At 68.6% G+C, this 45,719-nt stretch carries 48 protein-coding genes (1 of these 48 running past the window's edge); 23 read left to right on the plus strand and 25 right to left on the minus strand.

What is annotated here, in order from left to right; translation table 11 throughout:
- Together AC1DW0_RS09830 and AC1DW0_RS09835 are read left to right on the plus strand one after the other, a co-directional pair.
- Positions 1–198: the 3' portion of a GNAT family N-acetyltransferase gene (locus tag AC1DW0_RS09830; protein ID WP_457352367.1), read on the plus strand. It extends 489 nt beyond the left edge of the window; only the last 198 of its 687 coding nucleotides appear in the window; its start codon lies off the left edge, out of view; the stop codon is at positions 196–198.
- Positions 199–295: 97 nt separating this feature from the next.
- A complete protein-coding gene (locus AC1DW0_RS09835) occupies positions 296–1,315 on the plus strand; it encodes a hypothetical protein (protein WP_457352366.1) in 1,020 nt (339 codons plus the stop codon).
- Between the two features lie 15 nt (positions 1,316–1,330).
- On the opposite strand, the gene AC1DW0_RS09840 is transcribed toward AC1DW0_RS09835, so the two are convergent.
- Positions 1,331–1,933: an ECF-type sigma factor gene (locus AC1DW0_RS09840; RefSeq protein WP_162250716.1), complete on the minus strand. Its 603-nt coding sequence runs from the start codon at positions 1,931–1,933 to the stop codon at positions 1,331–1,333.
- Positions 1,934–2,099: 166 nt separating this feature from the next.
- Between AC1DW0_RS09840 and AC1DW0_RS09845 the strand changes: the two genes are divergently transcribed.
- The 3 genes from AC1DW0_RS09845 (at position 2,100) to AC1DW0_RS09855 (ending at position 6,780) form a co-directional block, all read left to right on the plus strand.
- Positions 2,100–3,701, plus strand: a complete 1,602-nt coding sequence (locus AC1DW0_RS09845) for a hypothetical protein (RefSeq protein WP_200955357.1) — start codon at positions 2,100–2,102, stop codon at positions 3,699–3,701.
- A gap of 84 nt (positions 3,702–3,785) precedes the next feature.
- Positions 3,786–6,461 carry a serine/threonine-protein kinase gene (locus AC1DW0_RS09850; protein ID WP_457352363.1) on the plus strand — a complete coding sequence of 892 codons (2,676 nt, stop codon included), beginning with the start codon at positions 3,786–3,788 and terminating at the stop codon, positions 6,459–6,461.
- Positions 6,462–6,621: 160 nt separating this feature from the next.
- Positions 6,622–6,780 (plus strand): DUF3309 family protein, encoded by a 159-nt coding sequence (locus AC1DW0_RS09855; RefSeq protein ID WP_082533047.1) that lies wholly within the window; start codon positions 6,622–6,624, stop codon positions 6,778–6,780.
- A 20-nt stretch (positions 6,781–6,800) separates the two neighbouring features.
- Here AC1DW0_RS09855 and AC1DW0_RS09860 read toward each other — a convergent pair whose 3' ends face one another.
- The 5 genes from AC1DW0_RS09860 to AC1DW0_RS09880 form a co-directional block, all read right to left on the minus strand.
- Positions 6,801–7,019: a type II toxin-antitoxin system antitoxin gene (locus AC1DW0_RS09860; RefSeq protein WP_056204755.1), complete on the minus strand. Its 219-nt coding sequence runs from the start codon at positions 7,017–7,019 to the stop codon at positions 6,801–6,803.
- 12 nt (positions 7,020–7,031) lie between these two features.
- Positions 7,032–7,925 (minus strand): SPFH domain-containing protein, encoded by an 894-nt coding sequence (locus tag AC1DW0_RS09865; protein WP_457352361.1) that lies wholly within the window; start codon positions 7,923–7,925, stop codon positions 7,032–7,034.
- Positions 7,926–8,249: 324 nt separating this feature from the next.
- The gene (locus tag AC1DW0_RS09870; RefSeq protein WP_457352359.1) at positions 8,250–10,007 is read right to left on the minus strand and encodes an IlvD/Edd family dehydratase; all 1,758 of its coding nucleotides are present in this window, start codon (positions 10,005–10,007) and stop codon (positions 8,250–8,252) included.
- Positions 10,004–10,135 carry a hypothetical protein gene (locus AC1DW0_RS09875; RefSeq protein WP_268795295.1) on the minus strand — a complete coding sequence of 44 codons (132 nt, stop codon included), beginning with the start codon at positions 10,133–10,135 and terminating at the stop codon, positions 10,004–10,006. The genes AC1DW0_RS09870 and AC1DW0_RS09875 overlap by 4 nt, the downstream gene beginning before the upstream one ends.
- 86 nt (positions 10,136–10,221) lie before the next feature.
- Positions 10,222–10,902 (minus strand): GntR family transcriptional regulator, encoded by a 681-nt coding sequence (locus AC1DW0_RS09880; protein ID WP_477945636.1) that lies wholly within the window; start codon positions 10,900–10,902, stop codon positions 10,222–10,224.
- 302 nt (positions 10,903–11,204) lie between these two features.
- Between AC1DW0_RS09880 and AC1DW0_RS09885 the strand changes: the two genes are divergently transcribed.
- Together AC1DW0_RS09885 and AC1DW0_RS09890 are read left to right on the plus strand one after the other, a co-directional pair.
- Entirely contained in the window at positions 11,205–14,321 is a 3,117-nt protein-coding gene (locus AC1DW0_RS09885; protein ID WP_477945638.1) for a TonB-dependent receptor, read from the plus strand.
- A gap of 13 nt (positions 14,322–14,334) precedes the next feature.
- Positions 14,335–14,457 (plus strand): hypothetical protein, encoded by a 123-nt coding sequence (locus AC1DW0_RS09890; protein WP_457320187.1) that lies wholly within the window; start codon positions 14,335–14,337, stop codon positions 14,455–14,457.
- Positions 14,458–14,542: 85 nt separating this feature from the next.
- Here AC1DW0_RS09890 and AC1DW0_RS09895 read toward each other — a convergent pair whose 3' ends face one another.
- The 3 genes from AC1DW0_RS09895 to AC1DW0_RS09905 are packed head-to-tail and all read right to left on the minus strand — an operon-like array spanning position 14,543 to position 15,874.
- Positions 14,543–14,764, minus strand: a complete 222-nt coding sequence (locus tag AC1DW0_RS09895) for a tautomerase family protein (protein WP_457389474.1) — start codon at positions 14,762–14,764, stop codon at positions 14,543–14,545.
- Positions 14,765–14,766: 2 nt separating this feature from the next.
- Positions 14,767–15,132 carry a nuclear transport factor 2 family protein gene (locus AC1DW0_RS09900; protein ID WP_056204741.1) on the minus strand — a complete coding sequence of 122 codons (366 nt, stop codon included), beginning with the start codon at positions 15,130–15,132 and terminating at the stop codon, positions 14,767–14,769.
- Positions 15,133–15,136: 4 nt separating this feature from the next.
- Complete coding sequence (locus tag AC1DW0_RS09905) at positions 15,137–15,874, minus strand: SDR family NAD(P)-dependent oxidoreductase (protein WP_457389473.1); 738 nt, start codon at positions 15,872–15,874, stop codon at positions 15,137–15,139.
- Between the two features lie 99 nt (positions 15,875–15,973).
- Here AC1DW0_RS09905 and AC1DW0_RS09910 point away from each other — a divergent pair, with 99 nt between their 5' ends.
- On the plus strand, positions 15,974–16,876 hold the full coding sequence (locus AC1DW0_RS09910; RefSeq protein WP_457389472.1) for a substrate binding domain-containing protein: 903 nt from the start codon (positions 15,974–15,976) through the stop codon (positions 16,874–16,876).
- Here the strand turns inward: AC1DW0_RS09910 and AC1DW0_RS09915 are convergent.
- Both AC1DW0_RS09915 and AC1DW0_RS09920 read right to left on the minus strand, forming a co-directional pair.
- Positions 16,873–17,292, minus strand: coding sequence for an organic hydroperoxide resistance protein (locus AC1DW0_RS09915; RefSeq protein ID WP_457389471.1), 420 nt, complete (start codon positions 17,290–17,292; stop codon positions 16,873–16,875). The two genes, AC1DW0_RS09910 and AC1DW0_RS09915, sit on opposite strands and share 4 nt — an antisense overlap.
- 19 nt (positions 17,293–17,311) lie before the next feature.
- Positions 17,312–17,908 carry a TetR/AcrR family transcriptional regulator gene (locus tag AC1DW0_RS09920; RefSeq protein ID WP_457389470.1) on the minus strand — a complete coding sequence of 199 codons (597 nt, stop codon included), beginning with the start codon at positions 17,906–17,908 and terminating at the stop codon, positions 17,312–17,314.
- Between the two features lie 78 nt (positions 17,909–17,986).
- Between AC1DW0_RS09920 and AC1DW0_RS09925 the strand changes: the two genes are divergently transcribed.
- Together AC1DW0_RS09925 and AC1DW0_RS09930 are read left to right on the plus strand one after the other, a co-directional pair.
- Positions 17,987–18,988, plus strand: a complete 1,002-nt coding sequence (locus AC1DW0_RS09925; protein WP_457389469.1) for a thioredoxin family protein — start codon at positions 17,987–17,989, stop codon at positions 18,986–18,988.
- Between the two features lie 18 nt (positions 18,989–19,006).
- The gene (locus tag AC1DW0_RS09930) at positions 19,007–19,141 is read left to right on the plus strand and encodes a hypothetical protein (RefSeq protein WP_457389468.1); all 135 of its coding nucleotides are present in this window, start codon (positions 19,007–19,009) and stop codon (positions 19,139–19,141) included.
- Here the strand turns inward: AC1DW0_RS09930 and AC1DW0_RS09935 are convergent.
- The 4 genes from AC1DW0_RS09935 to AC1DW0_RS09950 form a co-directional block, all read right to left on the minus strand.
- Complete coding sequence (locus AC1DW0_RS09935; protein WP_477945642.1) at positions 19,138–21,084, minus strand: sensor histidine kinase, YfiR-like protein-associated; 1,947 nt, start codon at positions 21,082–21,084, stop codon at positions 19,138–19,140. The two genes, AC1DW0_RS09930 and AC1DW0_RS09935, sit on opposite strands and share 4 nt — an antisense overlap.
- The gene (locus AC1DW0_RS09940) at positions 21,085–21,636 is read right to left on the minus strand and encodes a TOL_0243 family YfiR-like periplasmic protein (protein WP_457389466.1); all 552 of its coding nucleotides are present in this window, start codon (positions 21,634–21,636) and stop codon (positions 21,085–21,087) included.
- Entirely contained in the window at positions 21,636–23,561 is a 1,926-nt protein-coding gene (locus AC1DW0_RS09945) for a TOL_0244 family TonB-dependent receptor (protein ID WP_457389465.1), read from the minus strand. Before AC1DW0_RS09945 ends, AC1DW0_RS09940 begins: the two co-directional genes overlap by 1 nt.
- 221 nt (positions 23,562–23,782) lie before the next feature.
- The gene (locus AC1DW0_RS09950; RefSeq protein WP_457389464.1) at positions 23,783–25,030 is read right to left on the minus strand and encodes an MFS transporter; all 1,248 of its coding nucleotides are present in this window, start codon (positions 25,028–25,030) and stop codon (positions 23,783–23,785) included.
- 230 nt (positions 25,031–25,260) lie between these two features.
- Here AC1DW0_RS09950 and AC1DW0_RS09955 point away from each other — a divergent pair, with 230 nt between their 5' ends.
- The gene (locus tag AC1DW0_RS09955; RefSeq protein ID WP_457389463.1) at positions 25,261–25,716 is read left to right on the plus strand and encodes a MarR family winged helix-turn-helix transcriptional regulator; all 456 of its coding nucleotides are present in this window, start codon (positions 25,261–25,263) and stop codon (positions 25,714–25,716) included.
- A 104-nt stretch (positions 25,717–25,820) separates the two neighbouring features.
- On the plus strand, positions 25,821–26,291 hold the full coding sequence (locus tag AC1DW0_RS09960; RefSeq protein ID WP_056204716.1) for a hypothetical protein: 471 nt from the start codon (positions 25,821–25,823) through the stop codon (positions 26,289–26,291).
- 140 nt (positions 26,292–26,431) lie between these two features.
- On the opposite strand, the gene AC1DW0_RS09965 is transcribed toward AC1DW0_RS09960, so the two are convergent.
- A complete protein-coding gene (locus AC1DW0_RS09965; RefSeq protein ID WP_082533043.1) occupies positions 26,432–26,593 on the minus strand; it encodes a DUF1328 domain-containing protein in 162 nt (53 codons plus the stop codon).
- A 33-nt stretch (positions 26,594–26,626) separates the two neighbouring features.
- Entirely contained in the window at positions 26,627–28,606 is a 1,980-nt protein-coding gene (locus AC1DW0_RS09970) for an AsmA family protein (protein ID WP_457320211.1), read from the minus strand.
- Positions 28,607–28,800: 194 nt separating this feature from the next.
- Here AC1DW0_RS09970 and AC1DW0_RS09975 point away from each other — a divergent pair, with 194 nt between their 5' ends.
- The 6 genes from AC1DW0_RS09975 (at position 28,801) to AC1DW0_RS10000 (ending at position 35,026) form a co-directional block, all read left to right on the plus strand.
- The gene (locus AC1DW0_RS09975) at positions 28,801–29,229 is read left to right on the plus strand and encodes a BON domain-containing protein (protein ID WP_457320212.1); all 429 of its coding nucleotides are present in this window, start codon (positions 28,801–28,803) and stop codon (positions 29,227–29,229) included.
- Between the two features lie 128 nt (positions 29,230–29,357).
- Positions 29,358–31,049, plus strand: a complete 1,692-nt coding sequence (locus AC1DW0_RS09980; protein WP_477945646.1) for an ABC transporter ATP-binding protein/permease — start codon at positions 29,358–29,360, stop codon at positions 31,047–31,049.
- Between the two features lie 77 nt (positions 31,050–31,126).
- Entirely contained in the window at positions 31,127–32,164 is a 1,038-nt protein-coding gene (locus AC1DW0_RS09985; RefSeq protein ID WP_477945648.1) for a branched-chain amino acid ABC transporter permease, read from the plus strand.
- A gap of 4 nt (positions 32,165–32,168) precedes the next feature.
- A complete protein-coding gene (locus AC1DW0_RS09990) occupies positions 32,169–33,944 on the plus strand; it encodes a branched-chain amino acid ABC transporter ATP-binding protein/permease (protein WP_056204703.1) in 1,776 nt (591 codons plus the stop codon).
- Complete coding sequence (locus AC1DW0_RS09995) at positions 33,941–34,672, plus strand: ABC transporter ATP-binding protein (RefSeq protein WP_477945650.1); 732 nt, start codon at positions 33,941–33,943, stop codon at positions 34,670–34,672. The genes AC1DW0_RS09990 and AC1DW0_RS09995 overlap by 4 nt, the downstream gene beginning before the upstream one ends.
- Positions 34,673–34,732: 60 nt before the next feature.
- Positions 34,733–35,026 (plus strand): hypothetical protein, encoded by a 294-nt coding sequence (locus AC1DW0_RS10000; protein WP_457320221.1) that lies wholly within the window; start codon positions 34,733–34,735, stop codon positions 35,024–35,026.
- Between the two features lie 155 nt (positions 35,027–35,181).
- On the opposite strand, the gene AC1DW0_RS10005 is transcribed toward AC1DW0_RS10000, so the two are convergent.
- Positions 35,182–35,937 carry a glucose 1-dehydrogenase gene (locus tag AC1DW0_RS10005; protein WP_477945652.1) on the minus strand — a complete coding sequence of 252 codons (756 nt, stop codon included), beginning with the start codon at positions 35,935–35,937 and terminating at the stop codon, positions 35,182–35,184.
- A 109-nt stretch (positions 35,938–36,046) separates the two neighbouring features.
- On the opposite strand from AC1DW0_RS10005, the gene AC1DW0_RS10010 reads away from it, so the two are divergent.
- Positions 36,047–36,961, plus strand: coding sequence for a LysR family transcriptional regulator (locus AC1DW0_RS10010; protein WP_477945654.1), 915 nt, complete (start codon positions 36,047–36,049; stop codon positions 36,959–36,961).
- A 4-nt stretch (positions 36,962–36,965) separates the two neighbouring features.
- Here the strand turns inward: AC1DW0_RS10010 and AC1DW0_RS10015 are convergent, their stop codons facing one another.
- Positions 36,966–37,706, minus strand: coding sequence for a sulfite exporter TauE/SafE family protein (locus AC1DW0_RS10015; protein WP_477945656.1), 741 nt, complete (start codon positions 37,704–37,706; stop codon positions 36,966–36,968).
- An 18-nt stretch (positions 37,707–37,724) separates the two neighbouring features.
- Positions 37,725–38,330, minus strand: a complete 606-nt coding sequence (locus tag AC1DW0_RS10020) for a DUF938 domain-containing protein (RefSeq protein WP_477945658.1) — start codon at positions 38,328–38,330, stop codon at positions 37,725–37,727.
- A gap of 38 nt (positions 38,331–38,368) precedes the next feature.
- Here AC1DW0_RS10020 and AC1DW0_RS10025 point away from each other — a divergent pair, with 38 nt between their 5' ends.
- The 3 genes from AC1DW0_RS10025 (at position 38,369) to AC1DW0_RS10035 (ending at position 40,683) form a co-directional block, all read left to right on the plus strand.
- A complete protein-coding gene (locus AC1DW0_RS10025) occupies positions 38,369–38,881 on the plus strand; it encodes a GNAT family N-acetyltransferase (protein WP_457389449.1) in 513 nt (170 codons plus the stop codon).
- Positions 38,882–38,982: 101 nt separating this feature from the next.
- Complete coding sequence (locus AC1DW0_RS10030) at positions 38,983–39,606, plus strand: glutathione S-transferase family protein (RefSeq protein ID WP_477945660.1); 624 nt, start codon at positions 38,983–38,985, stop codon at positions 39,604–39,606.
- 165 nt (positions 39,607–39,771) lie between these two features.
- Positions 39,772–40,683 (plus strand): pyridoxamine 5'-phosphate oxidase family protein, encoded by a 912-nt coding sequence (locus tag AC1DW0_RS10035; protein ID WP_457320232.1) that lies wholly within the window; start codon positions 39,772–39,774, stop codon positions 40,681–40,683.
- Here the strand turns inward: AC1DW0_RS10035 and AC1DW0_RS10040 are convergent.
- The 3 genes from AC1DW0_RS10040 to AC1DW0_RS10050 are packed head-to-tail and all read right to left on the minus strand — an operon-like array spanning position 40,680 to position 43,068.
- Entirely contained in the window at positions 40,680–41,579 is a 900-nt protein-coding gene (locus AC1DW0_RS10040) for a LysR family transcriptional regulator (RefSeq protein ID WP_477945661.1), read from the minus strand. The genes AC1DW0_RS10035 and AC1DW0_RS10040 overlap by 4 nt on opposite strands.
- 4 nt (positions 41,580–41,583) lie before the next feature.
- A complete protein-coding gene (locus AC1DW0_RS10045; RefSeq protein WP_477945663.1) occupies positions 41,584–42,453 on the minus strand; it encodes a pirin family protein in 870 nt (289 codons plus the stop codon).
- 9 nt (positions 42,454–42,462) lie between these two features.
- A complete protein-coding gene (locus AC1DW0_RS10050) occupies positions 42,463–43,068 on the minus strand; it encodes an FMN-dependent NADH-azoreductase (protein ID WP_477945665.1) in 606 nt (201 codons plus the stop codon).
- A 115-nt stretch (positions 43,069–43,183) separates the two neighbouring features.
- On the opposite strand from AC1DW0_RS10050, the gene AC1DW0_RS10055 reads away from it, so the two are divergent.
- A complete protein-coding gene (locus tag AC1DW0_RS10055; protein WP_056205262.1) occupies positions 43,184–44,098 on the plus strand; it encodes a LysR family transcriptional regulator in 915 nt (304 codons plus the stop codon).
- Here AC1DW0_RS10055 and AC1DW0_RS10060 read toward each other — a convergent pair.
- Both AC1DW0_RS10060 and AC1DW0_RS10065 read right to left on the minus strand, forming a co-directional pair.
- Positions 44,060–45,085 carry an SGNH/GDSL hydrolase family protein gene (locus AC1DW0_RS10060; RefSeq protein ID WP_056204665.1) on the minus strand — a complete coding sequence of 342 codons (1,026 nt, stop codon included), beginning with the start codon at positions 45,083–45,085 and terminating at the stop codon, positions 44,060–44,062. The genes AC1DW0_RS10055 and AC1DW0_RS10060 overlap by 39 nt on opposite strands.
- Before the next feature lie 99 nt (positions 45,086–45,184).
- A partial coding sequence (locus tag AC1DW0_RS10065; RefSeq protein ID WP_477945667.1) for a TonB family protein occupies positions 45,185–45,719 on the minus strand: 535 nt, incomplete at its 5' end.

The raw sequence follows: 45,719 nt of genomic DNA on the forward strand, positions 1-45,719 counted from the left end.
GTCACGGCCGAGGCCCACAGGAGGAAGGGGCTGGGGCGACGCATCATGACCATCTTGTCAAGCATCGCGCTCGATCTGGAGGCAAGGCAAGGCGTGTTGGTGGCCACGGAGTCGGGCGCCGCTCTGTACAAGGCGATGGGTTGGTCCCTGGTCTCGCCGGTCACGGCGGCGTCGTATCCAGCCGCGCAGGCGGGCTGACGGGTGGTGGGGATGAGCCTTTTCACCTGACCGTCTTGCGTACCAGGTTGTCCCCTTCGACGAACCGAAGGTTTCAGCCCTGCCACGAAAGACCGCCATGTGCCGACTGCTCGCCCCGCTGCTCCTTGCCACGCTCACCCTCCTGGCTGGCGTGCCGCCAGCCGCCGCGCAAACTGCTGCGCCGACGGTCTCCGTCGGCAGCGACAACGGCGCGGCCATCAAGGGTGCGCGCCGTGTCGCCATCGACCAGTTCGGGATCGAATTCGTCACCACGCTGAAGGCGAGCGGCAGCGGCGGGGGCAACAGCACCTCGGTGCAGGCCGAACTGCGCGGCGTGCCGGATGCGGCGATGCAGGCGCTGACCGACCGCGTCTACCGCGACACCGTCGAGGCGCTGACCGCTGCCGGCTTTGAGGTCGTCGGCATGGACACGGTTCGCGCGCGCCCCGAGTACGCCGAAGTCGAGGCCCGCATGGGCAAGCCGGCGCCCTACGTCATCGACGACACGGGCGCCGTCTCCAAGATCTTCGCGCCCACCGGCATGCCGGCCTTCTTCCAGACGGCGGGAGGCCGCGGCACGCTGAGCGACCGCATCACCGCGCTGGACGGTGCCAACGGTGCAAAGGCCAGCGCGGTGGCGCAGGCGCTTGACCTGCATTTCGTGCGCCTGCACTTCTTTGCGAGCTTCGGCACCGCCTCCGGCAGCAAGGGCTTCCTGGCAAATATCGCGCGTCGCTCACAGTCCTCCATCGAGGCCGGCCCGGTGCTCTACCCCAACGAGACCCAGCTGCAGATCGTGTCGCAGGAGGGGCAGCGCATCTTCCGCACGACGTCGCGCAGCGGCGTCAACGGCGCCTTCTACGTCGACCGCCTGGTTCAGGGCGCGACTGAAGGCTTCACGCTCGTCGACACCACCACCGACGAGTCGCGCAAGTCAGACAACACGAGCAACGCGCTGTCGATGGGCCTGGCGCTGCTGACCGGTGGCCGCTCGCGTGGCACCAGCAATGCGACTGCCGCGGTCACGCTCGACGAGGCCAGCTTCGAGCGGGCCTACCTGCCCATGATCGGCAGCGCGCGGGATGCGCTGGTGCAGCGGTTGAAGAGCGCCAGGTGAACCTCCGCCCTCGCGTCAGGCCAGCGGTGCGGCGCCCAGTTCGCGGCGCAGCCAGGCCCGTGCCAGCGCCCAGTCGCGCTTGACGGTGGCGAGCGACAGATCGAGCGCCTGCGCGATCTCGTCGTTTTCGAGCCCGCCGAAGAACTTCAGCTCCACCACCTTGGCCGCGCGCGGGTCGACGGCTTCGAGGGCCAGGATGGCCTCGTGCACGGCCACCACGTCGGGCTCGGCCTGCACGCCGATTTCCGGTGCGCCGGTGATCGACAGCGACACCAGCTGCGCCTCTCGCTTCTCGGTACGCTTGGCCAGCGCGTGGTTCACCAGGATGCGCCGCATCATGGTCGAGGCCACCGACAGGAAATGCGCGCGGTTGGACCATTGCGTGCGCGTCTGCTCGGCCATGCGGAACCAGGCCTCGTGCGTGAGCACCGTCGGGCTCAGTGTGTGCGCGTTCGCCTCGCGGCCCATGTGCGCGCGCGCGATGCGGTGCAGCTCGCCGTAGAGCAGCTCGAAGAGCTGGTTCGACGCGCCGGCCGCGTCCGTGTCGAGCCGGCGCAGCCACTCGGTGACATCGGCGGCGGCGGGGTTCGAAGCGGACAGGGCAGTCATAGCGGTCATGGCGCCGCGCATTTTGCGCGCGGCGCCGCGACATGCCTGCGAAGGATTGCTCGGTTCATGCGTGCCTGTTTTCAAGCCCGATGAGCCTTTTGGCCGCGCCACGCTGCGTACCCCGGCATGCCCCTCGAATCGGCGAGGGGTGCCACCCCTCCCACCGGACTCCACCATGACATCGACCCCTTGCCCAACTCCCCACGGCCTGCGTGGCCTCGTGATCGCGGCGGCCACCGTGGCCGTTGCCACCTTGGCCGGCTGCGGGGGTGGCGGCACCACGGCGCCCGCAGTACCGGCTCCTGCACCGGTCGCAACAGCGCCTGCGCCCGTCCCCGCGCCTGCACCCGCCCCAGCCCCTGCGCCCGCGCCTGCGCCTGCCCCGGCGGTTGTCAAGGCCACATTGACCGGCGTGGCTGCGAGCGGCGCGCCCGTCGTTGGCGGCACGGTCACGGCCACCTGTACCAGCGGGCCGGCCACGGTCTCGCTGCCGACCAGCGCCACCGGCACCTGGACCGTCGACGTGCCGGCCAACACGCTGCCCTGCGCACTGCAGGTGTCGGGTGGCAAGGTGGGCGGCGTGCCGAATGCGCTTTCGCTGCACAGCATTGCCGTGGCCGCCGGGCGCGTGAACATCACCACCCTCACCGACCTGACCATTGCGCGCGCTGCCGGCATGCCGCCCGCGACCTGGTTTGCGGGCCTGGCCGCCGCACCGGCGGGCACCCGGCTCGACACCGCCGGAGCGCTCACCCAGCTGATTGCCACCCTCACGGCCGGCAGCTACGTGCTGCCCACCGGGCCGTTCGACCCCTTCACCGGCGTGTTCGACGCCAAGCCGGGCGATTCCACGGACGCGCTGCTGGACAGTGTCATGGCCGCCGCGCTTGCCAGCCACAAGACCTACATCGACCTGATCGCCGACTTCAGCGCCGCAACCAATGGCATCTACCGCTTGCCGCCCGCGCTGACGGGCACCGATCCCACGCCACCGGCGCCGCACGCCATCGTGCTCACGCCCAAGGGGCAGGCGATGGCCGCAGACGTCGCGCCGGCCATCGGCACCTGGCAGGGCCAGCTCGGGCGCGTCTTCACGCCGGGCCAGGCGACGCAGGAGACCACCTCGTGCAGCATTGCCGTGGCCAAGGACGGCATGCTGACCGTCTCGGCCGGTGGACGCAGCCTGCAGGCCGCCGTCAACGGCGACGTGGGCGACCTCATCCTCAATGTCGTCAGCCTCACGCGGGTCCAGGCCAGCGATGTGCCGAACGACCGCTACGCCCAGCTCACCCTCGTCAAGGGTGTGATGGCGCAAGGCGTGGCGCGCCAGGGCGGCACCGGCTTCACCACGGCCACGGACCGGGTGGAGTGCTGGCTGAGCAACCCCAACCCGACCAGCGCAGGCGGCGCCAACGTCGCGACGCTGAACGGCGCCACCGCGGCCGACATGTCGGCGGCACTCGTCGGCCACTACACGAGCAGCAGCTGCACGCTGGACGTGTCGAGCAGCGGCGTCTTCCACCTGGTGAGCGGCAATGTTGACGTGACGACCCGCCTCGCCGGCGACGAGGACGACGTCATCGTCACCTTTGGCGAGAGCGTGGCGGTGCAGGCGCAGGACTACTTCACCGCCGGTGAACAAACCTGGGTGACGCTGGCCTACCAGCCGGCCAACGCGGCGCTGAACGTGCCGGCGTCGTACAGCGCCGACGCCAGCCACCGCATGCCGCGACCGGTCAAGTCGCTTGCGCAGTGCAGCGGCCTCGTCAAGCAGTGATGGCACGGGGGGCGGTTCCCCCGCTCCCCCGCATGCCGGTGCGTCACTACAGTCGCGTCGCCACCGCCCACCCCGAGCCCGCCGATGACCACCCCCACCCCCACGCCCGCCGACTGGGCCGCCCTGCGAAGCCTCTTCGATGAGGCGGTGGCGCTGCCTGCGGCCGAGCGTGCGGCGCATGTCGACGCGCTGCCCGTGAGCGCCGCGATGAAGGCCGAGCTGCACTCGCTGCTCGCCCATCACGCCGACCACACCGACGGCGATCCGCTGCTATCGCGGCCCATCGCCGAGAGCGTGGCCGCCAGCCTGTCCCGCGACGGCGAGCGTTTCGGTGCCTGGGCCGTCGTGCGCAGCATCGGCAGCGGCGGCATGGGCGAGGTGTACGAGGCGCGTCGCGCTGACGGCAGCTTCGAGGGCCGCGCGGCCATCAAGGTGATCAAGCGGGGCATGGACAGCGACGCCGTGCTGCAGCGCTTCGCGCAGGAGCGCCAGGCGTTGGCGCGGCTGCATCACCCGCACATCGCCCAGCTCTTCGACGCCGGTCTCAGCGCCGACGGGCTGCCCTATTTCGTCATGGAGTTCATCGATGGCCTGCCCATCGATGAGGCGGCGCGCTCACGGCCCATCGACGCGCGCCTCGCGCTCTTCCTGCAACTGGCCGACGCCGTTGCCCACGCTCACCGCAACCTGCTCGTGCACCGCGACCTCAAGCCCGGCAACGTGCTCGTCACGTACGACGGACAGGTCAAGCTGCTCGACTTCGGCATCGCCAAGGCGCTCGACCCGGCCGAGGCGCAAGGGAACGACAGCACCCTTGGCGCCGTCCGCCCCTTCACGCCCAACTACGCCAGCCCCGAGCAGGTGCGCGCCGAGCCGGTGGGCACGGGTACCGATGTCTACTCGCTGGGCGTGCTGCTCTACCAATTGCTGACTGGCCAGCGTCCTTACGGCCGCAATGCGCGCGGCCCCGCCGAGGCCGCGCGCGCGGTGCTCGACGAAGCGCCGACCCGTCCCTCGCAGCTGAGCAGCCCCGACGCTGCGGCGCCCGATGCTCAGGCCTGGCTGATCACCCGGCAGCGCCTCAAGGGCGATCTCGACAACATCCTGCTCAAGGCGCTGGAGAAGGACGTGGGCCGCCGCTATGCCAGCGTCGAGCAGTTCGCCGCCGACCTGCGCGCCACGCTTGCGGGCTACCCGGTCAGCGCCCGCGCGCCCAGCCGCGGCTACTTGTTGTCCAAGTTCGTGCGGCGCAACCGCCTGCCGGTGGCCTTGGGTCTGGGCGTCGTGCTGGCTCTGGCCGGGGGCCTGGCGGCGGCGTCCTGGCAGGCACACGTGGCCGGCCAAGCGCGCGCGGCGGCCGAGTTGCGGCTGACGGCGGTCAAGGGCATCACGGCCGATCTGGTGTTCCGCTTCGGCGATGCGATCGCCTACCTGCCCGGCGGCAGCAAGGCCCAGGATGCGCTGCTGGCACAGACCCTCGCCGCGCTCGACCCCCTGGTGCAGGGCGAACAGCCCGATGGCGACCTGCAGGCGCTCAGCGCCGCCATCCTCGCCCGCCGCGCCGAGTTGTTGGGCAATGACACCACTGGCACGGCCGAACTCGGTGCCCAGACCGACGCGATGGCCCAGCGCGCCGTCGAGCTGGGCGAGCGCCTGTGGGCCAGCCAGCATCACGACTGGCGTTTTGCGCAGTGGCATGCCCGCGCGCTGCAGGTGCAGTCGGTTCGGCTGCGCAACACCGGCCAGCGCGAGCGTGCGGTGACCAACAGCCGGCTCATCCTCCAGCGCCTTGAACAGGCACGCCCGTTTGCCAGGGACGACGTGCTGGGCCGCGCAGCCCTGGGCGTGGAGCTGGCCAACACCACCCTGAGCCTCGGGCAGACGCTGAGCGCGGCAGGCCAGCTTGACGAAGCCCTGGCCCTGTACGCCAAGGCCGAGCCGGTCTACCGCGAACTGCTGGCCGACACCGCCATGCATGCCGAGAGCGACCGTCGCGCCGCACCCGGCGAGATGAAGACCGAGGTCTACCTCCGCCACCAGCTCGGCGTCGCTCTGGCATCCCGCGCGCTGACGCTGCTGCGCCTGGACCGGCTCGACGACGCGCTGGCCCAGCTGCAGGCCGCGATGCCGTTGCGCCGCGCCAATGTCGAGGCCGAGCCCGCCAACATCGCCTGGCACGATGGCCTGCTGCAAGAGGCCAATACCCTGTCGCTTGTGCAACTGCGCCGTGGCGAATGGGCCGCAGCGCTCGAGGCCTCGACCCTGGCCTGGACCGAGAACGAGCGCCTGGCCCGGCAGGAGGGCCCGCAGAGCAAATGGGTCCAGTTGCCGCGGACGCTGGCCGCCCAGCATGGTCTCGCGCTCTGGCGCAATGGCCGGCCTGGGCAGGCGCTGGCAGTGGTCGAGCAGGGCCTGGCCGCGTGGAAGGCGTCGCCCGGCACCGCGCCCAATCCCACGGCCGAACTGCGCTGGAGTGCCCTGCAAGCGGTGTACGGCGCCCTGCTGGCCGAGCTTCACAAGCCCGGCGCGCAAGCGCAACTGCGTGAGGCCCTGGCCCGGCTGCAGCCGCTGTTCGATGACCCCAGCCTGGGTCGCCCGGCGCGGCTGGCCTGGGCCGAGGCGGCCGCCTGGCTGGTGGCACTGAAGCCGGTGGATGGCGAGGCGCTGCGCCGGCAGGCGCTGGGCGCGCTGGCGGCTGCGGCCAGCGTGACGCCGCTGGCGGCCGACCATGCCGCGTTGAAGGGTCGGCTGGAGACCTGAGCGCGGCCGTGCGATGGCGCAAGTCCTGAGCCGGCATCGGGCTAGCCGGTTGCGCGGTCAAGTCCTACACCTGCGGATCGGCCTTGCGAGGAGAGTCGGCACAGGTTCAAGGCGCTTCAGCGCCGTTGAATCGTGAGCCCCAACTACCAAGGAGACCGCCATGAGTCTAGGTGCCATTCTGCTCGTCGTGCTGATCCTTCTTCTGCTCGGCGCCATCCCGGCGTGGCCCCATAGCCGCGGCTGGGGCTATGGGCCAACGGGAGGGATCGGCCTGGTTTTGCTGATCGTGCTCGTGCTGTTCTTTATGGGCCGGATATAGCCGTCTCGACGTGAGCGCGTCTACCCTTGGCCGGTGTCGCCCGGCTCGTTGGGTGGCCGCCCTCGCCGCGGCGCCGGGCTGGCAGCCGGCTTGATGCCGCGCCGCGCCAGCGCCTCGCGCAGCAGCACTTCGACCTGCGCATTGGCCGAGCGCAGCTCCTGTGCTGCCAAGCGTTCGATTTGTGCCCACAGCGCCGGGTCCACCCGCAACGCGAAGGCCTTCTTGTCGGGGCTGGCCATGCCGCGGCGCGCTCAGGCGTACAGCGTGCCAGCGTTGATGATGGGTTGGGCATCCTTGTCCGAGCACAGCACGACGAGCAGGTTGGACACCATGGCCGCCTTGCGCTCGTCGTCCAGCACGACGATCTCGCGCTCCGACAACCCGCGCAGCGCCTCCTCCACCATCGTCACCGCGCCCTGCACGATCTTCTTGCGTGCGCTGATGATGGCCTCGGCCTGCTGGCGGCGCAGCATCACCTGAGCGATTTCCGGGGCGTAGGCGAGGTGGGTGATCTTGGCCTCCAACACCGTCACGCCGGCCTGGGCGCAGCGCTCCTGCAGTTCGGCGACCAGCGCCTTGACGACCTCGTCCTGGCCGGCGCGCAGCGTCGTTTCGTCGGGGTCCAGGTCCTCGCCGTCGTCGTAGGCGAACTGTGTGGCCAGATGGCGAATGGCCGTCTCGGCCTGCACGCCGACGTAGGTTTCGAACTTGTCCACCTCGAAGACGGCGCGCGCCGTGTCCTGCACGCGCCAGACGATGGCGGCGCTGATTTCGATAGGGTTGCCGCGCTTGTCGTTGACCTTGATGTGCGGCGCGTTCAGATTGCGCGCGCGCAGCGAGATGCGCTCCCGCATCGCGAACGGGTTGGCCCAGCGAAGGCCTTCATGGCGGTCGGTGCCGACATAACGGCCGAACAGCGTCAGGATTCGCGCCTCGTTGGGCTCCTGCATGTAGATCCCGATCAGCATGAGCAAACTGGCCGCGAAGAGGAGCACGGTCAGCACCATCAGCGCCAGGTTGCCTAGGGACCACACGAACAGCGCCGCCGCCGCTGCCGCCCCGCCCAGGCTGCAGGCAATGGGCACGAAGCCGCTGAACGCGCGAGCCGGCAGTTCGAGACGAGAGAGCTGTTCGAGGACGGGCATGGCGATACCTCAGAAAAAGGAGATATCACTTTAATGCACTTTGCCCGGCGTGACCACACAGGGCCTGTTAACGCTACGGCAACGGGTCGCGTTGTGGCCAGAAAAGCCGCGAGCAAGGCGCAAAGCGGAGCCGGGTTGCACACCCGGCGAGCATTTGCAACGCTGGACGCGGCTTTTCTGGCCACAACCCGAAGGGAAGGCCCTCCGCCAGGGGCCACTCGGCGTTGCGTCACTGGCTCGCACCCGAGTGCGAGCGGCGTGCCGCGCCTTGATTGACCCCTGGCGGAAGGCCTTCGCGACCCATTGCCGTAGTGTTAGCAGGCCCTAATGGTTGTGCCGCGGTGGCGTGTCGATCACGGCGCGATAGGGCACGGCGAGTTCCAGGCAGGCGCCGGTCGACAGCTGCCCCACCGTTGAGCGATAGATCTCCTGCCACGGTGTCTGGCTTGGCGGTACCGCAGGTGGCGCATCTTCAGCGCGGCGGCGCGCCAGCTCCTCATCACTGAGCAGCGCGTCGCAGCGGCCCGCGATCAGGTCGACGCGGATGACATCGCCCGTGCGCAGCCAGGCCAGCCCACCGCCGATGGCGCTCTCGGGCGAGGCGTGCACGATGGAGGGGCTGTCCGACGTGCCCGACTGGCGGCCGTCGCCCAGCGTGGGCAAGCTCATCACGCCGCGCCGGATCAGCGCGTCCGGTGGCTGCATGTTGACGACCTCGGCGGAGCCCGGCCACCCCATCGGCCCGGCGCCGCGCATGACGAGGATGCAGCCCTCATCGATGCCAAGCGCAGGGTCGTTGATGCGCGTGTGATAGTCGTCGGGGCTGTCGAAGACGATGGCCCGGCACTCAAAAGCGCCGTCCTTCAGGTAGCGCTCGCGGAACGTTGCCGAGATGACGCTGGCCTTCAGGATGGCGAAGTCGAACAGGTTGCCGCTCAACACGACGAAGCCGGCATCGGGCTTCAGCGGTGCGCTGACCGGGTAGATGACTTCACGGTCCTGCGTCTCGCGGCCGTCGAGATTGGCGGCCATCGTGTGGCCGGTCACCGTCGGCCGGATGGTGCGCAGCAGGCCGGCCCGCTTCAGCTCCCACATGACGGCCGGCACGCCGCCGGCGCGGTGGAAGCGCTCACCGAGGAACTGGCCGGCCGGCTGCATGTTCAGCAGCAGCGGCACGTGCTGGCCCACCTCGGTCCAGTCGGCAGCTGTCAGCTCGATGCCGGCATGGCGGGCCATGGCCATCAGGTGCGGCTGGGCGTTGGTCGAGCCGCCGATGGCCGCGTTGACGACGATGGCGTCGAGAAAGGCGTCGCGGCTGAGGATCTTCGACGGCCGCAGGTCCTCGCGCGCCATGTCGACGATGCGCCGGCCCGTCTCATAGGCCATCTGGCCGCGCTCGCGGTAGGGCGCCGGGATGGCCGAGCAGCCGGTCAGCGACAGCCCCAGGCACTCGGCCAGCGCATTCATCGTCGAGGCCGTGCCCATGGTGTTGCAGTGGCCGGCCGAGGGCGCGGAGGCCGCAGCAATCTCGATGAAGGTCTCTTCGTCGATCTCGCCCGCCGCGAGCCGCCGGCGGCCGGCCCAGATGGCGGCGCCGGAGCCGACGAGCTGCCCCTCGAACCAGCCGTCCAGCATCGGGCCGCCGGACAGCACGATGGCCGGGATGTCGACGGTGCTTGCTGCCATGACCTGCGCCGGCGTCGTCTTGTCGCAGCCGGTCGTCAACACGACGGCGTCCAGCGGGTAGCCGTGCAGGATCTCGACGAGGCCGAGGTAGGCCAGGTTGCGGTCCAGCGCCGCGGTGGGGCGGCGGCAGTTCTCGAAGATGGGATGCAGAGGGAACTCCATCGCGATGCCACCCGCGTCGCGAATGCCATCGCGCACGCGCTTCGCCAGCTCCAGATGGATGCGGTTGCAGGGGCTCAGGTCGCTGCCGCTCTGGGCGATGCCGATGATGGGCCGGCCCGAGCGCAGCTCCTGCGGCGTGAGGCCGTAGTTCATGAAGCGCTCCAGATAGAGCGCCGTCATGTCGATGTGATCGGGGTTGTCGAACCAGTCCTGGGAGCGCAGTCGGCGCGTCATCGTGCGCGGCTCCGCAAGTGCTTCATCAGCGCGCCGACGCCATGGGCCGTCGTGGCGGCTTGGGCGGAGATGTCCACCAGGGCGCCTTCGGCGTCGGCGGGAAGGAAGCTGGGGTCGGTCGGGGTCATGCGGCTCGCGGTGCGGTAGGGAGGCGGCCCGAATTGTGAGCGCTACCGATTGCGCCTGCCAAGCGGGGGGCGAAGCGGGCGGCGCTTCAAGAGAGGATGAGGTACTCGGGGTAGCGTTGCTGGATCTCTTCCACCGAGGCCAGCGTGCCCGACAGGTGCTCGCGCACGGCCTGTTGCGCGCCTTGCGCGTCACCCGATTCGATGGCTTGCAGGATGGCCAGGTGGCCGGCCAGGATGGACTCGGCCTTGCCCTCGCTCGGCGCGTGCAGCAGCCGCAGCCGGTCGATGTGGCCCGACATGCGCGTCACCACCGACCACAGCCGCGGCAGGCCGGCGGCGACGTACATCAGCCGGTGGAACTCCTTGTCGGCCGCGATGAAGGCGGGATAGTCCTTGCTGGCGGCGAGGCCCACCTGGCGCGCCAGTTGGGCTCGCAGGTCGTCGATCACTGCCTGGTCATGCGAGAGCGCCAGCAGGCGTGCGATTTCGATTTCGATGGAGCGGCGCAGGAAATGCGCCTCGCGGGCCGCCGGCACGTCGATGCGGGTGACCTGGGTTGTGTACTGGGCGCGGATGAGCACCAGGCCTTCTTCGCTGAGCCGCATGAGCGCGTCGCGCACGGGCGTCTGGCTGACGCCGAAACCCTGGGCCAGCTCGGCCCGGTCGAGGGCGCTCCCCGGCGCCAGCTCCAGCGAAATGATGGCGGCGCGAAGCGCTTCGACGACCTGGGGCGCCGCATGGCGGGTGGGATCTAGCGTGGTGTTCATCTCGAGGGGCAAGCCAAATCTGCCGTTGGCGCGCGGAGGCTGGGCGCCATTGTCATCGCGGGCTTGATGCGTCCTGGCGCGGCTGATGGGGCGCGGTCTGGCCCGTCGGCCGACAAGCCTGAGAGCGCTATCCAATGTTCGATCACCTTGCAATTCTTAGCCGCCTTTCTGCCTCGCGGCCCACTAATACATTAGTACACACCCTCGTTGACTGAGGTTTCCTGTGGACGTAAATTGAAAATGTGCGCGCTACCATTTTGATGATGACGGCGTCATAGAACCAATCAGGAGACAAAGACAAGATGAGCAAGACCAATTCGCAGCCGCGCCGCCGCGCCCGCCTGGATCGACAGCTGGCCGTGGGCACCACGCTGCTGGCCGGCCTGATCACGCAGGCCTATGCGCAGACCGCGCCGGCACCATCGGCCCAGCAACTGGAGACGGTCGTCGTGACCGGCATCCGCAGCTCGTTGGCTGCCTCGGCGCTTTCGAAGCGCGAGAACATCGGCCTGTCGGACTCGATCCACGCCGAAGACATCGGCAAGTTCCCGGACAACAACCTCGCCGAGTCGATCTCGCGCATCCCCGGCGTCCAGGTGAACCGCGACGTGACGGGTGAGGGTTTGAACATCCAGGTCCGCGGCCTGGGTTCCAACTTCACGCGCATCCTGATGAACGGTAACCCCGTCGCATCGGCCTCCACGAGCTTCAGCAGTGCCGGTAGCGCCAACCGCGAAGTCGACCTGGACTTCATGCCGGGCGACCTTTTCTCGCGCATCACGGTGTCCAAGAGCCCCACGGCCGGGATGCTGGAAGGCGCTATCGCCGGCGTCGTGAACATGCGCAACGCCCGCCCGTTCGACAAGGCAGGTACGCGCGGCACCGTCAAGCTGCAACTGGCCAAGAACGACCCCGCGCCCAAGCCCAGCACGCGCGGCACGGCGCTCTACAGCACGACGTTCGGCGACACCTTCGGCGTGCTGGCCGGCGTGTCCTTCGCCCGCAACAAGATCACCACGCGCGGCTTCGAGGACGGTACCGACTGGGTCACGCCCCGTCTGACCAACCCTTTGCAGACCGGCGCGGGTACCTCAACCACCAACGGTGCCTGGGGCATCCCGACGACTGTGCCCGCTGCGGCCGCCGGTACCTATGGTTCGACGACATTGGCAGCCGGCCAGTCCGTCGATATGGCGCTGCTGAAACAGCTGAACCCCAATGCCACGATCCAGCAACTGGACAACGGCTACATGCCGCGCCTGCCGCGCCCGGTGAACTTCACGGGTGAGCGCAATCGTGCCAACGCCCTGCTGAGCTTCGAGTTCCGCCCGACCGCAGATTTCGACGCCTACCTTGATTTGCTGACTGGCAGCAAGACCAGCAAGCAGGAGCGTGTCGACTTCGACATCAACGTCCGCAACAGCGCCGTCATCCCTTCGGCAATGAGCTATGACCGCAGCGACTGCGCGGTCTACTGCTTCGTGACGGGCGGCACCCTCCTCAACGGCACTGGCTTCCTTGAATACCGCCGCATGGACGAGAGGAGCAGCTTCACGTCCGTGAACCCGGGCTTCGAATGGCGCATCTCCGACAAGTGGACGCTGGACGCGCAGGCCAATCAGGCCAGCAGCAAATTCAGCCGCACCGCGCCCACGCTCCTGGTCCCGACCGACGCGGCCAAGCCGTTCACGGTGAATATCGGCGCCAACGCCAATTTCCCGGTCTACACGCCCAACGGCTTCGACCCGAACAGCCCGGCCGGCTACACCTGGGATCACCACGGCAACGCGACGGGCGCCCAGATCAGCGTCAATCGTGAGGACCGTGAGATCAAGACGAGGGGTGCACGCTGGAATCTGGCCTGGGGAGACGAGAGCCTGACCCTCAAGGGTGGCATGGCCTATGACACCTACCACCGCCTGATCACGCCGTTCAACGACGATGGCCGTCTGCAGAACGTCGTCTGCGGCGGCAACCTCAACGTCCGCATGTACGCGCCCAACAACACCAACCCGAATGGCTGCGCGATCATTCCGATCACGGCCAACCCGGCGACGCAATACCCTGGCTACGGCCAGGGCGCGACGGCTGGCGGGCCCGCGCTGGCCTATCAGGGCTCGGCCGTGCCGGACATTTCCAAGTACCTGGTGCCCGGCCCCAACGGCTTCGTCACGATTGACTGGAGCCGCTTCGCTAGGGCCACCAGCTACGACAGCATCACCGCCGGCATGGTCCAGCTCGCGGGCAGCAACGCCCTCAGCGGTGCGTCTCCGCAGGACTTCGGTGAAAACGTCTTCGGCAACTACATCGAGGTGTCCGGCCAGACGCGCGTCTTCGACCGCCTGCTGCGCTACGACGCGGGCCTGCGCCGCACGCGCACCTCGCAGAGCGTCGGCGCGTACACGGGCAACGTGGCCGATCCGCGCAATGCAGGCCTGGCCAACGGCGGCCTGTATCCGAACCTGGTCACGGAGACGACGGGCCAGACTTCCTACAGCAACACCCTGCCCAGCGGCACGCTGGCCTACAACCTGGCTGACGACATGATCGTCCGCGCGGCGGCTTCGAAGGCCATCACCCGTGCTGACCCCAAGGCGCTGCAGCCGCTGAGAGCGACGTCCAATGACGTGGCCCTGTCCAACGCCACCGCCACCAACCCGGGGCTCAAGCCCTTCGAGTCCAAGAACCTGGACTTTGGATGGGAGTGGTACACGGACAAGAAGGGCAGCTATCTCGCGGCGGCCTATTTCGAAAAGAAGATCAAGAACTTCCCGCGCACTGTCGTGCGCCAGATGACGCTGTCGCAGATCCGCCAAGAGTTCGGTGCCGACTCGCTGCAGTACGCAGCGGGCAGCGCGATCGACCTGGCGGTGACTGCGGCCGGCGGCCCCGACAAGTTCAACATTCCGCTGTCGCAGCCGCTCAACACGGAAGACATCATGAAGCTCAAGGGCTGGGAGTTGAGCTGGGCGCAGTCGCTGGACCGCTTCCTGCCGATCAACGGCTTCGGCTTCTACGCCAACTACACCCGCACCAAGCAGGATGCAGGCACCAGTGGCCAGGTGCCGATTGGCGCGGCGCCCTATACGGCCAACCTGACCGTGTACTTCGAAAACAGCCGCGGCTCCATCCGCCTGAGCAACAGTTACCAGGCCCGGACTCCGTTCGAGTCGAAGAACACGGATTCCATCCCGGCAGGCACCATGTTCAAGTACAACAAGGCCTACTACCAGGCGGACCTCTCGACCCGTCTCGAAATCGGCGACTGGGTGGGGTGGAAGCAGGGCGTGTCGCTCAACTTTGACGTTGCCAACCTGAACAAGGCCACGCAGAAGTCCTACATCCAGGAAGAGCTCGCCGTGCGTGGCTACTGGGATCCGGGCCGTACCTATCAGCTGACCGCTCAGATGAAGTTCTGACCAGAGGCAGGCCATGTTCGGCGTCGTCCACCTGACCCGCGCCTCGCAGCGCACCAGCTTCCAGTTGGCCAACGCGCCGTACGCGATCTACGAGCCGGGTCGCACTTGCCAGGTGGGTCTGCGCGCCAGCTTCTGATTCATCGCCTGTGTCTCCGCCAGCGGTCCGGGTGTGGCCCGCTGGTGTTTCGATGAGGGTCCTCGCCGGCCGGTGGCGAGCGCCCTCATCTTTTTATTGGCACCGCCGCCCGCTCGTGCCGGAGCTCGGTGACGGTGCGGCCGGCAACGCCCCAGTTGTCGGTGTCGACCTCGTCGATGACGACGAAGGTGGCCGCCGGTTCCTTGTTCAGCACGCGGACCATCAGGTCGGTCGCCTCGGCAATCAATTGCTTCTTTTGATCCAGCGTCACGCCTTCGCGGGTAATCTCGATGCGGATGTAGGGCACGGTCAGGTCTCCTGATGGGTGTAGAGCTTGGCAACGATGGACCAGCGGCCGCCATCCTTGAGCAGGCTGAGCTGGTCCAGGTAGTCGAAGCCCAGCATCTGGCAGCGCGCCGTCGCCAGCGCGACCGAGCCGTCGATGCGCAGGGCCTGCAATTGCATGCGCTGGGTCTCGCCCTGGCTTTGCGGGCTGGCCCGCTTGGCCACCACCTGCAGATAGGGCTCGACGTCGCGCAGCAGCACCTGGCCGCTGACCTCGCCGTAGAGCCGCGCCTGCGAGTGGAAGACCTGCGCGAGCAGATCCACATCGCCACGGTAGAGGCCGTCGAAATAGCGCTGCAGCAGCGCCAGCAGTTCTTCGCGGTCGGTCATGGCATCACCACTTGCCGGAGCTCATGCCGCCATCCACGGGCAGCACGACGCCGGTCGTGAAGGCCGCGCCGGCGAGATAGAGCACCGCATCGGCAATCTCCTGCACGGTCGCGATGCGGCCGGCCGGCTGCAGCGTGTTCAAAAAGCCATGCATGTCGGCCGTGTACATCGGCGTGTCGACGATGCCGGGTGCAACGGCGGCCACCTGCACGTTGTGCGGTGCCAGCTCCAGCGCCAGGGCTCGGGTGGCGTGGTTGATGCCGCCCTTGATCAGCACCGGCAACACCGCTGGCACGCCCTGGATGGGTTGCGACGCGATGGCGGCCGTGATGTTGATGATGTGGCCGGCCTTGCGCTCCACCATGTGGCGGGCCGCGGCCTGCGACGGGTAGACAAAGCCCTTGAGGTTGGTGTCGACGAGGGCATCCAGCTCGGCCGGCGTGTAGTCGACAAAGGGCTTGGCGTTGAAGATGCCGGCGTTGTTGACGAGCACGTCGACGCGGCCGAAGCGTTCGATGGCCGCCTGTACGAGGCGGGTGCCGGTGGCCGGGTCGGCCACGTCGCCGGCGACGGTGAGCAGGTTGTCGGGCTTGCCGAGTTCGACGGCGGCCTGCTGCAGGCGCTCGGCGTTGCGGCCGTTGGCGACGACGTTGTCGCCCTGCTTCAGGAAGGCGGCAGCGATGGCCAGACCGATGCCGCTGGAGGCGCCGGTGACGATGACGGTGCGAGGACAGTGGTTCATGGATGACTCCATTGGGTTGCGATGGACTCAAATCTATTGGCGACGTCGTGATCAATAAATAAGATCCTGGCCACTTCAGTATTTACATGATGTGATGGCATGAATCGGCAATTCGACGACCTGATGCTGGGCAGCCTGGAGCTCTTCTGCGCGGCGGCGGAGCTGGGTGGCTTCACGGCGGCGGCTACGGCGGCGGGCGTGACGCCGGCGGCCGTCAGCCGCACGGTGGCGCGCCTCGAAGAGAGGTTGGGCGTGCGCCTGTTCGTGCGCACGACGCGGCAGATCCGCCTCACCGACGCGGGCCAGGCTTACTACGAGCAATGCCGCCAAGTGCTGAACCAGTTGGTGGAAGCCGAGCGCGAAGTCAGCGGCCGGCAGGCGGCGCCGAGCGGCCTGCTGCGCATCAGCGTGCCGACCACCTATGGCCACCACCGCCTGCTGCCGCGCCTGCCGGCGTTTCGCGAGCGCTACCCGGAGATCCGCGTGGATGTGCACGTCAGCAACCGCAACATCGACTTCGCGGCCGAGGGCTATGACCTCGCCGTGCGCGTGCGCGCGCCAGCCGACTCGACGCTGATCGCGCGGCACCTGGAGGACGCCGAACTGTTGCTCGTCGCCGCGCCCGACTACCTGCGCCGGCGTGGCGAGCCGCAGTCACTCGACGAGCTGGCGCTGCATGACTGCATCCAGTTCGAGCTGCCCAGCAGTGGCCGCACCATTCCCTGGTTGTTCCGTGTCGACGGCAAGGACGCCGAACGCCAGACCACCGGCGGCACCAGCTGCTCCGACGATGTGCTGGCCGGCGTGACCTTGGCTCGCCACGGCGCCGGCATCTTCCAGGCCTATCGCTTCACGGTGGAGGAGGAGTTGCGCCAGGGCCGCCTCGTCGAACTGCTCAAGCCCTTCGGCGGCCGCTCGCGGCCCTTCAACCTGCTCTACCCGCACCAGCGCCACGTGCCGCTGCGGGTGAGGTGCTTTGTCGACTTCTTGCTGGCGACCTAGAGAATTTCAAAGCGCACGTCGATGTTGCCTCGCGTCGCATGGGAGTAGGGGCAGAGCTGGTGGGCGCCGTCGACGAGCTGTTTCTTCTGCTCGGCATCGAGGCCGGGCAGGTTGACGGTCAGCTTGACCGCCAGCGCAAAGCCCTGGTCGGCCGTGGTGCCGAGAGACACATCAGCATCGATGCTGACCTCGTCCGGCACGCGGATGCCGAGCGGCGCGCCCGCGCGGCGCATCGCGCCCATGAAGCAGGCCGAGTAGCCGATGCCGAACAGCTGCTCGGGGTTGGTGCCGGGCTTGTTGGCGCCAGGCGGGCTGAGCTTGACGTCCAGTTCGCCGTCGCTGGACTTGCCCCAGCCCTCGCGGCCTCCGGCGGTGTGGGTGTGGGCGGTGTAGACGACTTTCTCGATGGCGCGCATGGTGTGGGCTCCTCGTGGGTCAGGTTTCGGCGTGGAAATGGCGCAGGGCCACGAGGGCCAGGCGCACGACATTGCGGGTCTCGGTGACGGGGGCACCGGCCTTGGCGCTCAGTCGCAGGCCGCGCATGACGGTCAGCACGAAGTCGGCGGCCGCGGTCTCATCCAGCGTGGGCGGCAGCTCGTCCTGCGCCTTGGCCTGCGCCAGCGCGGCGGCGACGTCGGCCTTGGAGCGCCTGGCGCCCTCGCGCAGGATGGCCGCGACCTCTTCGTCGCTGGTGCCGATCTCGGCGGCCGTGTTGACCGACATGCAGCCGCGCGTGCGTGCCACGCCACTCGAGGACGCAATGGACGTCAGCAGCGTTTCGATGCCGGCCAGCGGCGAGGGTGCGGATGCCAGCACCTTCTGCAGCGATTTGGCGCGCTCGGCCTGGTAAAGGCGCAGGGCCTCCAGGAAGAGGCCGCGCTTGCTCTCGAAGGCGTTGTAGAGGCTTTGACGGCCGATGCCCATGGCCTCGACGAGGTGGGGCATACCCGTCGCCTCGAAGCCCTGGCACCAGAACACCTCCATCGCGCGGTGGAGGACTTCGTCCCTGTCGAATTCGGAAGGTCTTGCCATGAATGAATTGGACTTGTTTTTGAACGATCGGTCAATAATAATGAGCGCCATCGATTTCGCAACCCGCAGTTCCACGTCATGAACTTCGCGAGAAAGCTCTCCGTCGCCGCCGCGCTCGCCCTGTTCATGACCGCACACGCCTCGGCCGACCCGCGCCTGGACGGTGGCGGCGAGTGGATCAATTCACCGCCACTGGCACTCGCCGGCCTGCGCGGCAAGGTCGTGCTGGTCGACTTCTGGACCTACTCCTGCATCAACTGCCAGCGCACTCTGCCGTACCTGCGCGCGTGGGCGCAGAAGTACGGCCCCCAGGGCCTGGTCGTCGTCGGCGTGCATGCGCCGGAGTTCGGCTTCGAGCGCGATGTGAAGCGCGTGCGCCAGGCCGCGATGGAAGGAAAGCTCGACTACCCCATCGTGCTCGACAACGACTTCACGATCTGGCGCGCCTTTGGCAACCAGGCCTGGCCCGCGCTGTATTTCGTTGACGCCCAGGGCCGTGTGCGCCACCAGCAGTTTGGCGAGGGCGACTACGAACGCGCCGAGCAGGTCATCCGCGAGCTGCTGCGCGAGGCCGGCAAGGCGCCGGAGGCGGGCATGGCCCAGGTTGCGGCGACCGGCATCGGCCTGGCGCCCGACATCGCCAACGTGCGCTCACCCGAGACCTATCTCGGCCATGGGCACGGTGCAGCCCGCGGCATCCTGCCCGACCGCCTCAAGCGCTATGCCGGTGGCACCCCCCGGCTCAATGAGTGGTCGCTGGCCGGCGACTGGACCGTGCGCCCCGAGTACGCCGAGCTGTCGGGCGACAGCGGCAGCGTGGCGCTGCGCTTTCAAGCGCGCGACCTGCACCTCGTGCTTGGTCCCGCAACTGACGGCAAGCCGCTGCCATTTCGCATCACCCTCGACGGCCAGCCGCCCGGCGCCGATGCGGGCCTGGACGTGGGCGCCGACGGCCGCGGCCTGGCCAGTGGCGAGCGCCTCTATCAGCTGGTGCGCCAGCGAGGCCCGGTGCGCGCACGCACTTTCGAGATCCGCTTCGATGCACCCGGCGCCCGCGCCTATGCCTTCACCTTCGGTTGACTTCACTGAGGACTTCAGATGAACACCTTGCCCCTGCCCACGCTTCCGCGGCCGCAGCCGCTGCCGCGCCCGGTCGTCTCCTTCGCCCGCATGCTGGTGCTGGCTCAGCGGCGCTTTCGCGATCAGCAGCGGAAACCCGCGGCAGCCGTCTAGCGTCGCGCCCGCGCGGTGGCCAGCGCGCTGTCCAGCGCCTCCAGCAGCCGCCGCGGCTCCAGCGGCTTGGTCAGGTAGCGGAAGAAGCCTGCGGCCAGGCCCGCCACCGCGGCATCGGGCATGGCGTTGGCGGTCAGCGCGATGATGGGGATATGGGCTGTGCGCGGGTCCATGTGCAGGATGGACTGGGCCTCGCGCCCGGTCATGCGTGGCATGTTGTTGTCCATCAGGATGACGTCGGGCACATATTGCCGGGCCATCTCGACCCCGCGCTGGCCGTCGGGCGCCGTCAGCAGCCGGATGTCGCCGCGTGCGGCCAGCAGCTCCTCGACGAGCTGGCGGCTGGCGGGGTTGTCTTCCACATAGAGCACGGTGGCTGGCGCCTCGCCCTCACGCGGCGCGGCCGTCAGGCTGGCCAGGTCGCCCCAGTCGGTTTCGGCGTGCGGCACGGCGGGGAGTTCGCTGGCCCGCAGGTCGACCCAGAACACGCTGCCCTCGCCGGGCACACTGTGCACGCCGATCTGGCCGCCCATCAGCTCGACCAGGCGCTGGGTGACGACCAGGCCGATGCCGGTGCCTTGCTCGGGGCCGCCCTCCTGGCCGAGGCGGTTGAAGGGCTGGAACAGCGCCTCGACCTGCTCGGGCTTGAGGCCGGCGCCGGTGTCCTTCACCGAGATGCGCACATGCCCGGCATTGAACCGGTCGCAGTCCACGCGCACCGAGCCGCCGGGGCGGTTGTACTTGATGGCGTTGCTGACGAGGTTGAGCACCACCTGCTTGAGCCGCATGCGGTCGGCCAGCGCCACGCAGCCGCTGCTGTTGACGAACTGGGTGGCGATGGCGCGCTGGCTGGCCATCGGCTCGATCATCTTGCGGCACTCGGACAGCACATCATCCAGCGGTACCGGCTCGACCGACAGCTCCACATGGCCGCTCTCGATGCGCGCGAGGTTGAGGATCTCGTTGATCAGCGTCAGCAGATGCTTGCCGGCGCCGACGATGTGGTCGACAAACTCCTGGCGCCGCTCGGGCTTGGCGTCAGCGATGTTGGTGCCCAGCAGTTGGCCGAAACCGATGATGGCGTTCAGCGGCGTGCGCAGCTCGTGGCTCATGCTGGACAGGAATTCCGACTTCGCGCGGTTGGCCTTCTCGGCCACGGCGGTGGCGAGCCGCAAGTCCTCATTGGAGGTCTCGAGCTGGGCGGTGCGCTCGTGCACGCGCGCTTCCAGCTGCTCGTTGAGCCGCATGACTTCCTGGGCGTGCTTCTCGATCTCACCCAGCATGCCGTTGAAGGAATCGGCCAGCACGCCGACCTCGTCGTCGGTCATCTTGGCGGCCCGGCGCGAATAGTCCTGGCGCTGCATGACGTCGCGGGCCACATCGCTGATGGCGAGGATGGGCTGCACCACGGCGCGCTGCAGCCGCATAGAAAACAGGAAAGCGATGCCCAGCGCGGCCAGGGCGACCACCGCGGCGATGCCGAGATAGGTCAGCACGCGGTCATGCAGCGCGTACTCGGCGCGCAGATAGACGCTGCCGATGGCGCGCCCATCCTGCACGATGGGCAGGGCGACGGCGATGTCGCGGTCGGCACGGTGCACGCCCTGCTTTTCAGCATGCGCGGGCAGTGGCGCGTCGGCGCCCGCGGCCGTGTAGGAGGCGAAGCGCTCGCCCTGGGCGCCGTAGATGGCGGCGGCACGCACGCGCGGCTGCAGGCGCAGCAGCGCAAGGTTCTCGCTGGCCACCTTGACGTCGTCGAACTCCAGCGCCGGCGCCGTCGAATGGCCGAGCAGCTCGGCCTGGGCCTTGAGATCAGCCACCCAGCCTTCGTGATAGGACTTCAGGTCATAGGCCACCATCGCGCCCAGCGCGACAAGCAACGCGACCAGGGCCGTCAACATCGTGACGCCGAGCAGTCTCCGTTGGAGTGAGAGCCTGAACATCTATGACTTGCCTTCAACCCGACGCGCGACGCCGAGCAGGCGCACGCTGATCTTGAGGCCGCTTTGCGTGGCGGGCGGCAACAGGATGTCAAAACGCACCTTGTCGTCGACGACGACGAAATTGATCATGCCCATTGCGCCGCCGGGGTCAAACTCGGTGACCGTGAGGACTGGCCTCCCTTGTACGGCCGCGAGCAGGTTGGGCGTGTAGGAGACCATGCCGCGCGAAACGAAGAGGGCGTGGACGCCCTCTGGCACTTCGCCGCGCACGAGCCGGCGCACCTCGACGGGCCGCCCGGCCACGGAGGTGGCCGTGGCGGTGCGGCGGAACTCCTCGACGACCGCCTCGCTGGCCAGCACGCCGATGCGAAACGGCTCGCCCACCGGGCCCAGCGACTGCGGCGGCCAGTCGATGTAGTTGCCGAACTTGCAGACGAAGGCGGCCTTGACCTGGTATTCGGCCAGGCCGTCATCGTCGCCCGCACGCGCGCCGCCCGCGATGACCAACGCCGCGAGCAGCAGCGTTCGGCGGGCGAGGCGGGCGGCCTTCATCAGAAGAAGCGCATGCGCATCTGGAGCATGAGGTTGCGGCCGAACTCGGTGCGGGTTTGAATGGCGGTGAACTCGCCGTGGCTGCCGAACAGGTTCTGGGCCACCAGCGCGAGGTCGACATCGGGGCCGATGCGCCGGCCAAGGCGCAGGTCCACGGCCGTGTAGGCCGGCACGTCTGGCGCGCTCAGGGCGCCGACATGGCGCAGCATGAGGTCCAGTTCGGCATCGCTGGGCAGGTTGAAGGCCGCACGCAGCCGCCACAGCTGGCGTGGCATGGCGCCGGAGGCGGCGGCCACGGAGTCGGCGGTGTCGATGCTGCCCGGCTTGAGCTGCAGGCGCGGCCTCAGCAGCGTGACGCCGCCGTGCAGGCGCAGCCAGGACGCAGCCTGCAGGCTGCCCCAGGCCTCCAGGCCGCTGACGCGGCCTTTCATGCCGTTGCCGAAATAGACCGACGTGCCGCTGGGCGCCAGCTCCTGGGTGCGCAGATGGTCGTAGTTGCCATGAAAGGCCGTGGCCGACAGCGTCAGTGCGGGCAGTGGCTGGCCGCGGTAGCCGAGCTCCAGCACATTGGCCGTCTCGGCGCGAAAGCCCGCGCCGCCGTCGAGGATGAAAGGCGGCTGGGCAGGGATGTAGATGTCGCGGTCCAGCCGCGAGGGCGCGCGCACCGTGTGCGCGGCCGAAGCCCACCACAGCTGGCCGGGCGAGGGCTTCCATGCCAGGCGCAGATTGGGCAGGAACTCGTTGCCCGTGTAGTCATTGCGTTCGACACGCGCACCGAGCGTCACGCGCAGGCCCTCGGCAACCGCGACCTCGTCCTGAACAAACAGGCTGGTCCAGGCCTGGTTCAGTCGCTCGGGCAGGAAGGCGAACTCAGGCGCGCCGTGGCCGACGCGGTCCTGCGAGCGGCGATGGTTGGCGCCCAGCACGACGGTGTGGTCAGGCGTGGGCCGCAACGTGTACTGCACTTCGAAATCGGCGATCTCCAGCGTCTCGTCGAAGGTGGGCGGGTTCACGCGCACGGTGCGGTCCAGATAGCCCTGCACGCTGAGTTCGCCGCCGCTGACCGGCCCATCCCAGCGCGCCAGCAGGTTGGCACCGGAGAGCCGGATGGTGTCCAGCGCGAAGTTCACGCCTGTGACGTCGATGCTGCCCGGCCGCGGCTGGCCGTGGTTGCCGCGATAGGCATTGCCCTGCAGTGTGACGCGATCGTTGCCGCGGCCCCAGTCGGCGCGAAAGCCGCCCTTGAGCATGTGGCCCGCATCCTCCACGGGCGTGCCCGCCGCCGTTTCGGTGCGGCCCTGGCTGGTGTGCTTGAGGTAGAGGCGCATGTCGCCGCCGTCGCCCAGCGACCAACCATGGCGCAGCACCGTGTCGCGCTCGCGGCTGCCCGCCGCCGCCGATACCAGGCTCCCGCGCGTGGCCGAGGCACTGCGCGTGATGATGTTGATGACGCCGTTGACGGCGTTGACGCCCCACAGCGTGCTGCCGGGGCCGCTGCTGACCTCGATGCGATCGATGTCTTCCAGTGCCACGTCCTGCACGTCCCAGAACACGCCGGCAAACAGCGGCGTGTAGACCGAGCGCCCGTCGACAAGGACGAGCAACTTGTTGGCCGAGCCGGCATTGAAGCCGCGTGCACTGATCGAATAGTCGCCGCTGGAGGTTTCGGCGACGTGCAGATTCGGCGCCAGGCGCAGGGCCTCGGGCAGGCGGGTCACGCCGGCGCGGCGGATGTCGTCGGCGGTGATGACAAAGAGTGAGGCCGCCGCATCCCCCAGGCGCTGTTCACGCTTGGCAGTGGAGGTGATGGTGACGTTACCGAGCTCTTCCAGGCTGAGGTCGACCAGAGGGGCCTGGGCCGCCGCGGGCGCCGCCCATAGCGCGGCTGCTGCAATGCAACATGCCCGGCTTTGTGGCTGCCCCATGCACCCTCCCAACGGTGACCCGGTCGCTCGACGATAACGCAGCGACCGGATGGCGGCAACGCGACATCGGCCCGCATGTGGCACCAGACGGCAACCCGTGACAAACGCCTCGTTTCAGGGGCGCTGCGTGCCTGCGCCGGGATTCGGCCACGTCGGGCGAGTGGCAGCGCGCAATGGCGCCAGCATCCGCCTGGCCGCCGGGCCGGGGCGCGGCCTGCTCGTCAGCGTGGACTTTTCCTGGGCACGTTCTTCTGCAACTGCCACAGCAGCACACAGACGATCAGCGTCGTGCCGATCAGCACGTTGCCGACCCACGGAAAGTGCTCCAGCCTGCCGTCGGTGCCAATGCTCACGATATGGCCGGACACCAGCGCCGCCAGGCCGCCAGCCAGCTGCTGCAACGCCGCATTGATGGCCGTGAAGGCGCCGCGCTGCTCCGGCGCGGGGATGCCGGTGACGACAACCTGCCAGGGCACCATGCGCGAGAAGATGCCGGCGAAGAGGATGACGTTGACGACGATCAGCGTCATCAGCGATGACGTGCCCAGCCGCGTGTAGATCGCCACCATGGCGATGGTGATCGCGCTGCCGACGTAGAACACCGGCAGCGGGCCGAGGCGGTCGGTGAGGCGGCCCACCAGCGGCGCGACGAACATCGTGCTGATGCCGGTGACGAGATAGACCATGGGCAGGTGCTGCAGGTCGATGCCGACGTTGTTCACCGAGAAGGCGCTGGCGAAGGGCATGATCATGAAGCCGCCGGTCGTCAGCAGCGCCGTGATGACGAAGGCGTGCACATGGCGGGCCTTGGCGACGGTGTGCCAGAGGTGGGCGAAGGCGCTGCGGTCGCTCTGCAGCTTCAAGTGGGCATCCACCGGCTTCATGCGCCAGGCGATCAGCAGGCCGCCGACTGCTCCGAAGGCCACCAATGCCATGAAGGGCGCGTGCCAGTCCCAGTGCGTGGCGAGGTAGAGGCCGAAAGGCAGGCCCAGCACCTGGCTGGCCGCAAAGCCGCCCTGCAGCAGGCCCATGACGCGCCCCCGCAGTGCCGGCTCGAAGAGGTCGGCGGCGATGGCCATGACGATGGAGCCGATGACACCGCCGAACAGCCCGGTGACGATGCGCGCCATCAGCAGCGACTCGAAGCTGGTGGCCAGGCCGCACCACAGCGTGCCGAGCAGAAACCCGCCGTAGAAGAACAGCAGCAGCTTCTTGCGGTCGAAGCGGTCGGCAAAGCCTGCCGTCAGCAGGCCGGAGATGCCGGCGCTGAAGGCATAGGCCGACACGACCAGGCCGAACTGCTGGGCTGTCATCGACATCGCCGGCATGATCATGGCGCCGAGCGGCGACATGATCATGAAGTCCAGGATGACGGCGAACTGCAGCAGTGTCAGCAGGCCGGTGGCAAAGCGCTGGTAGGGGGTGAAGGCGAGCGGCGGGGCAGTGGCTGGAGCGGTGGCTTCGGGCATGGGCGGCGGCGGTGGCAGGCGCGGGGCCTGATGGGGGGATGTTGGGCGCTGGCGTGCCGCTCGATGGCGGCGTTGGGATTGCCACGCAGTGTGCGCGAGGGCGTGCCCGGACGTGGCAGCAGAGACTGGAGCGGGATGAGACGCCGAGCTCGCTGCATAGGAGCCTATTCATATTAAGATAGGCGCCTATGTAAAGTCAAGGACCGTTCATCAGTCCTTTCTGTGCGTCCATGCCCGAGCCTCGAGAACCCCAACCGCCGCTGAAGCTGATCGGCCATGTCCACCGCGGTTTCCAGCGCATGGCCGACCAATTGCTGCGCGAGCAGGGCTTCGCGCTGGGCCAGCTGCCGGTGCTGATGGCGCTGAAGGACGGCAAGTCGCGCTCCCAGGCGGAGCTGGCGCGGCTGGCCCATGTGGAGCAACCCAGCATGGCCCAGTTGCTGGCGCGCATGGAAAGAGACGGCCTCGTCGAGCGAGTGCCCGACCCCGAGGACGGCCGCAGCCGCCTCATCTCGCTGACGACCGCCTGCCGCGAGCGCATGCCCAAGGCGCGCGGCGTCATGCAGGCGTTGAGCGCGGAGGCGCTGCAGGGCTTCAGCGCCGAGGAGGTGGCGGTGCTCGGCGGGCTGCTGAGCCGCCTGGCGGACAGCGTCGATGCGATGCTGGAGCGTCGCCTGGGGGACTGAGGCGGGCCTGGCGCGCCGTCCTACACGGCGTCGCGCCGCAGGCTCACGCGGGTGCGGAGGTGGCCGCGCGAGAGTGAAGCATCCCGATTTGCGGAGATGCAATCATGGACACGATGATGGACAGCCCGCCCCGGCTGGAAACAGCACCTTCGCAGGCTGCGGACGTGCTGATCTGCGTGGTCGGCACGGCCGATGTGATGCAGGCTTGCGAAGCCGACCTGGCGGTACTGGCGGCAAACAGCAGCGTGCATCGCCTGGACTGGCGTCTGGACGACGAGTTCGGCGAACCGCCCGTCGAGGCGGATTGGGCCGACGGCCTTATCGTGCTGAATTCCGACGCCTGGGCTGCACCAACCGGCTGCGCCAAGTTGCAAGCCCTGCTGAAAATGGCCTGGCGCTGCGGCCGCACCGTGGCGCTATGCGGCGACGCGATGAATTCGCTGAGCACACTGGGCTTTGCGGCCGATGTGCCCGCCGAGGCCGAAGGCCTCTTCCTCTGCCCCCAGGGGCCTTGCAGCGAGACGTTGCGCGAGTTCCTCGACGCCATCCAGGAACAGCCCCATCGCGGCCGTTGAGCGCCTGGCCCGTTGATTGATCCTTGCTCCAAGCCTGTCAGCTTGTGGCAGGCCTGTCGGAACTGCACCAAAAAGCGTGGCCCGCGTCGCGCTTCTTCTCGAAGCTGAACGCGGGCCACGCGCAGGGACGAACCGAGTCGCTATCTGCGCATCAACCCCACCACCAGGCTGATGATGGCCAGGATGATGAAGCCGTAAAACAGCAGTTGGGCAATGCCTGCGGCGCTGGCGGCAATGCCGCCAAAGCCGAACAGGGCCGCCACGAGGGCGACAACAAAGAAGATGATCGCGTAACGCAGCATGAGGTTTCTCCTTGGACTGTTGGCATCGCTAATCTAGGGCTGGCGCTGGTGCTGGGGTGCCGGCCCCCGCCGCGCTGCCGGGTAGGAAGCCGCCGACGCGGTTACAGCCGGCTTGGCGCTCGCATCCGCACGTGGCGCCGCAGCCGGTCCATCGCAGCTCACGGGCGGCAGGTCCTCCCCGGGATCGACGAAGGCCAACAGGGCGGCCGGCGGCGCCAGCGCCCCCAGGGCGATGGCGGCAATGGCCTTGCCGCCCAGGGCCTTGCCCTCCAGGGCGATGCGCGGGTCGCCCAAAGTGCCCTGCACGCGCACCGGTGAACGCAGCGTCAGCAACGAGAAGTCCTTGGGCCTGGCGACCACCCGCAGGTCCAGTGTCTCGTCGGCCAGGCTGATGCGGCCGTCGATGTCGATGCGGCTGTCGCGGTTGTCCACCACGGCCGAGCGTGGCCTCAGCACACCCGCCTTGAAATTGCCGTCCAGGCGGGCGCAATTCAGCGCCAGGTTCTTGTCGCCGCGCAGCAGGATGCCCAGGCCTTGAGCCAGGTCCAGCCCGGTGGCTTCGGTCAGCAGATGGGAAATGCTGCCCTTGTCGAGCTGCAGGCGAATAGGCCCGTTCAGGCTGGCCAGCAATGCGGCCGTGCTGCCCCCGTGGCCCTGCACGTCGATGTCGGCGCGCATGCGGCCGGTCACGGGGTGTTCACTCAGGCTCTTGGCCTGGAACTTGAACCACTGCTCGATGGCCATGCCGCGTACGTCGGCATGCACCTGCCACAGCGGCGGGCTGGGGCGCGTGTCCAGCCGCAGCCGGCCGGCCAGCTCGCCGCCGGCCACGCCGGCATTGAAGTTCTCCAGCGTCAGCACGCCGCCTTCCAGCACCACGCTGGTATTCACCGGTGCCAGCGGCGCAAGCTTGGCGCTGCCGAGGTCGAGCTGGGTCAGCGCGACGGCGACGCGCGCGTCCATCGTGCTCAGCGACGGCAGATCCAGCGGCCGGTCGGGCAGCACGCGACCCGGGCGGCTGGGTGGCGCATCCGCGCCGACGGCTGGGCCTAAGTCGGCCAGGCGCAGCGGGCCGCCACGCAGCATGCCGCTGAGCATGGGGCGCCGTGTTGACTTCTCGCGGGTGTCGAAGCTGAAATCGCCGGCCAGTTGGCTCTTGCCGATGCGGGCACGGGCACCGCCCAGCTGCCAGACGCCCGAGGCATGCTGCAGCCGCCCGCTGAGCTCCAGCGGCGGCGTGCTGGGCAGGGTGATGCCGAAAGGGCGGCCGACGTCGGCCAGCGAGTTGCCGCGCACCTGCAGCTGGCCGTCCAGCGCGCGGGCGTCGAGCAGCGATGCGGCCGTGCCTGCGAAAGCGATGCGGCCGTCACGCTGGGTCAGTTCGGCACGCAGCTGCACCGGCGGCAGGCCGGTGTCGGCGGGCGCGAGCAGGGCCAGCCCGGCGCCGGCTTCGGCCTTCAGCGCGAGTTGCTGGCCGCGCAACTTGCCCTTCAAGTCGGCCGTCCACTGACCGTCGGCCTGGGTCGCGAAGCGGGCGTCGCCGACCAACAGCAGCGGCGCATCGTCCAGCTGGGCGCTGCCGTGGCGGACGACGAGGTGGTCGATCTGCGGCAGCTCGGCCGGCTCATCGCGGGCGCCCGAGGGTTGCACCGGCCAGGCCGTGCGGCCGGCGGCGTCACGCTGCCAGTTCAGGGACAAGGACTCGGCCTGTACCAGGCGCAGCCGCAGCGGTGCGCCGCGGCGCCAGGCCCAGATGTCACCCCATTGCCAGTTCAGCAGCACGTCCTTGGCGTCGGCCAGGGGCTCGCCGCGGGTGCCGCTGACGCGCAGCCGGGGGGCCTCAAGCCGAGGTTTCCACAATAGGTGCAGCCGAGCACCGGCGTCCATGTCCAGGCCGCGCTCGGCCTGGGCGGCCAGCCGGGGCGCGAGGCCGGGCCAGCCGGCCAGATCCATGCCCACGACGGCAATGACGACCAGCACGACGGCGCCGGCAATGGTGACGGCGACTTTCATGAAGGCATGCTCGCGGCCGGTTGCCGGGACCGGCGTGGGACGGGGGGCCCCATGCCTGTAGGACGCTGGCTGACACACGCGCCTGTCGGTTCGGTCCGACAGGCGATCGGCGCCTGGGCCGAAATCGGGCGCGGCCCGAGGCGTCCAAAGTATGAAAACCGGCCTGATGGCCTCGCACCGGAAAGGACGCCCCAATGAAACAGCACACCACTGCCCGCCTGCCCCTGCTAGCCACCCTCGCCATGGCCGCTGCGCTTGGCGCCTGCAGCCGGCAGCCCGACGATGAACTGAGCGCCGGCCAGCGCGCGGACAACGCCGTGGCCGATGCCAAGCGCGAAGGCAGCGAAGTCCTGGCCGACGCCCGCATGTCGGCGCGCGAGGCCGCGGATGCGACAGCCCGCGTTTCTTCAGACATGAACATCACGGCCAAGGTCAATGCCGCGCTGGCCGTGGATGACCAGCTGAAGGCCACGCAGATCAATGTCGACACCCGTGACGGGCAGGTGACGCTGTCCGGTCAGGCGCCCGACCCGAGGTCGCGCGAGCGCGCTACGACGCTGGCCGCGGCCATCGACGGGGTGAAGCAGGTCAACAACCAGCTGGTGGTCACCCGCAACGGCTGACCCTGCAACTCGCCAAAGCAAAGGCGCCCCGCGAGGGCGCCTTTGCTTTGGCCGCGTCGGCATGCCGTCCGACAGTCCACCGCCGGCCGTAACGATAGCCTTGTCTAGACAACTGCAATCGCTTACTCATGGCCGCCCCTGTTTCTGCATTGAAACGCTTCATGACCGTGGCCAAACCCTATTGGGTGGGCGACCGGCGCGTCTGGGCCTGGGCCTTTCTGGTCGGGCTCATCGTGCTGATGCTGGCCGAGACGCAGTTCGCCGTGTTGCTGAACAACCAGACCGGCGAGCTGACCTCGGCACTGGCGGCGCGCGACGAGCCGCGCTTCTGGGCCGCGGTGCGCGCCATGCTGTGGATCATGGCCTTCGCGGTGCCTATCTTTGCCATCTACTACTACGCCCGCGACGCCTATGCCAACGACTGGCGGCGCTGGCTGACCCACCGCTTCCTGGACGGCTATCTGCGCGAGCGCCGTTACTTTCACATCGCCGGCGACGAGATCGACAACCCGGACCAGCGCATCGCCGACGACATCAACACCTTCACCAGCCGGTCGCTGCACTTCCTGCTCATCCTGCTGGGCTCGCTGATGCAACTGGTGGCCTTCAGTGCCGTGCTGTGGTCGCTGTCGCATTCGTTGGTGGGCTTCCTCGTCGCCTACGCAGTGGCCGGCACCCTGCTGTCTCTCGGCCTGTTCGGGCGGCCGCTGATCCGGCTCAACTACTGGCAGCTCAAGCGCGAGGCGGACTTCCGCTTCCGGCTGATGCGCGTGCGCGAGAACGCCGAGTCCATCGCCTTCTATGGCGGCGAAGACCAGGAGCGCCACCAGCTGCAGCAGCGCCTGCGCGCCACGCTGCTGAACACACGCAAGCTGATCCGCGCGCAGTTCGGGCTCAACCTTTTCCAGCGGGCCTTCAGCCAGCTGAGCCTGCTGGTGCCCAGCGTCGTGCTGGCCGCTGACGTGCTCGGCGGGCGACTCGAGGTGGGCCAGGCCGTGCAGGCCGGTGGCGCCTTTGCGGCGGTGCTGGGGGCGGTGTCCCTCATCATCGACAACTTCGAAAGCCTCTCGCGCTTCGTTGCCGGCATCGACCGCCTGCATGTGATGACCGAAGTGTTGGATGCGGCACTGCCCGAGGCGGGCATCGACCGCCAGGAAGGCCGCGAGCTGAACATCAAGGACCTCACCGTGCACGCGCCGGGCAGTGACCGGGTGCTGGTCGAAAAGCTCTCCCTGCACGTGCCGGAAGGCGGCTCACTGTTGATCACCGGTGCCAGTGGCTGTGGCAAGAGCTCGCTGCTGCGCGCCATCGCTGGCCTGTGGACCCAGGGCAGCGGCCAGGTACTGCACCCGCCGCGCGAGGATGTCTTTTTCCTGCCGCAGCGGCCCTATCTGCAGGTGGGCACGCTGCGCAGCCAGCTCATCTACCCCAGCACGCAAAGCAAGCTCGACGATGAAGCGCTGCTGAAGGTGCTGGACGAGGTGCAGCTGCGCCACCTCGCCGAAGGCGACAGCGGCCTGGACCGCAGCGAGGACTGGGAAAAGCTGCTCAGCGGCGGCGAGCAGCAGCGCCTGGCATTCGCGCGCCTGCTGGTGCATGCGCCGCGCCTGGCCATCCTGGATGAGGCCACCAGCGCGCTGGACGACGCCAACCAGAAGCGGCTGTACCAGCGGCTGGCCGAACGCGGCACCACCCTGATCAGCATTGCCCACCGCGCCGCCGTGGCGGGCTTTCACCGCCATGTGCTGAAGCTGACCGGTGGCGGGCGCTGGACGCTGGCGAAGACGCCGCGCCGGCCAGCTGACAAGCCGGACAAGTGAGGGTTCGCGCAAGGGTCGAGTAGGAAATCGTCGCTACGATCCGCGCACTTCCTGCTGCTAGCCTGCGCGCCTCCCCGATGGACCTGACGATTGCCGCGATCCTGGGCCTGGATGGCCTGACCAACGGCGCGATCTACGCGCTGGTCGCCCTTGCCCTGGTGCTGGTGTTCTCGGTCACCCGCGTCATCTTCATTCCCCAGGGCGAGTTCGTTGCCTTCGGCGCGCTGACGTTGGCTTCACTGCAGATGGGCAAGGTGCCGGGCACCGTGTGGCTGCTGCTGATGATGGCCATTGCGGGCGCTGTGCTGGACGTGATTCAGGGTTTGCGGGAGCGGCGACCGATGGCGCGCATCGCTTTCGGGCTGATGCAGACGCTGAGCTTTCCCATCGGCATGGCTGTGGCTTTGCCGATGTTGGCGCAGGAACAGCCAGCGCTGTGGATCCAGGTGCTGTTGACGCTGGCCATCGTCACGGCGATGGGCCCGCTGCTCTACCGCCTGGCCTACCGCGCACTGTCCGGCGCCAGTGTGCTGACGCTGCTCATCGTGTCCGTCGGCGTGCACTTCGCGCTGACCGGCGTCGGCCTGGTCTTCTTCGGTGCCGAGGGCTATCGCACACCGGCCTTCTGGGAAGCGCGTTACGACGTCGGGCCGCTGAGCTTCACGGGCCAGACGCTGATCATCTTCGGCGCCTCCATCGCGCTGCTCGTGGCGATGTTCTTCTTCTTCGAGCGCACGCTGATGGGCAAGGCCTTGCGCGCCACCTCGATCAACCGCACCGGTGCGCGGCTGATGGGCATCTCGGGCGATGCGGCCGGCTCGCTGAGCTTCACGATGGCGGCCTTCATCGGCGCGCTGTCGGGCCTGCTGATCTCGCCGTCGACGACCATCTATTACGACACCGGCTTCCTGATCGGCCTGAAGGGCTTCGTCGCCGCGGTGTTCGGTGGCTTGGCCAGCTTCCCGATGGCGCTGGCCGGCGCGATCGGCGTCGGCCTTATCGAGAGCTTCGGCTCCTTCTGGGCCAGCGCCTTCAAGGAGGTCATCGTTTTCACGGTGATCCTGCCCATCCTCCTCTGGCGGTCCTTCGTGGATCCGCACCACGAGGAGCATTGACGCGATGAACCGCACGCATCTCGCCATCGCTGCCGCCATCGCTGTCCTGGTCCTGCCCTTTGTCCCGGTGCCGGACTTCTGGATCACGCAGCTCAACTACATCGGCCTCTTTTCGCTGGTCGTGCTGGGCCTGGTGCTGCTGACCGGCGTGGGCGGCCTGACCTCGTTTGGCCAGGCCGCGTTTGCCGGTGTCGGTGCCTACGCAACCGGCTATCTTTGCAACGCGCTGGGCATGTCGCCCTGGCTGGGGCTGGTGGCGGGCCTCGCGATCACGCTGGTGCTGGCCCTGGTGATCGGCGCGCTGACGCTGCGCATGTCGGGCCACTACCTGCCGCTGGCCACCATCTGCTGGTGCCTGGCGCTCTATTTCCTCGTCGGAAACCTCGAGCCTCTCGGCAAATACGACGGTCTGCTGGGCCTGCCGGCCATCACGCTTGGTGACTTCAGCTTCCAGAGCGAGCGCCGCATCTATCTGCTGATCTGGCTGGCGGCCCTGCTCGCCGCTTTGGGCGTCACGCGGCTGCTGGATTCGCGGCCAGGCCGCATCATGCGAGCGCTCAACACCAACCGCGGCGGCGGCTCGACGATGCCCGAGGCCATGGGCGCGTCGACCTTCCGCTACAAGCTCATCATGTTCGTCATCGCGGCGCTGCTGGCCTCGGTGTCGGGCTGGCTGTATGCCCACATGCAGCGCAGCGTGAACCCCTCGCCCTTCGGCATCAAGTTCGGCATCGAATACCTCTTCATGGCCGTGCTCGGTGGCATCGGCACGGTCGGCGGCGCCTTCACGGGGGCGGCGCTGGTGAAACTGGCGGAGGACCAGCTCAAGGTCGTGCTGCCGCTGGTGTTCGGCGGCTCGGGCAATTACGAGATCATCGTCTTCGGCGTCGTGTTGGTGCTGGTGCTGCGCTTTGCGCCGGATGGCCTGTGGCCGCTGATTGCACGCTGGCTGCCGGCGGGCCGTGCGAAGGCGGTGGACGAATCGGTGCCGGCCTTGAGTGCACGCAGCCACCCCGAGCGCGGCGCGGCCCTGCTGGACGTGCGCAAGATCCGCAAGCAGTTCGGTGGCCTGGTCGCCGTCAACGACATCAGCTTTGCGATCCGCGCCGGCGACATCGTCGGCCTCATCGGCCCCAATGGCGCCGGCAAGAGCACGACCTTCAACCTCGTCTCAGGCGTGCTGCCGCTCACCAGCGGCGAGGTCGAGCTGCTCGGTCAACGCATGGACGGCCGCGAGAGCCGCGACATCGCCCGCGCCGGCTTGAGCCGCACCTTCCAGCATGTGAAGCTGGTGCCCGACATGACGGTGCTGGAGAACGTCGCGCTGGGCACCTATCTGCGCACCAAGAGTGGCACCCTGCGCGCGATGCTGGGCCTGAATGCGGCCGAAGAGGCTCAGGCCCGCGCCGAGGCCATGCGCCAGCTGCGCCGCATCGGCTTGGGCGACCAAGCCCATGAGCTGGCCGGCAACTTGGCGCTGGGGCCGCAGCGCCTCGTCGAGATCGCCCGCGCGCTGGCCAGCGACCCGTCGCTGCTGCTGCTGGACGAACCCGCCGCCGGCCTGCGCCACAAGGAGAAGGAAGCGCTCGCCGAAGTGCTGCGGCAGCTGAAGGGCGAGGGCCTGTCGCTGCTGCTCGTGGAGCACGACATGGACTTCGTCATGAGGCTGACCGACCGCATCGTCGTCATGGAGTTCGGTCGCTGGCTGATGGAGGGCACGCCAGCTGAAGTGCAGGCCAGCCCGGCGGTGCGTGCGGCCTACCTGGGAGCGGACGAATGAGCGCCTTGCTGGAGGTCGTCGACCTGCACGCCGGCTATGGGCGTGCCGAGGTGTTGCATGGCCTGAGCTTCACCGCGGCGGAGAAGAGCGTCGTCACCGTCATCGGCCCCAACGGCGCCGGCAAGTCCACGCTGCTGGGCGCGCTGATGGGCCTGATCCCGTCGCGCAGCAGCAGGCTGCGCTTTGCGGGCGAAGACATCGCCAAGCTGACGCTGGAAGAGCGCGTGCTCGCCGGTCTGGCCCTGGTGCCCGAGAAGCGCGAGCTGTTCGGCACCATGACCGTCGAGGACAACCTGCTGCTAGGCGGCTGGCGGCCCAAGAAGCTCGGCGACAAGCGCTGGCGCGACGGCATGGACAGCGTCTACACGCGCTTCCCGCGCCTGAAGGAGCGCCGCGCGCAAGCGGCTGGCACCTTGTCCGGCGGCGAACGCCAGATGCTGGCCCTGGGCCGCGCGCTGATGGGCCAGCCCAAACTGTTGATGCTGGACGAACCCAGCCTGGGCCTGGCACCGCTCATCGTGCGCGAGATCTTCACCATCGTCGACGACCTGCGGGCCAGCGGCGTCAGCATCCTGCTCGTCGAACAGAACGCCCGCGCCGCGCTGCGCGTGGCCGATCACGGGCATGTGCTGGAGACGGGGGAGTTCGGGCTCAGTGGACCGGCGGATCAGCTGGCGGCGGATCCGAGGGTCATCGAGACGTACCTGGGTGCGGGGCGAAAAGAGTAACGTGGGACGTTCCGTCATCTGGCGCGACGCCAGGCTCTGTCGCATATCAGGAGCAGAGGCATGAAGCTATTCATTGCGAAGATCGTTATCGCGGCAATGGCCATAGGTGCAATCGTCTTGGGCGCTAGTAGCCAAATCGCGCCGGGGATTGCCGGCTGGAAGGTGCTGCTCGGGGCGGCTGCATTCGCCGCCGTGTTGTTATCGGCAGTGCTGGTGCATGCCTTCCTGGTGGGATCGCTTCGGGAATTGCTGCTCCGCTGGGGCGCCATCGATACGCAGTGGCTGTGGACGCCCGACTATCCCGAGGGTTTCAAGCGCTACTGGCGCCGCGGCTCGAAAACAACCACCGAATGAGCGCTACGGCCTGACGAACTTCGTCCGCGCAATACCGAACATGCGCCGCCAAGCTCAGCTCAGCTGAGCTGAGCTGAGCTGAGCTGAACCCGCGAAGCCCCAATTCGTGGGCCGCCCCGACCACGACGGCCCGTCCGTCGCCGCAGCAGCGACGCTCACTGCGCCGTCATCCCCCCATCCACCGCCAGCGACTGCCCCGTCAGATAGCGTGCCTTGTCGCTGGCCAGGAAGACGATGGTCTGCGCGATCTCGTCCACCGTGCCGGCGCGCTTGGCCGGGATGGCGGCGAGCAGGCCGGCCTTGGCGTCTTCGCTGCGGCCGAGGAAGCGTTCCATCATGTCGGTCTGGACAGGTCCCGGCGCGACGGCGTTGACGCGCACGCCGGCGGCGGCGCCCTCGAGCGCGGCGCTCTTGGTCAGGCCTTCGACCGCATGCTTGCTGGCCACATAGACCGACGCGCCCGCAAAGCCGATCAGCCCGGCCACCGACGACAGGTTGACGATGGCGCCGCTGCGCTGGGCCAGCATGGCGCGCATCTCGTGCTTCAGCGAGAACAGCACGCCGCGCACATTGGTGTCGAAGATGGCGTCGTAGTTCTCGGCGCTCTGCTCGGCGATCGGGCCGTTGCTGCCCTCGGTGCCGGCGTTGTTGACGGCCACGTCCAGGCGGCCGAAGCGCTCGACCGTCTGCTCGACGAGCGAGCGCACCTCGGCCTCGTGGCGCACGTCGGCGCGGATGAAGGTGGCGTCTGCGGCGCCTTGCGTTTTCAGTTCGGCGGCCAGAGCCTGGCCTTCGGGTTCGCGGCGACCGCTGACGACGACGACTGAGCCTTCCTTGGCAAAGGCGAGGGCGGTGGCGCGGCCAATGCCGGTCAGGGCGCCGGTGATGAGGACGATGCGAGACGAGGTCATGGAAATGACTCCAGTGGTTGAGTGAACTCACTGTGATTGCTGCCTCCTCAATCCAGAAGCCGGCCGGTTTGCCTAAGATTTATTCCAATCAAGACTGAAACGAGCAGCCATGGACCGATTGCAGTCAATGCAGACCCTGGTGCGGGTCGTCGAGCTGGGCAGCTTCTCGGCGGCGGCGCGCGAACTGGGCAGCACGCAGAGCGCCGTCAGCAAGCAGGTGGCGGCGCTGGAGAAGGCACTGGGCGCGCAGCTGCTGGCCCGCAGCACGCGGGCGCTGAAGCTCACCGAGGCGGGTGAGCGCTATGTGGAGCAGGCGCGGCGGCTGGTGGCCGAGATCGCCGAGGCCGAGAGCGAGTTGCGCGCGGGCGAACATCGGCTGCAGGGCTGGCTGCGCGTTGCGGCCTCGGGCAGCTTTGGGCGCTTGAAGCTGATGCCTTTGGTCAAGAGCTTCATGGCCGCCCACCCGGGCGTGAAGATCGACCTGCGCCTGAACGACGGTTTCATCGACCTCGTCGAGCAGGGCATCGACGTCGCGGTGCGCATCGGTGAGCAGCCGGACTCCAGCCTGGTGGCGCGCCGCATCGGCACCGTGCGCCGGGCCGTCGTGGCGCGGCGCGGCTACTTCGAGCAGCTCGGCGTGCCGCCGCCAATCAACCCAATCGCGCTGCAGCAGCACGACTGCATCGTCTACAGCGAGCTGCGCACCGGGCCAACCTGGACCTTCGAGGCCGGGCCCGGTGCCGATGCGCCGCCGGGCAGCCTGGTCAGCGTGCGCGTGTCGGGCAGCCTGCGCACCAACAGCGGTGAAGCCGTACGCGAGGCGGTGCTGGCGGGCATGGGGCTGGCGTATTCGCCGGACTGGTTGATGGAAAAAGAACTGGTCAGTGGCGAGGTGGAGCTGGTCATGCCGCACTGGCAGGGCCAGGCCTTGCCCATGCAGCTCGTCAGCCCGCCGCAGCGGCGCTTGTCGGGCAAGGTCAAGGCCTTTGGCGACCACCTCGCCGCCGGGCTGGCGGCCAGTTGAAGGCTCAGATCGGCCGCAGGAAGAGCCCGATCGTCAGTGCCACGCCCAGGGCAACGATGGCGATGCGCAGGGCTTTTTCGTTGACGTGATGCAGGGCCCAGGCACCGGCGAGTCCGCCGACGATGGCGCTGCTGCCGAGCACGACGGCCTGCAGCCAGTGCACCTCGGGCGACAGCACGAACAGGGCCACGGCCGACGCGTTCATGACGCCGGCCAGCACGTTCTTCGTTGCACCCGCGTTGCGGGTGGGCATGCCCGCCACCGTCAACGCCGCCAGCATCAGGAAGCCGATGCCGCCGCCGAAGTAGCCGCCGTAGATGGCGATGAGGAACTGCATCGCGGCGGTCGCGCGGGCGCTGAAGTGATGGCCTTCAGCCACCGGCTTGCGCAGGAAGCTGCCCCAGGCGAACACACTGGTGGCAAACAGCACCAGCCAGGGAACCATACGCGCGAACACCGACGACGGCGTGTTCAGCAGCAGCCAGGCGCCGACCGCGCCGCCAAGCAGGCTGATGATGACCAGGGCACGGAAGGACAGCGTCGCCGTGCCGACGACGAGGCGACGGCCCGCCCAGCCCGAACTGAGCTGGCCCGGGAACAGCGCCACGGTCGATGTGATGTTGGCCGCCAGCGGCGACATGCCCGACAGGATCAGCGCCGGCAGCGTGACGAAGGAGCCGCCACCGGCCAGCGAGTTCTGCAGGCCGGCCCAGAGGCCGGCAAGCACGAGGAGTCCAAGAAGCATGTCTGACAGGCGCGGCCTTCAGGTGGCGCGCGCCCAGGCCAGCAGCATATTGTTGGCGGGCATGGCCAGGGTTTCGCGCAGGCAAAGACCCGCGGCGGCGGCCTGCGTCGCCACGTCGGCCAAACGCCGCAGGCCCCAGGCCGGGTTGCGCGCGCGCAGGTCGGCATCGAAGGCGAGATTGCTCGGCGCCGTGGCCTCCCCGTCGACGAGGTAGGGCCCGTAGGTGAGCAGCAATCCTTCGGGCACGAGATGCCGCGCGGCGCCTTGCATCAACCCCGCCGTGCAGGCCCAGGGCGCGATGTGGATCATGTTGGCGCAGTAGATCGCGTCGACCTGGGCCGGCACGCCGGGCCAGGTCGCATCGAGCACGTCCAGCGTGATTGGCGGGCGCACCCGGGCCAGGCCTTCGCACCAGGCGGCGATGGAGGGCAGGGAGGCCGCGTCGAAATCGCTGGGCTGCCAATGCCAGCCGGGCAGGCCTTCGCTGCAGAAGGCCGCGTGCTGGCCCGTGCCGCTGGCAATCTCCAGCATGACGCCTTGTGCGGGCAACAGGCGCCGCAGGGCCGCGAGGATGGGCGGGCCGTTGCGTTCGGCGGCGGGGCTGTGGCGGCGAGGGTTGTCCATGGCGGCATCTTGCCTTGCCGCCGCTAACCTCGCCCCTCATGGCCTATCTGCACCGCGACGCCATCGCCGACGACCTGCCGCGCATCGTCGACATCTACAACTTCGCCGTCGCGACGCGCACCTGCAGTTGCGACCTCGAACCGACGACCGTTGCCAAACGCCGCCCGTCTTTCGACCAGCACACGCCCGACCACCGGCCGCTGTGGGTGGCCGAGGACAGCGACAAACCCGGCCAGGGCGCCATCGGCTATCTCGGCTTCTTCCACTTCATGAACGAGAGGCCGGGCTACTTCATCACGGCCGACCTGGCCATCTACCTGCACCCCACCTACCAGGCCAGGGGCCTGGGCAGCTATCTGTTGGCACAGGCCATTGCCAGTTCGCCCGCGCTGGGCATCGAGACGCTGACGGCGACGATCTTTGCGTCCAACGTTGGCAGCCTGCGCTTGTTCGAGAAGCATGGCTTCGAGCGCTGGGGCTTCATGCCGCGAGTGGCACGGCTGGAGGGCGTGGAGAAGGACCTGGTGCTGGTGGGGCGACGGCTGAGCTGACGGCGACTCCCATCGGCCGCGGAAAGAATGACTTGCGGCGCGCGCCGTTTCGCCAGGGCGCGGCGCTGGGCACAGTGGTCCCGTCTTCAACGGAGCCTTCCATGACCCTCAAGCTGTACCGCCACGCCTTGTCCGGCCACGCCCACCGCGCCGAACTTGCGCTGTCCCTGATGGGCCTGCCGCATGAGCGTATCGATATCGACTTCGCCACCCGCGCGCACAAGACGCCCGAGTTCCTCGCCCGCCATCCCTTCGGCCAGTTGCCGCTGCTGGATGACGACGGCCATTGCGTCTGGGACAGCACGGCCATCCTGGTCTACCTGGCCAGCAAGTACGACCCGGCGGGCCGCTGGCTGCCGGCCGACGCCGCCGGTCGCGCGGCGGTGCAGGCCTGGCTGTCGGTGGCCTCGGGCCTGATCGCCTTCGGCCCCGCGGCGGCCCGCCTCGTCACCGTGTTCGGCGCACGCTTCGATGCTGACGAGGTGATCAACCGGGCTCACACCTTGTTCAAGGTCATGGAAGGCGAGCTGGCTCGTCGCTCCTTTCTCGTCGGCGACCACGCCACGCTGGCCGACATCGCCGGCTACAGCTATATCGTCAACGCGCCCGAGGGCAATGTGGACCTGGCGCCTTATCCGGCGCTGCGTGCCTGGCTCGCGCGCATCGAGGCGTTGCCGGGCTTTGTGCCTTTCAAGACCACGCCGGCCGGCCTGCGGGCCGCCTGAAATGAAGCCCCTCGCCCGGTCCCATCCCGCTGAACGCGGCTGTGCCCGGCCGGTCCCCCGAGGGGACGGCGATGCTCCCGGCATCGAGCCGCGAGCACATCGCCAGGGCGGGCCGGCTAGGGAGCGGCCCGGCGCTCGGCCCGCAAATACGAAAGGCCACTGAAAATGGATCAACCCTTCCACGCCGGCGAGGTCGCCGTGCAGTCTCGCGTCGGCGTCGCCGAGCGCATGGCCGAGGTCGGTCGCCGCGTCGTGCGCGACCACATGCCCGAGCAGCACCAGCGCTTCTACGAGCAGCTGCCGCTGATGTTGGCCGGCAGTGTGGACCCGACCGGTCGGCCCTGGGCCACGGTGCTGGTGGGGCCGCCGGGTTTCGTGCAGGCGCCGGATGCCTGGCATCTGACCTTCGCGGCCACGCCCATCCCGGGTGATCCGGCCGCGGCCGGCATGACACCGGGCGCGCCGCTCGGCTTGCTGGGCATCGAGCTGCACACGCGGCGGCGCAACCGCGTCAACGGCAGGCTGCTGGCGGTCGAGCCCTCAGGGTTGCGGCTGCAGGTGGAGCAGACGGTAGGCAACTGCCCTCAGTACATCCAGGGCCGCGAGGTTGAATGGGTGCGCGATGCGGCGGACACGCGGCCGCGCGTCATCGAGCGCGTTTCGCAACTGGACGGCGACGCGGCGTGGCTGATCGCCGCCGCCGACACCTTGTTCGTCGCCACGCATGCGGGCGCAGCAGGGGCGGATGTGTCGCACCGCGGCGGTCCCGCCGGCTTCGTCACGCAAGAGGACGCGCGAACGCTGCTGGTGCCGGACTACTCCGGCAACCGCATGTTCATGACGCTGGGCAATCTGCAACTCGACGGACGCGCGGGCCTGCTCTTCATCGACTTCGAGCGCGGCGACCTGCTGAGCCTGACGGGTCGCGCCGAGATCGTCTGGGACGGGCCGGAACGGGCCGCGCTCGACGACAAGGCCGAGCGCGCCTGGCGCTTCCACCTGGATGAGGGCTGGTGGCTGCGTGATGCGCTGCCGCTGCGCTGGCGGTTCCGCGACTGGGCACCGCAGAACGTCTAGCGCAGGGCGGGATTCGCGCGCAGGCTGTCCACCGCTAGGTCGACAAAGGCACGTACTTTCTGTGTCATGTGCCGGCCCTCGTGATGCACGATGTGGACGGGGATGGCCGGCGGCTCGAAGCCCTCCAGCAACGGGACCAGCTCGCCGCGGGCCAGCGCGTCGGCCGCCTGGTAGCTGAGCAGGCGCACGATGCCCAGGCCGGCCAGCGCGAAGGAGCGGGCGGCATCATTGGTTGTCGTGCGCAAGCGGGGGCGGATGCGCTGCACCAGCGGTCGACCCGCTTCGGCAAAGCGCCATTCAGGGTAGGGCGCTACCTGGGTGGGCTGGATCAGCGTGTGTCCCGACAGCCCATCGGGGCGCTGCGGCCGGCCATGCGCGGCGAGATAGCCGGGCGACGCCAGCAGCATGCGCCGCACCTGGCCAACGCCGATGGCGCGCAGGGAGGAGTCCGGCAGCTCGCCGATGCGCACGGCCACGTCCAGGCCCTCATCGACGAGATTGACGACGCGGTCGACGAAGACGCATTGCGCGTCGACGTCCGGGTAGCGCTGCAGATAGTCGGTGACGATGGGCGTGACGTGCAAGTTGCCGAACAGCACCGGCGCCGTGACGCTGAGCAGGCCCTTGAGCTGGCTGCGGCTGCCGCTGGTGGCGGCCTCGGAGTCGCCCACGTCGGCGAGGATGCGCCGGCAGTCCTCGGCATAGCGGGCGCCGGCCTCGGTGACGCGCACGGCGCGGGTGGTGCGCGTCAGCAGGCGCACGCCCAGGCGCTCTTCCAGTTCGGCCACAGCGCGCGTGACGACGGGGGCCGACAGGTCCAGCTTGCGCGCCGCGCTCGCGAAGCCGCCGCTGTCGACAACGGCGACGAAGACTTCCATGGCCTGCAAGCGGTCCATGCGTTCAGGCGAGTCTGCCGGCCTGGAAGTCGCGCACGGCCTGCACGAGCTCCGCCTCGGTGTTCATGACAAAGGGGCCGTACTGCGCAATGGGCTCGCCCAGCGGCTTGCCGGCAATCAGCAGCGCGCGGGTCGGCTGGTCGCCAGCTTGCAGGCGTACGCCGTCGCTGCCGGGCGTGTTGGCGAGGATGGCCATGCGGCCCGAGGGCACCTGGCAGCCGGTCTCGAACTTCAGCCCGCCTTCGTAGACGTAGACGAATGCATTGAACTCGGGCGGCAGCAATTGCTCGAAGCGGGCGCCGGGCGCGAAGTGCAGGTCGAGGTATAGCGGCTCGGTGCTGTCGCGCTGCACGGCACCCTCGACACCATGGCTCGCGCCGGCAATGACGCGCGCCTTGACGCCGTCGCGCTCGAACTCCGGCACCTCGTGGCTGGCCACATCGCGGTACCAGGGCGCGCGCAGCTTGTCCTTGGCGGGCAGGTTGAGCCAGAGCTGGAAGCCGGCCATGCGGCCTTCGTTCTGCTCCGGCGTCTCGCTGTGGATGACGCCGCGGCCGGCGGTCATCCATTGCACGCCGCCGTCGCTGATCAGGCCTTCGTTGCCGGCCGAGTCGCGGTGGCGCATGCGGCCATTGAGCATGTAGGTGATGGTCTCGAAGCCGCGGTGCGGGTGGTCAGGGAAGCCGGCGATGTAGTCGTCGGGGTTGTCCGTGCCGAAGGCGTCGAGCATCAGGAAGGGGTCCAGCCGGCGCTGCAGGTTCTGCGTCAGCACGCGGTTGAGCTTGACGCCGGCACCGTCGCTGGTCGGCTGACCAGCGACGAGGCGCTCGACCTCGCGCGGTTGGTTCAACAGGGAAGTGGCGACGGTGTTCATGGCGTTCTTTCAGGCGATCAGAAATTCGGAGATCTGGGCGCGGGCGTTGGCAAGACCTTGCTCAGCGGCGAAGGCCATGCCCTCAGCGTAGACGAACTCAACATCGGTCATGCCCAGGAAGGCCAGCACGGCGCGCAGATAGGGCGTCATCTGGTCGCTGGGCTGGTCGCGATGGATGCCGCCGCGGCTGGTGACGATGTAGACCTTCTTGCCGGTCACCAGGCCGACAGGGCCCTTCTCACCGTACTTGAAGGTGACGCCGGCGCGGGCGACGGCGTCGATCCAGTTCTTGAGCTGGGCGGTGATGTTGAAGTTGTACATCGGCACGCCGATGACGACGGTGTCGGCGGCCTGCAGTTCGGCGATCAGCGCGTCGTCCAGCGCGACGCGGGCGGCCTGCTCGGGCGTGCGCTGGTCGGCAGGCGTGAACAGGGCGCCCAGCGCGGCTTCGTCGAGCACAGGTTGGGGTGTCAGCGTCAGATCGCGCACGGTGGTCGTGGCGCTAGGGTTGGCGGCGCGCAGGCCGGCGGTCAGTTCGCTGGCCAGGCGGGTGGAGACCGAGCCTTGGTCATCGGTGGCACGACGGGCGCTGGCGTTGATTTGCAGGATGTTCATTCGGAAGCTCCTGAAGGGGCGGTTGCGATGGAATGAACTCTAGAACTGCCCAATCAACTTCAGAAGTTGGCGATTTGCATAAGATTGTTCCGCCAATGGATCAATGGAGCCAATGATGGAATCAGACGCCGACGACTTGCTGCTGTTTGCCCGCGTCATGGAGGCCGGCAGCTTCAGCCGCGCCGCCGAGCGGGTGCACTGGCCCAAGAGCACGGTGTCGCGGCGCATCGGCGCGCTGGAGACCCGGCTGGGCGAGAAGCTGCTGCAGCGCACGACGCGCAAGTTGACACTGACTGACTTCGGCGCCGGCGTGCTGGAGCACGCGCGAGCAGTCGCTTCAGAGGTGGATGGCGCGCTGGCGCTGGCGCTGCACCGCCAGCAAAAACCCAGCGGCCGGTTGCGCGTCAGCATGCCGGCGGACTTCGCCCAGGAGGTGGCGGCCGGCATGCTGGCCGAATTCGCGCTGGCCTACCCGGAGGTGCAGCTGGAGCTGGACCTGACGCCGCGGCGCGTGGACCTGATCGGCGAGGGCTTCGACCTTGCCATCCGCATGGGATCGATGGACGAGGACAGCCAGCTCGCTGCGCGCAAGCTGGCGACGACGCATTGGGGCCTGTACGCGTCACCGGGCTACCTGGAGCGGGTCGGCGAGCCGTTGTTGCCGCAGGCCTTGGACACCATGCATGGGCTGATGCTGCTGACCCGCCACGGCGAGCCCGTGCCCTGGCGGCTGCAGCGCGAGGGGGCCGAGCCCCACCTCGCCCGGCCGGCGCAGCGCACGTTGGCCAATGCGCCCAGCCTGCTGGCTCAGCTGGCGCAAAGCGGCGTCGGCATCGCCGGCATTGACCGCCTCATCGTCAGGGATGCGCTGGCGCTGGGCCGGCTGCAGCGCCTGCTGCCGGACTGGCACCTGCCGGGCTCGAGCTGCTGGGCGGTGTTCCCGGAGCGCCGGCTGATGCCGTTGCGCACCCGGGTGTTTCTGGAGGCGATGTCAGCCCTGCTGGACAACTGCCCGGCGCCGGGCCCTTGAGCCCGCCAGCGCCACGACGACGAGGCCAACGGCCAGCAGCGCCGCCATGTCGGGCTCGGGGACGGCCACCGCGAACACGGCTGCAGCGAGCTGCTGGTGCGCCAGGGTCGTGGGGTGGATGCCGTCCCAGAACAGCGCGGTGCTGAGATCGCAGCTGCTGGTGGTTGCTGCGCAGGCATTGGTCCAGTTGCTGAAGCCCAGCTGCGAGGCATTGTCCACGGCGCTCGTCATGAAGCCGTACATGTCGAAGACCTGTGCGCCGCTGCCAGCCAGCGCGCCGGTGAGGGCGGTGTCCATGGCGAAGCTCAGCGCCGAGGCCTGGCCGCTGGCGCCCATCGCGTTGGCCAGCGGCGTGAGGCCGAAGTTGGGCGTGTTCAGCACCAGCACATGCTGGGCGCCGGCGAGCTTGAGGCTGCCAACGATGCCGGCCATGTCGGCGGCGTAGCTGGCCACTGTCGCGGCAGCCGTGGCGTCAGCGTCGGCACCCATGGCGATCGCTTCCAATGCGACACGGATGTTATTGCCGCCGCCGGCCACCACGTAAAGAGCGTTCGGATCGGCGAGGTTGCCGGTGGCGCCCAGATACATGCCAAGCTGGGTTTGCATGCTGTACGGGAAGCCCGGCAACTGCGGAATCTCGCCACCGTTCAGACTGGTCTGTGCACCACCGAAGGCGAAGTTATTGCCGCCGGCCAGTGAGGGCGATAGCGCCACGCCGAGCGATTGCGCGAAGTACTGCGTCCAGACCCAGCCATTGGAATACGTGCCCGCCGTCGACGGGATCTTGCTGTAGTAGCCGTCGCCCGGAATGTTGACGGGCGGCAGCCCACCGGGGCCCTGAGACAGCAGCAAAGCGTTGTTGCCGCTGTCGGACAGGCTGTCGCCGAAAACGACGAGTCCGGAATACGGGCCGGTGGCCGAGGCTGCGAAGGCGGCAGCACAAAGACCAATGCCCGCGAGCATGCGGGCGAGCAGACGGATGGACATGGAAACTCCCTGATTTGTGGCCGCAGGACTTCTAACGGCTCGACAACAGCATCTCCGCCCGTTGGCTCAGCGTCAACCCGGGGACGCCCGAGACTGAAATCAGTCGGTGTCGCTCTTGAAGGCGACTTCGACAGCGGCCTCGCGGGCCTTGCGGATGGGAGCGAAGCGCCATTGCTTGACGGCCTCGACGGCCGCCGTGCCCAACCGCGAATGGCTGGCCTTGATGACCGAGGCCTGCTGGACCGCGCCGTCGGGCCCGACCGTGAACTGCACCTGGGCAAAACCGTTGCGGAAGGTGCTCTGCTGCTGCATCTGGCGCGGGATGGCCGGTTCGACCTTGGCCAGCAGTTTCAGCGGCTCCTCGGCCTCTTCCTCGGCCGGCTTGGGCGGCGGCTCCGCGGCCCGTGCCGCGGCGGCCATCGGGGCAGCGGGGGCGGGCGTCGGCGCCGCAGAGGCGAGCAGCACGGGCGTGCGCTCAACTTCAGGTTCAGGCTCGGGCGCCGCCTGCGGCGCGGTAGCAACGGTGGTCGGGGGCGCAACAGCTGTGGCAGCGGTCGGTGCGGGTGCCGTGCCGGGCGTTGGGGCAGGCGCGGGCCGGGGCGCGGCCGCCACGGGAGCCGGAGCCGGCTTGCGC

This window comes from Roseateles sp. P4_D2 (genome assembly GCF_056401875.1).

Bases quoted from the DNA above. Each gene is read 5' to 3' on its own strand.
- AC1DW0_RS09835 (WP_457352366.1), top strand. From the start codon at position 296: ATGTGCCGACTGCTCGCCCCGCTGCTCCTTGCCACGCTCACCCTCCTG.
- AC1DW0_RS09840 (WP_162250716.1), bottom strand. From the start codon at position 1,933: ATGACCGCTATGACTGCCCTGTCCGCTTCGAACCCCGCCGCCGCCGAT.
- AC1DW0_RS09845 (WP_200955357.1), top strand. From the start codon at position 2,100: ATGACATCGACCCCTTGCCCAACTCCCCACGGCCTGCGTGGCCTCGTG.
- AC1DW0_RS09850 (WP_457352363.1), top strand. From the start codon at position 3,786: ATGACCACCCCCACCCCCACGCCCGCCGACTGGGCCGCCCTGCGAAGC.
- AC1DW0_RS09855 (WP_082533047.1), top strand. From the start codon at position 6,622: ATGAGTCTAGGTGCCATTCTGCTCGTCGTGCTGATCCTTCTTCTGCTC.
- AC1DW0_RS09860 (WP_056204755.1), bottom strand. From the start codon at position 7,019: ATGGCCAGCCCCGACAAGAAGGCCTTCGCGTTGCGGGTGGACCCGGCG.
- AC1DW0_RS09865 (WP_457352361.1), bottom strand. From the start codon at position 7,925: ATGCCCGTCCTCGAACAGCTCTCTCGTCTCGAACTGCCGGCTCGCGCG.
- AC1DW0_RS09870 (WP_457352359.1), bottom strand. From the start codon at position 10,007: ATGACGCGCCGACTGCGCTCCCAGGACTGGTTCGACAACCCCGATCAC.
- AC1DW0_RS09875 (WP_268795295.1), bottom strand. From the start codon at position 10,135: ATGACCCCGACCGACCCCAGCTTCCTTCCCGCCGACGCCGAAGGCGCC.
- AC1DW0_RS09880 (WP_477945636.1), bottom strand. From the start codon at position 10,902: ATGAACACCACGCTAGATCCCACCCGCCATGCGGCGCCCCAGGTCGTC.
- AC1DW0_RS09885 (WP_477945638.1), top strand. From the start codon at position 11,205: ATGAGCAAGACCAATTCGCAGCCGCGCCGCCGCGCCCGCCTGGATCGA.
- AC1DW0_RS09890 (WP_457320187.1), top strand. From the start codon at position 14,335: ATGTTCGGCGTCGTCCACCTGACCCGCGCCTCGCAGCGCACCAGCTTC.
- AC1DW0_RS09900 (WP_056204741.1), bottom strand. From the start codon at position 15,132: ATGACCGACCGCGAAGAACTGCTGGCGCTGCTGCAGCGCTATTTCGAC.
- AC1DW0_RS09905 (WP_457389473.1), bottom strand. From the start codon at position 15,874: ATGAACCACTGTCCTCGCACCGTCATCGTCACCGGCGCCTCCAGCGGC.
- AC1DW0_RS09910 (WP_457389472.1), top strand. From the start codon at position 15,974: ATGAATCGGCAATTCGACGACCTGATGCTGGGCAGCCTGGAGCTCTTC.
- AC1DW0_RS09915 (WP_457389471.1), bottom strand. From the start codon at position 17,292: ATGCGCGCCATCGAGAAAGTCGTCTACACCGCCCACACCCACACCGCC.
- AC1DW0_RS09920 (WP_457389470.1), bottom strand. From the start codon at position 17,908: ATGGCAAGACCTTCCGAATTCGACAGGGACGAAGTCCTCCACCGCGCG.
- AC1DW0_RS09925 (WP_457389469.1), top strand. From the start codon at position 17,987: ATGAACTTCGCGAGAAAGCTCTCCGTCGCCGCCGCGCTCGCCCTGTTC.
- AC1DW0_RS09930 (WP_457389468.1), top strand. From the start codon at position 19,007: ATGAACACCTTGCCCCTGCCCACGCTTCCGCGGCCGCAGCCGCTGCCG.
- AC1DW0_RS09935 (WP_477945642.1), bottom strand. From the start codon at position 21,084: ATGTTCAGGCTCTCACTCCAACGGAGACTGCTCGGCGTCACGATGTTG.
- AC1DW0_RS09940 (WP_457389466.1), bottom strand. From the start codon at position 21,636: ATGAAGGCCGCCCGCCTCGCCCGCCGAACGCTGCTGCTCGCGGCGTTG.
- AC1DW0_RS09945 (WP_457389465.1), bottom strand. From the start codon at position 23,561: ATGGGGCAGCCACAAAGCCGGGCATGTTGCATTGCAGCAGCCGCGCTA.
- AC1DW0_RS09950 (WP_457389464.1), bottom strand. From the start codon at position 25,030: ATGCCCGAAGCCACCGCTCCAGCCACTGCCCCGCCGCTCGCCTTCACC.
- AC1DW0_RS09955 (WP_457389463.1), top strand. From the start codon at position 25,261: ATGCCCGAGCCTCGAGAACCCCAACCGCCGCTGAAGCTGATCGGCCAT.
- AC1DW0_RS09960 (WP_056204716.1), top strand. From the start codon at position 25,821: ATGGACACGATGATGGACAGCCCGCCCCGGCTGGAAACAGCACCTTCG.
- AC1DW0_RS09965 (WP_082533043.1), bottom strand. From the start codon at position 26,593: ATGCTGCGTTACGCGATCATCTTCTTTGTTGTCGCCCTCGTGGCGGCC.
- AC1DW0_RS09970 (WP_457320211.1), bottom strand. From the start codon at position 28,606: ATGAAAGTCGCCGTCACCATTGCCGGCGCCGTCGTGCTGGTCGTCATT.
- AC1DW0_RS09975 (WP_457320212.1), top strand. From the start codon at position 28,801: ATGAAACAGCACACCACTGCCCGCCTGCCCCTGCTAGCCACCCTCGCC.
- AC1DW0_RS09980 (WP_477945646.1), top strand. From the start codon at position 29,358: ATGGCCGCCCCTGTTTCTGCATTGAAACGCTTCATGACCGTGGCCAAA.
- AC1DW0_RS09985 (WP_477945648.1), top strand. From the start codon at position 31,127: ATGGACCTGACGATTGCCGCGATCCTGGGCCTGGATGGCCTGACCAAC.
- AC1DW0_RS09990 (WP_056204703.1), top strand. From the start codon at position 32,169: ATGAACCGCACGCATCTCGCCATCGCTGCCGCCATCGCTGTCCTGGTC.
- AC1DW0_RS09995 (WP_477945650.1), top strand. From the start codon at position 33,941: ATGAGCGCCTTGCTGGAGGTCGTCGACCTGCACGCCGGCTATGGGCGT.
- AC1DW0_RS10000 (WP_457320221.1), top strand. From the start codon at position 34,733: ATGAAGCTATTCATTGCGAAGATCGTTATCGCGGCAATGGCCATAGGT.
- AC1DW0_RS10005 (WP_477945652.1), bottom strand. From the start codon at position 35,937: ATGACCTCGTCTCGCATCGTCCTCATCACCGGCGCCCTGACCGGCATT.
- AC1DW0_RS10010 (WP_477945654.1), top strand. From the start codon at position 36,047: ATGGACCGATTGCAGTCAATGCAGACCCTGGTGCGGGTCGTCGAGCTG.
- AC1DW0_RS10015 (WP_477945656.1), bottom strand. From the start codon at position 37,706: ATGCTTCTTGGACTCCTCGTGCTTGCCGGCCTCTGGGCCGGCCTGCAG.
- AC1DW0_RS10020 (WP_477945658.1), bottom strand. From the start codon at position 38,330: ATGGACAACCCTCGCCGCCACAGCCCCGCCGCCGAACGCAACGGCCCG.
- AC1DW0_RS10025 (WP_457389449.1), top strand. From the start codon at position 38,369: ATGGCCTATCTGCACCGCGACGCCATCGCCGACGACCTGCCGCGCATC.
- AC1DW0_RS10030 (WP_477945660.1), top strand. From the start codon at position 38,983: ATGACCCTCAAGCTGTACCGCCACGCCTTGTCCGGCCACGCCCACCGC.
- AC1DW0_RS10035 (WP_457320232.1), top strand. From the start codon at position 39,772: ATGGATCAACCCTTCCACGCCGGCGAGGTCGCCGTGCAGTCTCGCGTC.
- AC1DW0_RS10040 (WP_477945661.1), bottom strand. From the start codon at position 41,579: ATGGACCGCTTGCAGGCCATGGAAGTCTTCGTCGCCGTTGTCGACAGC.
- AC1DW0_RS10045 (WP_477945663.1), bottom strand. From the start codon at position 42,453: ATGAACACCGTCGCCACTTCCCTGTTGAACCAACCGCGCGAGGTCGAG.
- AC1DW0_RS10050 (WP_477945665.1), bottom strand. From the start codon at position 43,068: ATGAACATCCTGCAAATCAACGCCAGCGCCCGTCGTGCCACCGATGAC.
- AC1DW0_RS10055 (WP_056205262.1), top strand. From the start codon at position 43,184: ATGGAATCAGACGCCGACGACTTGCTGCTGTTTGCCCGCGTCATGGAG.
- AC1DW0_RS10060 (WP_056204665.1), bottom strand. From the start codon at position 45,085: ATGTCCATCCGTCTGCTCGCCCGCATGCTCGCGGGCATTGGTCTTTGT.